Annotated in this window: 42 protein-coding genes, 1 tRNA gene and 9 pseudogenes (2 of these 52 running past the window's edge); 42 read left to right on the top strand and 10 right to left on the bottom strand. The window is 69.8% G+C overall.

Annotated features, from left to right (window positions below; translation table 11 throughout):
• The 9 genes and pseudogenes from ACRQ5B_RS16340 to ACRQ5B_RS16300 form a co-directional block, all read left to right on the top strand.
• On the top strand, window positions 1-804 hold the 3' portion of the coding sequence (locus ACRQ5B_RS16340; RefSeq protein ID WP_364137898.1) for a ParA family protein. Its footprint begins 96 nt before the window's first position; the window shows 804 of its 900 coding nt (coding positions 97-900); its start codon lies off the left edge, out of view; it ends in the stop codon at window positions 802-804.
• 5 nt (window positions 805-809) lie between these two features.
• Window positions 810-1657 (top strand): annotated as a pseudogene (locus ACRQ5B_RS16335) (segregation and condensation protein A).
• Complete coding sequence (gene scpB / locus ACRQ5B_RS16330; RefSeq protein ID WP_432395693.1) at window positions 1654-2322, top strand: SMC-Scp complex subunit ScpB; 669 nt, start codon at window positions 1654-1656, stop codon at window positions 2320-2322. Before ACRQ5B_RS16335 ends, scpB begins: the two are co-directional and overlap by 4 nt.
• Window positions 2323-2389: 67 nt before the next feature.
• Window positions 2390-3592 (top strand): pseudouridine synthase, encoded by a 1203-nt coding sequence (locus ACRQ5B_RS16325; RefSeq protein ID WP_412882669.1) that lies wholly within the window; start codon window positions 2390-2392, stop codon window positions 3590-3592.
• Between the two features lie 2 nt (window positions 3593-3594).
• Window positions 3595-4704: a prephenate dehydrogenase gene (locus tag ACRQ5B_RS16320; protein ID WP_432395692.1), complete on the top strand. Its 1110-nt coding sequence runs from the start codon at window positions 3595-3597 to the stop codon at window positions 4702-4704.
• Window positions 4704-5434, top strand: a pseudogene (gene cmk, locus ACRQ5B_RS16315) ((d)CMP kinase). Before ACRQ5B_RS16320 ends, cmk begins: the two are co-directional and overlap by 1 nt.
• A gap of 43 nt (window positions 5435-5477) precedes the next feature.
• Window positions 5478-6206, top strand: coding sequence for a lysophospholipid acyltransferase family protein (locus ACRQ5B_RS16310; protein ID WP_432398789.1), 729 nt, complete (start codon window positions 5478-5480; stop codon window positions 6204-6206).
• Window positions 6203-7753: a ribosome biogenesis GTPase Der gene (gene der / locus ACRQ5B_RS16305; RefSeq protein WP_412882671.1), complete on the top strand. Its 1551-nt coding sequence runs from the start codon at window positions 6203-6205 to the stop codon at window positions 7751-7753. The genes ACRQ5B_RS16310 and der overlap by 4 nt, the downstream gene beginning before the upstream one ends.
• A gap of 161 nt (window positions 7754-7914) precedes the next feature.
• Window positions 7915-7991: transfer RNA gene (locus tag ACRQ5B_RS16300), tRNA-Pro, on the top strand.
• Between the two features lie 104 nt (window positions 7992-8095).
• Here ACRQ5B_RS16300 and ACRQ5B_RS16295 read toward each other — a convergent pair.
• The gene (locus ACRQ5B_RS16295) at window positions 8096-8965 is read right to left on the bottom strand and encodes an Fpg/Nei family DNA glycosylase (protein ID WP_432395688.1); all 870 of its coding nucleotides are present in this window, start codon (window positions 8963-8965) and stop codon (window positions 8096-8098) included.
• Between the two features lie 220 nt (window positions 8966-9185).
• On the opposite strand from ACRQ5B_RS16295, the gene gcvH reads away from it, so the two are divergent.
• From gcvH to ACRQ5B_RS16270, 5 genes and pseudogenes are all read left to right on the top strand, one after another.
• Window positions 9186-9572 (top strand): glycine cleavage system protein GcvH, encoded by a 387-nt coding sequence (gene gcvH / locus ACRQ5B_RS16290; protein ID WP_432395685.1) that lies wholly within the window; start codon window positions 9186-9188, stop codon window positions 9570-9572.
• Between the two features lie 129 nt (window positions 9573-9701).
• A complete protein-coding gene (locus tag ACRQ5B_RS16285) occupies window positions 9702-10175 on the top strand; it encodes an FHA domain-containing protein (RefSeq protein ID WP_432395682.1) in 474 nt (157 codons plus the stop codon).
• 23 nt (window positions 10176-10198) lie between these two features.
• The gene (gene ftsR, locus ACRQ5B_RS16280) at window positions 10199-10915 is read left to right on the top strand and encodes a transcriptional regulator FtsR (protein ID WP_290258215.1); all 717 of its coding nucleotides are present in this window, start codon (window positions 10199-10201) and stop codon (window positions 10913-10915) included.
• Window positions 10915-11418 (top strand): bifunctional nuclease family protein, encoded by a 504-nt coding sequence (locus ACRQ5B_RS16275; protein WP_290258214.1) that lies wholly within the window; start codon window positions 10915-10917, stop codon window positions 11416-11418. Before ftsR ends, ACRQ5B_RS16275 begins: the two co-directional genes overlap by 1 nt.
• A gap of 260 nt (window positions 11419-11678) precedes the next feature.
• Window positions 11679-12274 (top strand): annotated as a pseudogene (locus ACRQ5B_RS16270) (MerR family transcriptional regulator).
• An 83-nt stretch (window positions 12275-12357) separates the two neighbouring features.
• Here the strand turns inward: ACRQ5B_RS16270 and ACRQ5B_RS16265 are convergent.
• A complete protein-coding gene (locus ACRQ5B_RS16265) occupies window positions 12358-13215 on the bottom strand; it encodes a ParA family protein (RefSeq protein ID WP_432395679.1) in 858 nt (285 codons plus the stop codon).
• Window positions 13216-13600: 385 nt separating this feature from the next.
• Here ACRQ5B_RS16265 and ACRQ5B_RS16260 point away from each other — a divergent pair, with 385 nt between their 5' ends.
• The gene (locus ACRQ5B_RS16260; RefSeq protein ID WP_432395676.1) at window positions 13601-16999 is read left to right on the top strand and encodes a pyruvate carboxylase; all 3399 of its coding nucleotides are present in this window, start codon (window positions 13601-13603) and stop codon (window positions 16997-16999) included.
• 107 nt (window positions 17000-17106) lie between these two features.
• Here ACRQ5B_RS16260 and ACRQ5B_RS16255 read toward each other — a convergent pair whose 3' ends face one another.
• On the bottom strand, window positions 17107-18924 hold the full coding sequence (locus ACRQ5B_RS16255; RefSeq protein WP_432395673.1) for an AMP-dependent synthetase/ligase: 1818 nt from the start codon (window positions 18922-18924) through the stop codon (window positions 17107-17109).
• A 246-nt stretch (window positions 18925-19170) separates the two neighbouring features.
• Here ACRQ5B_RS16255 and ACRQ5B_RS16250 point away from each other — a divergent pair.
• Window positions 19171-20207 (top strand): annotated as a pseudogene (locus ACRQ5B_RS16250) (ROK family glucokinase).
• Between the two features lie 20 nt (window positions 20208-20227).
• On the opposite strand, the gene ACRQ5B_RS16245 reads toward ACRQ5B_RS16250, so the two are convergent.
• Genes ACRQ5B_RS16245 through ACRQ5B_RS16235 form a run of 3 tightly spaced genes read right to left on the bottom strand, consistent with a single transcriptional unit; the run spans window position 20228 to window position 22409 of the window.
• Window positions 20228-20827 carry a hypothetical protein gene (locus ACRQ5B_RS16245; protein WP_432395671.1) on the bottom strand — a complete coding sequence of 200 codons (600 nt, stop codon included), beginning with the start codon at window positions 20825-20827 and terminating at the stop codon, window positions 20228-20230.
• The gene (locus ACRQ5B_RS16240) at window positions 20824-21621 is read right to left on the bottom strand and encodes an alpha/beta hydrolase (RefSeq protein WP_432395668.1); all 798 of its coding nucleotides are present in this window, start codon (window positions 21619-21621) and stop codon (window positions 20824-20826) included. Before ACRQ5B_RS16240 ends, ACRQ5B_RS16245 begins: the two co-directional genes overlap by 4 nt.
• A complete protein-coding gene (locus ACRQ5B_RS16235) occupies window positions 21618-22409 on the bottom strand; it encodes an alpha/beta hydrolase (RefSeq protein ID WP_432395665.1) in 792 nt (263 codons plus the stop codon). Before ACRQ5B_RS16235 ends, ACRQ5B_RS16240 begins: the two co-directional genes overlap by 4 nt.
• 111 nt (window positions 22410-22520) lie before the next feature.
• Here ACRQ5B_RS16235 and ACRQ5B_RS16230 point away from each other — a divergent pair, with 111 nt between their 5' ends.
• Window positions 22521-23261, top strand: coding sequence for a lysophospholipid acyltransferase family protein (locus ACRQ5B_RS16230; protein WP_432395662.1), 741 nt, complete (start codon window positions 22521-22523; stop codon window positions 23259-23261).
• Window positions 23262-23375: 114 nt separating this feature from the next.
• Window positions 23376-24776: a class II 3-deoxy-7-phosphoheptulonate synthase gene (locus ACRQ5B_RS16225; protein ID WP_377973040.1), complete on the top strand. Its 1401-nt coding sequence runs from the start codon at window positions 23376-23378 to the stop codon at window positions 24774-24776.
• A gap of 117 nt (window positions 24777-24893) precedes the next feature.
• Here ACRQ5B_RS16225 and ACRQ5B_RS16220 read toward each other — a convergent pair.
• Window positions 24894-27066 (bottom strand): annotated as a pseudogene (locus tag ACRQ5B_RS16220) (protein kinase domain-containing protein).
• Window positions 27067-27164: 98 nt separating this feature from the next.
• Window positions 27165-28571: pseudogene (locus ACRQ5B_RS16215) on the bottom strand (LysM peptidoglycan-binding domain-containing protein).
• 260 nt (window positions 28572-28831) lie between these two features.
• On the opposite strand from ACRQ5B_RS16215, the gene ACRQ5B_RS16210 reads away from it, so the two are divergent.
• Window positions 28832-29185 carry an Rv2175c family DNA-binding protein gene (locus ACRQ5B_RS16210; RefSeq protein ID WP_377973010.1) on the top strand — a complete coding sequence of 118 codons (354 nt, stop codon included), beginning with the start codon at window positions 28832-28834 and terminating at the stop codon, window positions 29183-29185.
• A 151-nt stretch (window positions 29186-29336) separates the two neighbouring features.
• On the opposite strand, the gene ACRQ5B_RS16205 is transcribed toward ACRQ5B_RS16210, so the two are convergent.
• Together ACRQ5B_RS16205 and ACRQ5B_RS16200 are read right to left on the bottom strand one after the other, a co-directional pair.
• On the bottom strand, window positions 29337-30431 hold the full coding sequence (locus ACRQ5B_RS16205) for a polyprenyl synthetase family protein (protein WP_432395659.1): 1095 nt from the start codon (window positions 30429-30431) through the stop codon (window positions 29337-29339).
• Window positions 30428-30952: a hypothetical protein gene (locus ACRQ5B_RS16200; protein ID WP_412882685.1), complete on the bottom strand. Its 525-nt coding sequence runs from the start codon at window positions 30950-30952 to the stop codon at window positions 30428-30430. Before ACRQ5B_RS16200 ends, ACRQ5B_RS16205 begins: the two co-directional genes overlap by 4 nt.
• 134 nt (window positions 30953-31086) lie before the next feature.
• Between ACRQ5B_RS16200 and dinB the strand changes: the two genes are divergently transcribed.
• From dinB to dnaE, 23 genes and pseudogenes are all read left to right on the top strand, one after another.
• Window positions 31087-32289 (top strand): DNA polymerase IV, encoded by a 1203-nt coding sequence (gene dinB / locus ACRQ5B_RS16195; protein WP_412883252.1) that lies wholly within the window; start codon window positions 31087-31089, stop codon window positions 32287-32289.
• Window positions 32290-32563: 274 nt separating this feature from the next.
• A complete protein-coding gene (locus ACRQ5B_RS16190) occupies window positions 32564-32938 on the top strand; it encodes a DUF3040 domain-containing protein (protein ID WP_412882686.1) in 375 nt (124 codons plus the stop codon).
• 331 nt (window positions 32939-33269) lie between these two features.
• Window positions 33270-33698 (top strand): division/cell wall cluster transcriptional repressor MraZ, encoded by a 429-nt coding sequence (gene mraZ / locus ACRQ5B_RS16185; RefSeq protein ID WP_160666519.1) that lies wholly within the window; start codon window positions 33270-33272, stop codon window positions 33696-33698.
• A gap of 173 nt (window positions 33699-33871) precedes the next feature.
• Window positions 33872-34873: a 16S rRNA (cytosine(1402)-N(4))-methyltransferase RsmH gene (gene rsmH / locus ACRQ5B_RS16180; RefSeq protein WP_432395655.1), complete on the top strand. Its 1002-nt coding sequence runs from the start codon at window positions 33872-33874 to the stop codon at window positions 34871-34873.
• Window positions 34870-35574 carry a hypothetical protein gene (locus tag ACRQ5B_RS16175; protein ID WP_432395652.1) on the top strand — a complete coding sequence of 235 codons (705 nt, stop codon included), beginning with the start codon at window positions 34870-34872 and terminating at the stop codon, window positions 35572-35574. The genes rsmH and ACRQ5B_RS16175 overlap by 4 nt, the downstream gene beginning before the upstream one ends.
• A gap of 55 nt (window positions 35575-35629) precedes the next feature.
• Window positions 35630-37432, top strand: a complete 1803-nt coding sequence (locus ACRQ5B_RS16170) for a peptidoglycan D,D-transpeptidase FtsI family protein (protein ID WP_432395649.1) — start codon at window positions 35630-35632, stop codon at window positions 37430-37432.
• Between the two features lie 107 nt (window positions 37433-37539).
• Window positions 37540-39273 carry a UDP-N-acetylmuramoyl-L-alanyl-D-glutamate--2,6-diaminopimelate ligase gene (locus ACRQ5B_RS16165; protein WP_432395647.1) on the top strand — a complete coding sequence of 578 codons (1734 nt, stop codon included), beginning with the start codon at window positions 37540-37542 and terminating at the stop codon, window positions 39271-39273.
• A gap of 6 nt (window positions 39274-39279) precedes the next feature.
• Window positions 39280-40776, top strand: coding sequence for a UDP-N-acetylmuramoyl-tripeptide--D-alanyl-D-alanine ligase (locus ACRQ5B_RS16160; protein ID WP_432395644.1), 1497 nt, complete (start codon window positions 39280-39282; stop codon window positions 40774-40776).
• Window positions 40773-41882, top strand: coding sequence for a phospho-N-acetylmuramoyl-pentapeptide-transferase (mraY, locus tag ACRQ5B_RS16155; RefSeq protein WP_432395641.1), 1110 nt, complete (start codon window positions 40773-40775; stop codon window positions 41880-41882). The genes ACRQ5B_RS16160 and mraY overlap by 4 nt, the downstream gene beginning before the upstream one ends.
• On the top strand, window positions 41864-43465 hold the full coding sequence (murD, locus tag ACRQ5B_RS16150; RefSeq protein ID WP_432395638.1) for a UDP-N-acetylmuramoyl-L-alanine--D-glutamate ligase: 1602 nt from the start codon (window positions 41864-41866) through the stop codon (window positions 43463-43465). Before mraY ends, murD begins: the two co-directional genes overlap by 19 nt.
• A 2-nt stretch (window positions 43466-43467) precedes the next feature.
• The gene (gene ftsW / locus ACRQ5B_RS16145; RefSeq protein WP_432395635.1) at window positions 43468-45015 is read left to right on the top strand and encodes a putative lipid II flippase FtsW; all 1548 of its coding nucleotides are present in this window, start codon (window positions 43468-43470) and stop codon (window positions 45013-45015) included.
• The gene (gene murG, locus ACRQ5B_RS16140; protein WP_432395632.1) at window positions 45015-46169 is read left to right on the top strand and encodes an undecaprenyldiphospho-muramoylpentapeptide beta-N-acetylglucosaminyltransferase; all 1155 of its coding nucleotides are present in this window, start codon (window positions 45015-45017) and stop codon (window positions 46167-46169) included. The genes ftsW and murG overlap by 1 nt, the downstream gene beginning before the upstream one ends.
• 26 nt (window positions 46170-46195) lie before the next feature.
• A complete protein-coding gene (gene murC, locus ACRQ5B_RS16135; RefSeq protein ID WP_432395629.1) occupies window positions 46196-47608 on the top strand; it encodes a UDP-N-acetylmuramate--L-alanine ligase in 1413 nt (470 codons plus the stop codon).
• Window positions 47601-48518, top strand: a complete 918-nt coding sequence (locus ACRQ5B_RS16130; protein ID WP_432395626.1) for a cell division protein FtsQ/DivIB — start codon at window positions 47601-47603, stop codon at window positions 48516-48518. The genes murC and ACRQ5B_RS16130 overlap by 8 nt, the downstream gene beginning before the upstream one ends.
• A 202-nt stretch (window positions 48519-48720) precedes the next feature.
• Window positions 48721-49935: a cell division protein FtsZ gene (gene ftsZ / locus ACRQ5B_RS16125; RefSeq protein ID WP_432395623.1), complete on the top strand. Its 1215-nt coding sequence runs from the start codon at window positions 48721-48723 to the stop codon at window positions 49933-49935.
• A gap of 136 nt (window positions 49936-50071) precedes the next feature.
• A complete protein-coding gene (locus ACRQ5B_RS16120; protein WP_432395620.1) occupies window positions 50072-50791 on the top strand; it encodes a polyphenol oxidase family protein in 720 nt (239 codons plus the stop codon).
• Entirely contained in the window at window positions 50788-51543 is a 756-nt protein-coding gene (locus ACRQ5B_RS16115) for a YggS family pyridoxal phosphate-dependent enzyme (protein WP_432395617.1), read from the top strand. Before ACRQ5B_RS16120 ends, ACRQ5B_RS16115 begins: the two co-directional genes overlap by 4 nt.
• A 57-nt stretch (window positions 51544-51600) precedes the next feature.
• Window positions 51601-52131, top strand: a complete 531-nt coding sequence (locus tag ACRQ5B_RS16110) for a cell division protein SepF (protein WP_290258180.1) — start codon at window positions 51601-51603, stop codon at window positions 52129-52131.
• A gap of 136 nt (window positions 52132-52267) precedes the next feature.
• Window positions 52268-52575 (top strand): annotated as a pseudogene (locus tag ACRQ5B_RS16105) (YggT family protein).
• Between the two features lie 143 nt (window positions 52576-52718).
• A complete protein-coding gene (locus ACRQ5B_RS16100) occupies window positions 52719-53411 on the top strand; it encodes a DivIVA domain-containing protein (RefSeq protein ID WP_290258178.1) in 693 nt (230 codons plus the stop codon).
• Between the two features lie 108 nt (window positions 53412-53519).
• Window positions 53520-54133, top strand: a pseudogene (gene lspA / locus ACRQ5B_RS16095) (signal peptidase II).
• Window positions 54126-55072 (top strand): annotated as a pseudogene (locus ACRQ5B_RS16090) (RluA family pseudouridine synthase). Before lspA ends, ACRQ5B_RS16090 begins: the two co-directional pseudogenes overlap by 8 nt.
• A gap of 42 nt (window positions 55073-55114) precedes the next feature.
• Window positions 55115-57671 carry the 5' portion of a DNA polymerase III subunit alpha gene (dnaE, locus tag ACRQ5B_RS16085; RefSeq protein ID WP_432395614.1) on the top strand. 1001 nt of this gene lie beyond the right edge of the window, so 2557 of the gene's 3558 nt are visible here — the first part of the coding sequence; the start codon lies at window positions 55115-55117; its stop codon lies off the right edge, out of view.

The raw sequence follows: 57671 nt of genomic DNA, 5'->3' as shown, positions 1-57671 counted from the left end.
CCTGAGCCCGCGCCGCTGTCCTCCCACGGCCCGGCCCGCGTCATCGCCATGGTGAACCAGAAGGGTGGCGTCGGCAAGACGACGTCCACCATCAACCTGGCCGCGGCCCTGGCCGAGTACGGCCGCCGCGTCCTGCTGGTGGACTTCGATCCGCAGGGTGCGCTGTCCGCCGGCCTCGGCACCAATCCGCACGAGCTGGACCTCACGGTCTACAACGTTCTGATGGACCGCAAGGTGGACATCCGCGACGCGATCCAGAAGACCGGCGTCGAGAACGTGGACCTGCTCCCGGCCAACATCGACCTCTCCGCCGCCGAGGTGCAGCTGGTCAACGAGGTGGCCCGCGAACAGGTCCTGGACCGGGCGCTCAAAAAGGTCGAGGACGACTACGACGTCGTCCTCATCGACTGCCAGCCCTCCCTCGGCCTGCTCACGGTCAACGCCCTCACCGCCGCGCACGGCGTCATCATCCCGCTGATCTGCGAGTTCTTCGCCCTCCGCGCCGTGGCCCTGCTGGTCGAGACCATCGACAAGGTCCAGGACCGGCTCAACCCCCGCCTGCAGGTCGACGGCGTCCTCGCCACCATGTACGACGCGCGGACCCTGCACGGCCGCGAGGTCATCGCCCGGCTGGTCGAGGCCTTCGGCGACAAGGTCTTCGAAACCGTCATCAAGCGCTCCATCAAGTTCGCCGACGCCACCGTCGCTGCGGAACCGATCACAAGCTACGCCGGGAACCACGCCGGCGCGGACGCCTACCGCCGCCTGGCCAAGGAACTCATCTCGCGCGGCGGCGCGCCCTAGGCACCGTGACGGCGACGCTCACCGCGCCGGAGGAGCTGTCACCGGCGGCGAAGAAGCCCGGCTTCGAGGTCCGGCTGGCCAACTTCACCGGCCCCTTCGACCTTCTGCTGGGCCTGATCTCCAAGCACCAGCTGGACATCACCGAGGTGGCGCTGGCCACCGTCACCGACGAGTTCATCAAGTACACCCGGAAGCTCCAGGAGCAGGGGGAGGACTGGGCCCTCGACGAGGCCAGCGAGTTCCTGGTGGTGGCGGCCACCCTGCTGGACCTCAAGGCCGCCCGGCTGTTGCCCGCCGGCGAGGTCGAGGACGCCGAGGACGTGGCGCTGCTTGAGGCCCGGGACCTGCTGTTCGCCCGGCTGCTGCAGTACAAGGCCTTCAAGCACGTCGCCGGCCTGCTCGGCGCCACACTGGAACAGGAGGCGCAGCGCTACCCCGCCAGGTGGCCCTCGAGGAACACTTCGCCGCGCTGCTGCCCGACCTGGTCTGGAAACACACGCCGGCCCAGTTCGCCGCCCTCGCCGGCGCCGCACTGACCCCCAAGGCCGCCGCACCCACCGAGGTGGGCCTGGCGCACCTGCACGGCAGCCCCGTCAGCGTCCGGGAACAGGCGGAGATCCTCGGGCTGCGCCTGCGGCAGGGCCGGCCGCTGACCTTCCGGGCCTTGACCGCCGACGCCGAATCCACCCTGGTGGTAGTGGCCCGCTTCCTGGCCCTGCTGGAGATGTTCCGCGACAAGGCGGTCTCCTTCGACCAGCTGCAGCCCCTCGGCGAACTCTCCGTGCACTGGACGGCCGCCGACCCCGAATGGAACAGCGCGGCCCTGAGCGAGGAATACGAGGACCAGCCATGACCACCGGACCAGACACGCGCCCCGGAGAAGCGGGCACCGCCGCCGGACAGGCGGACCCGGGGACACCCGACGTCGCGGATCTTCCCGGCGGCGTCCGCGCCGCACTGGAGGCCGTGCTGATGGTGGTCGACGAACCGGCGACGGCGGAGCAGCTCGCCGAGGGCCTCGGCCAGCCCGCCGACGTCGTCGAGGACCTGCTCGAGGACCTGCGGCGGGAGTATAACGGCTATACTGGAAGTTCCCCGGATGTGGCCACAGCCCCCCGGGGTTTCGAATTGCGGAACATCGCCGGTGGCTGGCGGATCTATTCCCGGGCCGAATTCGCCGACGTGGTTGGCGGATTCGTCCTCGAAGGCCAGACGGCCAGGCTGACGCAGGCGGCGCTCGAAACGCTCGCCGTGGTCGCCTACCGGCAGCCCGTGTCCCGGGCCAGGGTCTCGGCAATTCGAGGCGTCAATGTCGACTCCGTGGTGCGGACGCTTGTGCAGCGCGGACTGATCGAGGACTCGGGACATGATCCCGAATCCGGGGCAGTCCTCTACCGCACCACCTCGTATTTCCTGGAACGGATGGGAATCGGGTCGGTGGCGGAACTGCCCCAGCTCTCCCCGCACCTTCCCGGACTCGAGGGCATCGCGGAGTACTACGACGCCGGACGCATGTAACAGCACCACACACCAGCGGGCAGCCACGCAGCCTGCGCAGAGATTTCACCACAACGAAGGACGGGTCATGACACAGGCGGGACGCCAGGGTTCACCACGTAACGGTTCGGGACGAACCGGAGCCGGCAACAAGGCCGGACACAACACACCGCGCAGCCAGGGAGCCGGCGGCGCCGGCCGCGGCCAGCGCGACGGCGGCAAGGGCGGCTTCCCCGGCGGTGCGGACCGCGGCTTCAAGCGGCCCAAGCCGCGCGAGGAAGCCTTCATCGACCCGGACCTGAACCCGGGTCCGGTGGAGCCGGCACAGCGCGGCGGCAGGCCCGCGGCGAAGAAGCCCGGAGCCCGCAAGCCCGGCGCGGGCAAGGCCCCGGGCACTCCCGGCGCCCTGAAGCCCAAGCCCCGCATCGGGGCCGGCGCCGCCAAGGCCACCGGCTCGAAGGCCTTCGGCAGCGAACGCTTCGGCCAGAACCTCGGCCCGGTCCGCAAGCCCACCCGCAAGCGCGGCCCCCGCGGCGCCGTGCCGCAGTCCGAGCTGCACGACGAAGACGGTATCCGGCTGCAAAAGGTCATGGCCTCCGCCGGCGTCGCCTCCCGTCGTGTCTGCGAGGAGATGATCGCCGAGGGCCGCGTCGAGGTGGACGGCCGCGTCGTCACCGAACTCGGCATGCGGGTGGACCCCGCCACCTCCGTGATCCACGTCGACGGCCTGCGCATCCAGCTGGACGAAAACATGGTCTACATGGTCTTCAACAAGCCCAAGGGCGTTGTCTCCACCATGGAAGACCCGGACGGCCGGCCCTGCATCAGCGACTTCGTCCGCAACCACCACGGCGAGCGGCTCTTCCACGTGGGCCGGCTCGACGTCGCCACCGAAGGCCTGCTGCTGCTGACCAACGACGGCGAACTGGCCAACCGGCTCACGCACCCCTCCTACGAGGTGCCCAAGACCTACCTGGTCCAGGTCCGCGGCCCGTTCCCGCAGGGCGTCGGCGCCCAGCTGAAGGCCGGCGTCGAGCTCGAGGACGGCATGGCCTCGGTGGATTCCTTCCGGCTGGTCGACTCCACCCCGGGCCACGTGCTGATCGAGGTGGTCCTGCACTCGGGTAAGAACCGGATCGTGCGCCGCCTCTTCGACGCCGTCGGGTTCCCCGTGCTGCGCCTGGTCCGCGTCAAGGTCGGCCCCATCGGCCTGGGCGACCAGCGCCAGGGCAGCATCCGCAACCTCGGCAAGCAGGAAGTCGGCCACCTGCTGGCATCCGTGGGGCTGTAGGCATGTCCGCTTTCCGCACCCACGGCCGCGGGCACCTCAACGGCCCCGTGGTCGTCGTGGGCACCGGGCTGCTGGGCACCAGCGTCGGGCTGGGACTGCGCGGCCGCGGCGTCCCGGTGTACCTGACCGACCCCTCGCCGACCAACCAGGCCGTCGCCGTCGACATCGGCGCCGGCCTGCCGCTGGAGCGGCTCGAGGGGGAGGCCCCGGAGCTCGTCGTCGTGGCGGCCCCGCCGGACGTGACGGCGGACGTCGTCGCCCGCGCGCTGGCGGACTACCCGGACGCCACCGTGGTGGACATCGCCAGCGTCAAGGCAGGCATCCAGGCCGAGCTCCGCGACCGCGGGGCCGACCTGGGCCGCTACGTCGGCACCCACCCGATGGCCGGCCGGGAGAAGTCCGGGCCGGTCGCCGCGCGCGGGGAACTCTTCACCTCTATGCCGTGGGTGCTGTGCCCGACGCCGGAGACCCGGCCCGAGGCCCTCACGACGGCGCGCGCGCTGGCGGGCGACCTCGGCGCCGTCGTCGCCGAATTCGGCGCCCAGGAACACGACGACGCCGTGGCGCTGGTCTCGCACCTGCCCCAGGTGATGTCCTCGCTGCTGGCCAGCCGGCTGCAGGGCACGCCGCTGCACGCGCTGTCCCTCGCCGGGAACGGGCTCCGGGACACCACCCGGATCGCCGCCAGCGACCCGACGCTGTGGGTGCAGATCCTCGGCGCCAACGCAGAGCCCATGGTGGGGCTGCTGCACAGCGTCCGGGAGGACCTGAACCGCCTGATCGGCACCCTGGAGAACCCCACCGCGCCCGGCGCGCGGCTGGACCTGGCGCAGCTGATCAGCGAGGGCAACGCCGGCCAGGCCCGCATCCCGGGCAAGCACGGCGGGCCGCCGCAGGCGTACTCCTGGCTCACCGTCCTGGTGGACGACACGCCGGGGCAGATCGCCCGGCTGCTCACCGAGATCGGCGAGATCGGCGTCAACCTCGAAGACCTGCGCCTGGATCACTCCTCCGGCCAGAACGTGGGCATGGTGGAGATCTCCGTTCTGCCCAACAAACACGAAATGCTCATCGAAGCCCTCAACGACCGCGGATGGCGGGTACTCCAGTAATGACCCAGGAAACAGCAGCAGTAGCGACGGACGTGGTCCGTCCCGGCAAGAGCCTTGTCGTCGCCATTGACGGGCCCTCCGGGTCGGGCAAGTCCAGTGTCAGCAAGGAGGTGGCCCGCCGGCTCCGGCTGGCCTACCTGGACACCGGCGCCATGTACCGGGCCCTGACCTGGTACTGCCTCGACGCCGGGACCGACCTGGCCGACGGGCAGGCCGTCGAGGACGCCGCCGAGGTCCTGGACCTGGACATCAGCACCAGCGCGGGGAGGAGTACGTGCGCGTGGGCGGCGTGGACATCACCGACGCCATCCGTGAACCCTCCATCTCCGCCGCGGTCAGCGCCGTCGCCACCAACCTGGGCGCACGCACCGAACTGATCCGCCGCCAGCGCGCACTGATCGACAAGCACCACCGCCGCATGGTGGTGGAGGGCCGGGACATCACCACCGTCGTCGCGCCCAACGCCGAGGTGCGGATGCTGCTGACCGCCAGCGAGGAGGCCCGGCTGCGCCGCCGCGGCCTGCAGCTGGACGGCACCCAGAACGCAGAACAGCTCGCCGCGCAGGTCACGGCGCGGGACGCCAAGGACTCCACCGTGGTGAACTTCACCCGGGCCGCCGACGGCGTGGTCACCCTGGACTCCTCGGACCTGGACTTTGAGCAGACCGTCGACGCGGCCCTCGGGATCGTGCGCCGGGTCGTCGAGCACGCGCCCTTCACCCGTGACTGAGCGCGCGGCCGCGGGCCCCGGACGCCTGTTCCTCACCGGGACCATGGCCTGGAGCCGACCCGTGGGCTGGGCGCTTGACCACCTCGTCTACCGGACCACCGTCAGCGGACGGGCCAACGTTCCGCAGGCCGGCCCGGTAATCTTCGCCGGGAACCACATCAGCTACCTCGACGGGCCGGTGATGTTCGGTGCCGCCCCGCGGTCGATGCACATCCTGGTCAAGCAGGAGATGTTCGGCGGCATCCTGGGCCGGGTGCTCACCGCCGCGGGCCAGCTGCCCGTGGACCGGTCCGGGGACCGCGCGGCGCTGCAGCGCGCCAAGGCCATCCTCGACGCCGGATCCTGCGTGGGCATCCTTCCCGAAGGCACCCGGGGGAGCGGCCAGGCGGCGGCGATCAACAACGGGGTGGCCTGGCTGGCGCTGAACTCGGCGGCCACCGTCATCCCGGTCGCCATCCTCGGAACCCGCACCGGCGACGAACACCTCAACACCGTGCCCCGCCCGGGCCGCCGGCTGCACGTCAGCTTCGGCCCGGCGCTGACCGCGGACCGCAGGCCGGGGGAGACCGGGCGTGCTTCAATGGACAGGGTGGGAACCGGGATCCGTGCTGCGCTGGCGCGGCACGTCCAGGACACCATCCAGGCCAGCGGACACCGCCTGCCCGACGCGGAAACAGAAACCGCGGCACCCGAACCACCAAAAACACAGCATGAACGCCAGACAGCAGTAGCCGGAGAGCCGGCAGATCACCACCTAAGGAAAGTGCAATGAGCGATACGACTCAAACCTCCGGCAACTTCGGCGCCGGCGAAGACGAATACACGCCCACCGGCACGGACCAGGTGGCGGAGAACCTCGCCGCCCTGGACGACGATGAGGCCGACCTCCGCGCCGCGTCGCTGCGCGCCGGCCTGGAAGACTACGAGCTCGACGAGGACGACGCCGCGCTGCTCAGCGGCGACTTCGAGGACGAGGACTTCGACGGCCCGCTGAAGCTGGACCCCGTCCTGGCCATCATCGGCCGCCCGAACGTGGGCAAGTCCACGCTGGTCAACCGCATCCTGGGCCGCCGCGAGGCCGTCGTCGAGGACACCCCCGGCGTCACCCGCGACCGCGTGATGTACTCAGCGCACTGGAACGGCCGCAACTTCACCCTGGTGGACACCGGCGGCTGGGAGCACGACGCCCGCGGCATCCACGCCCGCGTCGCCGAGCAGGCCGAGATGGCCGTGGAACTGGCCGACGCCGTGCTCTTCGTGGTGGACTCCGCCGTCGGCGCCACCGCAACGGACGAGGGCGTCATGAAGATGCTCCGCAAATCCAAGAAGCCGGTCATCATGGTGGCCAACAAGGTGGACGACTTCGCCCAGGAGGCCGACTCGGCCGCGCTCTGGGGCCTCGGCTTCGGCGAGCCCTACCCGGTCTCCGCCCTGCACGGCCGCGGCGTGGCCGACCTGCTGGACCACGTCATGGACACCCTGCCCGAGTTCTCCACCATCGAGGGCCTGGAACGCAGCGGCGGCCCCCGCCGCATCGCGCTGATCGGCCGCCCGAACGTGGGCAAGTCCTCGCTGCTGAACAAGCTGGCCGGCTCCGAGCGCGTCGTCGTCGACAACACCGCCGGCACCACCCGCGACCCGGTGGACGAATTCATCGAACTCGGCGGCCGCACCTGGCGCTTCGTGGACACCGCCGGCATCCGGCGCCGCCAGCACATGGCCCAGGGCGCCGACTTCTACGCCTCCCTCCGCACCCAAAGTGCCCTCGAAAAGGCCGAGGTCGCCGTCGTGCTCCTCGCCGTGGACGAGGTCCTCAGCGAGCAGGACGTCCGCATCCTGCAGCTGGCCATCGAATCCGGCCGGGCGCTGGTGCTGGCGTTCAACAAGTGGGACCTGCTGGACGACGAACGCCGGATCTACCTCGAGCGCGAGATCGACCGCGACCTGGCCCACGTGGCCTGGGCCCCCCGGGTGAACATCTCCGCCAAGACCGGCTGGCACAAGGACCGCCTGGTCCCCGCCCTGGACACCGCGCTGGAAAGCTGGGACAAGCGCATCCCCACCGGCCGGCTCAACGCCTTCCTCGGCGAACTGGTCGCGGCGCACCCGCACCCGGTCCGCGGCGGCAAGCAGCCCCGCATCCTGTTCGGCACCCAGGCCTCCAGCCGACCGCCGAAGTTCGTCCTCTTCACCACCGGGTTCCTGGACCCGGGCTACCGCCGCTTCATCACCCGCCGCCTGCGCGAAACCTTCGGCTTCGAGGGCACCCCGATCGAGGTCAACATGCGCGTCCGGGAAAAGCGCAGCAAGAAGCGTTAATTCGGACACACCGGAGGGAAAAGTGCCCGTGGCGGCGGCGAAATGTCACGGGCACCCTCCGGGATCGTGTAAGCTTTTCAAGGTGGTTCGGCCGGACTGCTCAGTGAATACGGCAGGGAGAAATCCCTCCGGAGGCACGGAGCGGAGAACGACGGAACCAGCGGGCTGTAGCGCAGCTTGGTAGCGCACTTGACTGGGGGTCAAGGGGTCGCAGGTTCAAATCCTGTCAGCCCGACCAACAGCAAAAACCCCGTCCTTGCCGGAAACGGCAGGGGCGGGGTTTTCTGCTTTCCCGTGTATCCCGCATTCCCGCGGAGGCGCGCGGGCTGCTCCGGGGACCGGTTACTTCAGAAAGCGCGAGGTCCGCCGGTCCGCGAGAATCTTCCCCTTCGTCTGGCAGGTGGGGCAGTACTGCAAGGCCGTGTCCGCGAAGGAGACCTCCCGGACGGTGTCCCCGCAGACCGGGCAGGCCTCGCCGGCGCGCCCGTGCACCCGCAGGTGGGTCCGCTTCGTGTCCTTGAGCTCGGCGGGCGGCTTCCCGGCCGCCTCCGCCACGGCCGCGCCGAGGACCTCATGGATCGCCCGGTAGAGGCGTTCGACGGCGTCGCGGTCCAGGGAGGCGGCGATCGCGAACGGGGAGATCCGTGCCGCGTGCAGGATCTCGTCGCTGTAGGCGTTGCCGATTCCCGCCATGATGCTCTGGCTGCGCAGCACACCCTTGACCTGCTGGGAGTGGGCGGCCAGGATCGCGGCGAGCGATTCGACGTCGAAATCGTCACCCAGCGGGTCCGGCCCCAGCGCGGCGATTCCGGGCACCTCGGCCGGGTCCCGGACCAGGTATACGGCCAGGCTCTTGCGGGTCCCCGCCTCGGTCAGGTCCACGTCCACGGGACCGGCGCCGCCGGCCAGGGACAGCCGGACCGCGATGTGCCCGCCGCCGCGCTTGAGTACGGCCCCGGTGGGTGCCTCCGTCACCCGGACCCAGCCGGCGCGGGCGAGATGGAAGACCAGGAACAGCCCGTCCGCCTCTACCGCCACGAATTTCCCGTACCGCCGGACTCCCGACACCGTGCGGCCCTCGAGCGCGTTGATGGGGGGATCTGCGGTCTTCAGCACGGCGAAGGAGACCACCTGGATGCCGGCGACCTCGCAGCCGGCCAGACGGGCCGTGAGGAAGTCCGCCAGCGCCGCGACTTCGGGCAGTTCAGGCATGGGCAAACACGTTCCGTTCCGGTGCGGGGGCGGCCATGGCCCCATCATGCCAGAGACCTCCCGGGCCGGTGCCGATATGCCTATACTTTCAGCGGCGGCCCGTTCCTCCGGCCGCCGCATCTCCAGCGCTGGACCCCATTGATTGACCCCCAATGATTCACCCGCAGTGCTTGACCCGTAGTGCTTGACCTGTAGTGCTTGACCCGACGAAAGGCCCGTCATGAGCATCATTCCCGAAGACCTCTCCTACACCGCCGAACACGAGTGGGTCACCGCCCCCAACGCCGACGGCGTCGTCCGGGTAGGCATCACGGATTTTGCCCAGGACGCCCTCGGTGACGTGGTCTACGCCCAGATGCCGGAGGTGGGCACCAAGCTCGCCGCCAACGACGTCGTCGGCGAGGTCGAATCGACCAAGAGCGTCAGCGACATCTACGCCCCGGTCAGCGGCGAAGTGGTGGCCCGCAACGAGGCGCTGGACACCGATTCGGCCCTGATTAACTCCGATCCCTACGGCGAGGGCTGGCTGCTGGAAATCAAGCTGGCCGAGGCCGACGCGGTCGAGTCGCTGCTCAGTGCATCGGAGTACGAACAGCAGGTAGGCTAAAGGCAAGGCCGCCCGGCCCTGCCGCTGGAGACAGCTGCCGGACGGCGGACCGACTACCGGATCTGCCAGGCTTTTCCGGACGGCATGCGTTGTTTGCAGGGGGAACCTGCAACGAATCAGGAGGATTCAATGGTTGGGCACGGACAGAACGACACCGGTGAATACGGCACGGGTGGAGTGAAAGCCTCGGAGACCACCTCGATCCACCTCACCCCGGTCCGCGACGAGCCGACGATCGCCCCGAAGGTTTCCTCCGAGGAACGCACCGCGATCGAATCGCTGCCGGCAGGTTCGGCGCTGCTGATTGCGCACAGCGGTCCCAACAGCGGCGCCCGCTTCCTGCTGGACTCGGACGTCACCACCGCGGGCCGGCACCCCGACGCCGACATCTTCCTCGACGACGTCACGGTGTCCCGCCGCCACGTCGAGTTCCGCCGCACGGCCCGGAGCTTCGAAGTGGTGGACACCGGCAGCCTGAACGGCACCTATGTCAACAACGACCGCGTCGACGCCGTGGAACTCAAGTCCGGCAACGAGGTGCAGATCGGCAAGTTCCGCTTGACCTTCTACCTGAGCCCTGTCCGCACCGCAGGCAACGTCTGATATCGGAGTACTTTCCGGTGGCCATGGCACAAGCCGAACGGCGCGGACCCCAGGTTTTGAACATCGGGGAGGTCCTGGGGCAACTCAGTGACGACTTCCCGTCCATGACCGCGTCGAAAATCAGGTTCCTTGAGGAAAAGGGACTCATCAACCCGCAGCGGACCCCCGCCGGGTACCGGCAGTACTCGGAGAACGACGTCGAGCGCCTCCGCTTCGTGTTGGCCCTTCAGCGCGACCAGTACCTGCCGTTGAAGGTGATCAAGGACTACCTCGACGCGATCGACCGCGGCGAACGCCCGGACAACCTTCCGCCCGGCGTCACCGTCTCGCCGCGGATCGTCTCCGACGAGCTCGCCTCCGAGTTGAACAACCGGGTGCGCCGGCTCAGCGAGGAACAGCTCCGGACCGAATCCGGGGCCAGCGTCCCGCTGCTGGAATCCCTGCTGAGCTACGGGCTGATCGGCCACGTCAACGGCCAGTTCGACGAGCACGCCCTGCAGGTAGCCAAGGCCTGCGTCCAGCTGGAAAGCCACGGCCTCGAACCCCGCCACCTGCGCCCCTTCCAGGCCGCCGCGGACCGCGAGTTCGGCCTCGTGGAACGCGCCGTCGCCACCCTCACGTCCCGGAAGGACGCCGCCTCGCACGCCCGCGCCGCCGAGGCGGCCCGGGAAATCAGCGACCTCTGCCTCTCGCTGCACCGGGCTCTGGTCCAGGACCGCATCTCGAGGATGGACATCTGATGATTGAGGTCGAGATCGTAGGCGTTCGGATCGAACTGCCCTCCAACCAGCCGCTCGTGCTGCTCAAGGAGATGCACGGCGAACGGCACGTGCCGATCTGGATCGGCACCCCCGAGGCCAGCGCCATCGCCCTGGCCCAGCAGGGCGTCGTCCCACCGCGGCCGATGACCCACGACCTGCTGATCGACGTCGTCGAGGCGCTTGGCCACACGATCGTCAGCGTCAACATCGTCGCGGTGGAGGACAACGTCTTCTACGGCCAGCTGCAGTTCGAGGACGGCACCACCGTAAGCTCCCGTGCCTCCGACGCCCTCGCCCTGGCGCTGCGCGCCAAGTGCCGGATCTGGTGCGCCGACGCCGTCATGGACGAGGCCGGCGTGCGGATCACCGAACACGACGAGGGCGAGGACACCGAGCCGGGTCCCGCCGTCGACGAAGAGGGGGAGATGCGCCGCTTCCGGGAATTCCTGGACGACGTCGAACCCGAGGATTTCGCGGGCTGACCCCGCCGAAGTCTCAAGTTGAGGTCGAAACTTTCGACACGCCCCGGCTATAGCCCCAACGTCTTTGACCTGAGGGGCCGGTCAGCCTAACGTCAGAGATACAAGTTCCCATTGCAGACAATAGGTGCGCACGTCACACTGGACTGAGCAGCCGGACCCGAACGGCGCGGATCACTCCCGCGCCGGGACGGCCCGACGGCGGCAGGAAAGCGCGCTAAGGCTGCAATTCCCCGCGGGAGCTCAGAATGAGGAGGATCCACGTGAGTCCGAAAGGCGACGCAGGCGAGCTCAAGCAGGCCTCGACGGCAGGTGTTGCCGTGCCCGCTACCGGCGCGCAGGGCCTGCTCTTCACCGAGGACCTCCCCGTCCTGGACGAAGATGCCGGCTACCGCGGACCGACCGCCTGCAAGGCCGCCGGTATCACCTACCGCCAGCTGGACTACTGGGCCCGCACCGGACTGGTGGAACCCGCCGTCCGCGGCGCCGCCGGCTCTGGCTCGCAGCGGCTCTACGGCTTCCGCGACATCCTGGTCCTCAAGGTCGTCAAACGTCTCCTGGACACCGGAGTGTCCCTGCAGCAGATCCGCACCGCCGTCGAACACCTGCGCGAACGCGGTGTGGAGGACCTGGCCCAGATCACCCTGATGAGCGACGGCGCCAGCGTCTACGAATGCACCTCCGCCGACGAGGTCATCGACCTGGTCCAGGGGGCCAGGGCGTCTTCGGCATCGCCGTCGGCCGGGTCTGGCGCGAGGTGGAGGGCAGCCTCGCGGCCCTTCCGAGCGAGCACGCAGCCGACCAGTCTTTTCCCGACGACGAACTGAGCAAGCGCCGGGCGGCCCGCAAGACCGGCTGATTCTTTCACTTGATGCACAGAAGCGCGGGGCCACCAGGTGGCCCCGCGCTTCTGTCGTTTGATCGGCCCCGGCGGGGAAGGCGTCAGCGGCTGCTGCGGTCCCGGACCCGGCCCGCGCCGACGAGTTCGCCGCGGTTGCCCAGCAGGTTCGCCAGCAGCTCGTCGAAGAGGCCGGCGGCGTTCTTCGCCGAGTCGCCCGGCCAGGAGTGCACGGCGTGGGCGGCACCCTGGATCTGCTGCCAGTTGGCCTGTTCCGGGATGTGCGGGGTAAGCAGCAGCTCGCCGAACATCGAGTCCATCTCGGAGAGGCGGAAGGCGTGCTCCGCCGAGCCCGTGCGGACGCGGTTGGCGACGATGCCGGCCGGCATCAGCCCGGGGGCGAACTCCTGGCGGAACAGCTGGATGGCGCGCATGGTGCGCTCGGTGCCGGCCACGGAGAACAGTCCGGGTTCGGCCACCAGGGCCACCTTATCGCTGGCGGACCAGGCCATCCGGGTGAGGCCGTTGAGGGACGGCGGGCAGTCGATCAGGACCAGCTCGTACCGGGTGGCGCCCGCCAGGACGGTGGAGAGGCGGCGCAGATCGCGGCGGCCCAGGTCCGGGCGGTCGTAGATGCCGGTGTAGGCGGAGCCGACGGCGACGTCCAGGATGGATTCTTCGCTGTTTCCGGCGCGGGTTCCGGCGGTGGCGTTGCCGCGCTCCAGCCAGCCGCTGGGGACCACGTTCTCGGCCAGGCGTGCCCGGCGCGGGGACTTCAGCATGCGGCCGATGTCCAGCTGCTCGCCAGCGCGGACGCCCAGGGCGGTGCTGGCGTCGGCGTGCGGGTCAAGGTCGACCACCAGGGTGGGGATGCCGGCGGCGAGGGCGGCCGAGGCCAGTCCGGTGGTCACCGATGTCTTGCCGACTCCGCCTTTGAGGCTGCTGATGCTGACTACGTGCACTTGAAAACCAATACCTAACGCCGGTTGCCGAGACTGGGTCATGCCGGCCCGTGCGTTCCTCCGGGCCGGGGCGGACATGCGCCACCCACCCATCCATCATAGGCGGCGGCGCACGATAAACCCGCCTCATCCACCCCGGCAGAGGCGGAAGTCCGGTTCCCCGGGCCGGGCCGCCGCCCGGGAAGGAGACCGTGCCCCGGCCGGGTCTATGCCTACGCCCGGCCGCGGGACAACCCCGCCCCGGAGGGCGGAGGACGCCGTCTGCCGCTTCCCGGGCACATGACGGATAATTCTGTGATGACGGCCACAATGATTTGTGTTGGCCGCCACCGTCTTAGAAACTGTGACCACTTACCGAACCGCCCGCGAAGATGCAGGGAGAAGTATGTTTTCCAAGATTCTGGTGGCTAACCGCGGCGAAATCGCGATCCGCGCCTTCCGTGCCAGCTACGAGCTGGGAGCCAAGACCGTTGCGGTGTTTCCCACCGAGGACCGCAACTCGATCCACCGCCAAAAGGCCGACGAGGCCTACCTGATTGGCGAGGAGGGCCACCCGGTCCGCGCCTACCTCGACGTCGACGAGGTGGTCCGGGTCGCCAAGGAGGCGGGCGCCGACGCTATTTACCCCGGCTACGGCTTCCTCTCGGAAAACCCCAACCTGGCCCGGGCCGCCGCGGACGCCGGAATCACCTTCGTGGGCCCGCCCGCCGAGGTCCTGGAACTGGCCGGCAACAAGGTCGCCGCCCTGGAGGCCGCGCGCAAGGCCGGCGTTCCGGTCTTGAAGTCCAGCAAGCCGTCCAAGGACGTCGACGAACTGATCGCCGCCGCGGATGAGATCGGCTTCCCCGTCTTCGCCAAGGCCGTCGCCGGCGGTGGCGGCCGCGGCATGCGCCGCGTCGACACCCGCGAGGCGCTGCCCGAGGCCCTGCAGGCCGCGATGCGCGAGGCGGACGCCGCGTTCGGCGATCCCACCATGTTCCTGGAGCAGGCCGTCCTGCGGCCCCGCCACATCGAGGTGCAGATCCTGGCCGACGCCGAGGGCAACGTCATGCACCTGTTCGAGCGCGACTGCTCCATCCAGCGCCGCCACCAGAAGGTCATCGAGATCGCCCCGGCGCCGAACCTGGACGAGGGCATCCGCCAGGCCCTCTACCGTGACGCCGTGAAGTTCGCCAAGGCCCTGAACTACGTCAATGCCGGCACCGTCGAATTCCTGGTCGACACCGTAGGGGACCGGGCCGGCCAGCACGTCTTCATCGAGATGAACCCGCGCATCCAGGTAGAGCACACGGTGACCGAGGAAGTCACCGACGTCGACCTGGTCCAGGCCCAGCTGCGCATCGCCTCTGGCGAGACGCTCGCGGACCTCGGACTCTCCCAGGACACCGTCCGGCTGCGCGGCGCCGCCCTGCAGTCCCGTATCACCACCGAGGACCCGGCCAACGGCTTCCGGCCCGACGTCGGAAAGATCACCGGCTACCGCTCTGCCGGCGGCGCCGGCGTCCGGCTCGACGGCGGCACCGTGTATTCCGGCGCCGAGATCAGCCCGCACTTCGACTCCATGCTGGTGAAGCTGACCTGCCGCGGCCGCGACTACCCGACCGCCGTCGCCCGCGCCCGCCGGGCCCTGGCCGAGTTCCGCATCCGCGGCGTCTCCACCAACATCTCCTTCCTCCAGGCCGTCCTGGACGACCCGGACTTCATCGCCGGGGACGTCGCCACGTCCTTCATCGACGAGCGTCCCGAGCTGCTCAAGGCCCGCGTGTCCGCGGACCGCGGCACCAAGCTGTTGACCTGGCTGGCCGACGTCACCGTCAACAAGCCCAACGGCGAACTGACGGTGCACATCGACCCCGCCGACAAGCTGCCCGCACTGCCCGACGCCGAGGCCCGGCCCGGCTCGCGGCAGCGGCTGCAGGAACTGGGGCCTGAGGGCTTCGCCCGGGCACTGCGCGAGCAGAACGCCGTTGCCGTCACCGACACGACCTTCCGTGACGCGCACCAGTCGCTGCTGGCCACCCGGGTGCGCACCCGCGACCTCGTCGCCGCAGCCCCCGCCGTGTCCAAGCTGCTGCCTGAGCTGCTCTCGGTCGAGGCCTGGGGCGGGGCGACCTACGACGTCGCGCTCCGCTTCCTCGGCGAGGACCCCTGGGACCGGCTGGCCGCCCTGCGCAAGGCGCTGCCCAATGTCTGCCTGCAGATGCTGCTCCGTGGCCGGAACACGGTGGGCTACACCCCGTACCCGGAGGAGGTGACGGTGGCGTTCGTCAACGAGGCGGCGAAGACCGGCATCGACATCTTCCGCATCTTCGACGCCCTCAACGACGTCAACCAGATGGCCCCGGCCATCCGCGCCGTCCGCGACACCGGGACCGCCGTGGCCGAGGTGGCGCTCTGCTACACCTCGGACATGCTCGATCCCGAGGAGAAGCTCTACACCCTGGACTACTACCTGGAGCTGGCGCAGAAGATCGTCGACGCCGGGGCGCACATCCTCGCGATCAAGGACATGGCCGGCCTGCTGCGTCCGGCGGCCGCGGCCAAGCTGGTCACCGCCCTGCGGGAACGCTTCGACCTCCCCGTCCACCTGCACACCCACGACACCGCGGGCGGCCAGCTGGCCACCCTGCTCTCCGCCGTGGATGCCGGGGTCGACGCCGTCGACGTCGCCTCCGCGTCGCTGGCCGGCACCACCAGCCAGGTGGCGGCCTCCGCCCTGGTCGCGGCCCTGGCGCACACGCCGCGGGACACCGGCCTGGACCTGGACAGCGTCTGCTCCCTCGAGCCTTACTGGGAGGCCGTCCGCCGCGTCTACGCCCCGTTCGAGTCGGGACTGCCCGGCCCCACCGGCCGGGTCTACCAGCATGAGATCCCCGGCGGCCAGCTCTCCAACCTCCGCCAGCAGGCCATGGCGCTGGGCCTGGGGGAGCGCTTCGAGGCCATCGAGGACATGTACACCGCGGCCGACCGCATCCTCGGCCGGCTCGTGAAGGTCACGCCCTCCTCCAAGGTGGTCGGCGACCTCGCCCTGCACCTGGTGGGCCTCAACGCCGACCCGGCGGACTTCAACGAGAACCCGCAGAAGTACGACATCCCGGACTCCGTGATCGGCTTCCTCTCCGGCGAACTCGGCGACCCGCCCGGCGGCTGGCCGGAACCGTTCCGCACCAAGGCCCTGCAGGGCCGCAGCGTCAAGGTCCGGGACGTGGAGCTCAGTGCCGAGGACAGCGCAGCGCTCAAGGGCGACTCAAAGACGGTGCAGCAGACCCTCAACCGTCTGCTCTTCGCCGGGCCCACCAAGGACTACCAGAAGAGCGTGGACACCTACGGCAACCTCTCGGTCCTGGATACCCGTGACTACCTCTTCGGCCTGCAGCGCGGCGCCGAGCACGAGATCGAGCTGGAAAAGGGCGTCCGCCTGATCGCCTCGCTCGAGGCCGTCTCCGAACCCGACGAGAAGGGCATGCGCACCGTGATGTGCACCCTCAACGGCCAGTCCCGGCCCGTCGTGGTCCGCGACCGGTCCGTGGTCAGCAACGTCAAGGCCGCCGAGCGCGCCGATGCGTCCCAGCCGGGCCAGGTGGCCGCGCCGTTCGCCGGTGCCGTCACCCTGACCGTCAAGGCCGGGGACAAGGTCAACGCCGGCGACACGGTGGCCACCATCGAGGCGATGAAGATGGAAGCCTCCATCACGACGCCGGTGGCCGGCACCGTGGCACGGCTGGCCGTTGGCGCCGTCGAACAGGTCCAGGGCGGGGACCTGCTGCTCGTCATCGGGGAGTAGGACCCACGCACGAGAAAGGGCTCCTCCGGCTGACGCCGGGGGAGCCCTTTCTGGTTACTGGTTTCTGACCGCTGGCTACCGGCCGCTGTGGCCGGTGCGCCGGCGGCTCAGGCGTGGGTGGGCCGCTTCGCCGTGTACATCTCCTCGATGACGGCGTCGAAGTCCTTGAGCACCTGGGCGCGCTTGACCTTCATCGACGGAGTCAGGTGGCCCGATGCCTCGGTGAAGTCCGAGGGGACGATCCGGAAGGACTTGATCGCCTCGGCCTGGGAGACCGACTGGTTGGCCCGGTTGATCAGCTCCTGCACCGCGGCCTGGACCGCCGGGAGCTCCGCGGCCTCGGCCACGCCGGACGCGGACAGGTTGTGGCGCTGCAACCAGCCCGGCAGGGCCTCCTCGTCCAGGGTCACCAGGGCGCCGATGAACGGGCGGTTATCGCCCACCACCAGCACCTGGGAGACCAGGGCATCGGCGCGGATCTGGTCCTCGAGCAGCGCCGGGACCACGTTCTTACCGCCCGCGGTGACGATGATTTCCTTCTTCCGGCCGGTGATGGTCAGGAAGCCCTGGTCATCGAGCTGGCCGATGTCGCCGGTCCGGAACCATCCGTCGGTGAACGCCTCGTCGGTCAGGTCCGGTCGGTTGAAGTAGCCGCGCATCACGCAGACGCCCTTGGCGAGGATCTCGCCGTCGTCGGCGATCTTCACAGCGTTGCCCGGGATGGGCGCGCCGACGGTGCCGATCTTGATCAGCGAGGGCGTGTTCACGGTGACCGGGGCGGTGGTCTCGGTCAGGCCATAGCCCTCGAGGATCTGCAGGCCGATGCCCTGGAAGAAGTGGCCCAGCCGGGCGCCCAGCGGGCCGCCGCCGGAGACCGCGTGGGCCACCTGGCCGCCCATGGCGTCGCGGAGCTTGCCGTAGACCAGCTTGTCGAAAAGGGCGTGCTTGGCGCGCAGCACCAGTCCCACCTTCCCGTCCTGCCGGGCCCGGGAGTAGGCGATGGCGGTCTCGGCGGCGCGGTGGAAGATGGCGCCCTTGCCGCCGTCCTCCGCCTTGGTCAGGGCCGAGTTGTAGACCTTTTCGAAGACCCGGGGGACGGCCAAAATGAAGGTGGGCTGGTAGCTCTGCAGGTCCGGGAGCAGGTTCTTGATGTCCGGGGTGTGCGCCACGGTCACGCCGGCCGCCACGGCCAGGACCGAGATGAACCGGGCGAAGACGTGCGCCAGCGGCAGAAACATGATGGTGCGGGCGTCCTCGTTGACGGTCAGGCCCAGGGAGGTGGCCAGCACGTTGTCGGAGAGTTCCACGAAGTTGCCGTGGGTCAGCTCGCACCCCTTGGGCCGGCCCGTGGTGCCCGAGGTGTAGATGATGGTGGCCAGGTCGGCGAGGCCGGCGCGGGAGCGCCGCTGCTCCAGCTCCTCGTCGCTGATCCCGGCGCCGGCGGCGCGGACCTCGTCCAGGGCGTCGCCCTCGAGCTGCCAGACGTGGCGGAGCGCGGTCAGGCCCTCGGAAGTGGCGGCCTGGCGGATGATGTCCTCGTGGTGGGCGGACTCGCCGAACGCGGCAACGGCGCCGGAGTCGCCCAGGTTCCAGGCGACCTGGGAGGGGGAGGACGTCTCGTAGATCGGCACCGACACGGCACCGGCGAACCAGATCGCGAAGTCGATCAGGGACCATTCGTAGCGGGTGCGGGACATGATGCCCACCCGGTCGCCGGCGCCCACGCCACTGGCAATCAGGCCCTTGGCGAGGGCGGAGGCGTCGGCCAGGAACTCGGTGGCGCGGATGTCCTGCCACTGCCCGGCGGCGTCGAGCCGGGAGAACAGTGCCGGGTTGGACTGCTTCGCCGCCTGGCGCAGCACCAGGTCGGTGATGTTTGTCTCCGGCGGGACGGTGACCAGGGGCGGGACAATGATTTCTCGCACGATAGCTCCTTTGATATCCGTAAACCCCCGAGGGGTACGACTAAGACTAGTACGCGGCCTTGTTACGGGTGTGGCGCACTTCACCTACTGGCCAGTAACTTTACGGCCGGCCGGGGCCTAAAGCCACCCGGCGGGCCTCCCGGCGGCCCGTGCCGCTCCGGGACGGCGGGGCGGCTGGCCCTAGAATGAGGAGCGATGCACACTCCACTTCCGGGCCCGCAGCCGGCCCCGTCCCGCCGGAGCCCCATGTGGCGGCACCGGACCACACGCCGCCCGGGCGCCGAGCCGGCAGGCCGCTTCCGCGAACACCTGAGGCTGGGTCGCAAGGGCCTGGCGATCGGAATCGACATCGGCGGCACCAAGGTGTCGGCGGGGGTGGTCGACGCCGAGGGCAGGATCCTCAAGCAGGCCCGGCGGTCCACCCCCGGCAACGACCCCCGCGCCGTGGAGCAGGTCATCGTGGAGCTGGTCGAGGAACTGGGTCAGGGCCACCGGATCTGGTCCGTGGGCATCGGCGCCGCCGGCTGGATGGACCTCGACGGCGCCACCGTGCTCTTCAGCCCCCACCTCGCCTGGCGGAACGAGCCGCTGCGGGAGAACCTGCAGCGGCTGCTGCGCCGGCCCGTGCTACTGACCAACGACGCCGACGCCGCGGGCTGGGCCGAGTGGCGCTTCGGCGCCGGCCGGGGGAGGACCGGCTGGTCTGCATCACCCTGGGCACCGGCATCGGCGGGGCGATGGTGATGGACGGCCGGCTGGAACGCGGACGCTTTGGCGTCGCCGGCGAATTCGGCCACCAGATCATCCAGCCCGGCGGCCACCGCTGCGAATGCGGAAACCGGGGCTGCTGGGAACAGTATGCCTCCGGCAACGCCCTCGGCCGCGAGGCCCGTGAACTTGCCGCCGCCAACTCCCCGATGGCGCAGGAACTGCTGAAGGCCGTCGGCGGCCGCGTCGGGGACATCACCGGCGTCACCGTGACCGAACTGGCCAAGGCCGGTGACCCCACCGCCCGGGAACTGCTCGAGGACGTGGGCGAGTGGCTGGGCCTGGGCCTGGCCAACCTGGCCGCCGCCCTGGACCCGGGAACCTTCGTGATCGGCGGCGGGCTCTGCGACGCCGGCGAGTTGCTCGTCGGTCCGGCCCGCACGGCCTTCGCCCGCAACCTCACCGGGCGGGGCTTCCGCCCGGCGGCCCGGATCGAGCTCGCGGCGCTCGGCCCCAACGCGGGACTGATCGGCGCCGCCGACCTGTCCCGCGTCAGCAGCCGGATGCGGAGCTAGCGCTCCCGCTCCGGGTCACGTCAGACCCGGGCGCCGTCATCGTACTCGTCTTTTTCGTGCGGGAGCTTGGTGATCAGGTAGACCACGGACACCGCGAACGCGGCCACCATGCCGATGATCGCCAGCAGCGGGGCCGAGCGCCAGAACATCACCGAGAGCAGCAGGGCGATCGGACCGCCCACCGCGCCGATCCAGGCCAGCATGGTCAAGGGGTCCGTGTCCGAGAGCTTAGGCGGCTCCTCCGGCACGAACTCGCCGTCGCCGTCGTCGGCCTCGTAGTCCCGCGGCCCGGTGCCCGCGGCGCCGCGCGATGCGGGGGCAGACCCCGGGGTCGGTCCGGGTCCCGGCGCGGCCAGGCCCAGCGGGTCGAAGTCGCTGAAACGCCGCGGCGAGGCAGAATCCCCGGCGGCTCCGGTCCCGGCTCCGCCCTTGCCGGCCGCATCCCCGTCCGTCCCGTCTGCGCCCGTCTCTTCTCCGCCCGTCCCTTCCCCGCCTGCGGCGGGTTCCGGGGCCAGGCCCGAGTCGGTCTGCTCCAGCCGCGCCACCAGGTCCAGCCAGGCGGCGTCGTCCTGGTTCGCGCCCGAATCCGGGTCCGGGGACTTGGGATCTGAGTGGGTCATCTGCCGTTTCTTCCTTGGCTGCTGCTGGCGCCCGGTTCGTGGGCTGCCACGATCGAGCGGATGAATTCAGCCGTGCCGCTGAAGATCTGCGGCGCGTCGTTGTCCATGGTAGCCACGTGGTAGCTGTTCCTCAGCTGCACCACCTCCAGCGGGGCGTTGACCAGCCCGCGGCGCAGCGCCGTCATGCTGGCCTCCGAGACAACGTGGTCCACCGTGGAACGGTAGACGCGCACCGGGGCGGTGACGCGGGGGAGCAGCCGTACCGTGTCCTTGAACATCTTGTTCAACTCGTAGGCGGCGGCGACGGGCGTGCGGGCGTAGGCACCCTCGTCGACGCCCTCCTTGAGGATGTCCCCGGCGATCGCGGGCGTGCTCTTGAGGACGAAGCGCAGGAAGCCGGCCAGCGGGGCGCGGGGATCGTCGATCACCAGGCCCGGGTTGACCAGCACAGCGCCCGCCACCGGGTGGGTGGCGGCCAGCCGCAGCGCCAGCGCCCCGCCCATCGAGAGTCCGGCCACCACCACGTGCTCGCATTCCTCCGCCAGCTCCAGGTAGGCGGCCTCCAGGCCGGCGTGCCATTCCTGCCAACGCGTCCGGGCCAGCTCCTGCCAGCTGGTGCCGTGGCCCGGCAGCAGCGGCATCCGCACCGCGTAGCCTTCCCGGGCGAGCGACTCCGCCCACGCCCGGACCCCGTGCGGGCTGCCGGTGAAGCCATGGGACACCACCACGCCGATGCTGGGACCCTCCCCGCTGAAGGGGTGGCTGAACGGCGAGTGGTCGGGCGCTGGCGTCATGGCTGCTCCGGGGTTCCTAAGGGGGCGGGGGTGTGGTCCTGGAAGAAGCGCAGCGAGCGTTCGAAGATCAGCGGCGCATCGACATCGAGGGTCGCCACGTGGCCGCTGTCCGGCAGCCGCACCACCTCGGGTGCGGACGGGCCCAGCCGGCGCTCGAGCAGGGCCAGCGAGGAGGCCGGCACCACGGCGTCGGTGTCCGATTTGAACACCAGGGCCGGCGCGGTGACCGAGGGCAGTTCCCGGAGCGTGGTCGAGAAGAGCTTGCGCAACTGGTGCACGGCCTGCAGCGGCGTGAGCGAGTAGTCGCCGTCGTCGGTGGCGGCCGCCGTCGACTCCGCCTCCTGCAGCGGAACGGTGGTGCGCTGCAGGTATTTAAGGACGCCGACGTAGCGGACGCGGCGGTCGTAGAAGCTCAGCCCCGGATTGACGACGGCGACGCCGGCCACCGGGTTCCGGGCGGCGGTGCGCAGCGCGATGGTCCCGCCCATGGACAGGCCCGCGACGAAGCAGGTGCCGGTGGCGGCGGCCAGTTCCCGGTACGCGTCCTCGAAGGCGCCGTACCATTCCAGCCAGCTCCGGCGAGCCAGGTCCCGCCAGTTTGTGCCGTGGCCGGGCAGCAGCGGAACGCTCACCGCGTAGCCTGCGGCGGCAAGGTGTTCGGCCCACGGCAGCACGCTCAACGGGCTGCCGGTAAAGCCGTGGCAGATGGCCACGCCGGTGCGCGCATTGGCGCCATGGCCGGGGTAGGAGAAAGCGGCAGGCCGGGAGGGAGTACTGCTGTCGCTCATGAGCCCATCGTGTCACTGTTCGGGACAAAACTCACTAGAGTAGGGTGTCATTGAAGTCCTGGCCGGACCCGAAGAAGGGCCGGCCAGACGCCTGCCGGAGAGGTACACCACGTGTTTTATTGGTTCATGAAGACGTTCGTCCTCGGACCGGTCCTCAAGACGCTCTTCCGGCCGTGGGTCAAAGGCCTGGACAACGTTCCCGCCAGCGGCGCCGCGATCCTCGCCTCCAACCACCTCTCCTTCTCCGACTCCATCTTCATGCCCCTGATGGTGCCCCGGCCGGTGGTGTTCCTGGCCAAGTCCGAGTACTTCACCGGCAAGGGCGTCAAGGGCAAGCTCACGGCCGCGTTCTTCCGCCTCACCAACCAGCTCCCGATGGACCGGTCCGGGGGAGCGGCCTCCGCCCAGTCGCTGAACGCCGGCATGGACGTGCTGAAGAACGGCTCGCTGCTGGGCATCTATCCCGAGGGCACGCGGAGCCCCGACTCGCGGCTGTACCGCGGCAAGGTGGGCGTGGCCCGGCTGGCGCTGCAGGCCCGGGTCCCGGTGATCCCGGTGGCGATGATCGGCACGGACAAGGTCCAGCCGATCGGCAAGCGGGTCCCCAACATCCGCCGGATCGGCATGATCTTTGGCGAGCCGATGGATTTCAGCCGCTATTACGGCATGGAGGATGACCGGCTCATTCAGCGCTCCGTGACGGACGAGATCATGTACGAGCTCATGCGGCTCTCCGGGCAGGAGTACGTGGACGAGTACGCCGCCGTCGTCAAGCTCCGGCTCGCCGGCAAGGCCACCGAGGCTCCCACGCAGCAGCCCGGCCCGGGCCCGGAGGCGCCGGGAACAGTGTGACGGGAGGGGCCCGGACTTTGACGTCCCGGCGCCGTTGAACCGCTCCCGGCGAACTATCCTAGGAGGGTGACTGAGCTATCCGCACCCTCCACGTCCCCCCTCACCTCCTCCCCGATGCCGGGCGCCCCCGTGGCCCCCGCGTTCGCAGCAGGCGCCTTCGCCGGTATCTCCCAGAGCGGGGCGGCCAACTATCCCGGGCTGGACGACTGGCGGAAGCTTCCAGCCTCACAGCAGCCCACCTGGTCCGACCCTGCCGTCTTCGAGGCCTCGGTCAAGGAACTCTCCGTGCTGCCGCCGCTGGTGTTCGCCGGCGAGGTGGACATCCTCCGCGAACGTCTCGCCGCCGCGGCCCGGGGCGAGGCGTTCCTGCTCCAGGGCGGTGACTGCGCCGAAACCTTCGAGGCCGCCACCGCGGACAAGATCAGCGCCCGGGTCCGGACCATCCTGCAGATGGCCGTGGTGCTCACCTACGGCGCGGCCATGCCCGTGATCAAGATGGGCCGGATGGCGGGGCAGTTCGCCAAACCGCGGTCCTCCAACGACGAGACCCGCGACGGCGTCACCCTCCCGGCGTACCGCGGCGACATTGTCAACGGCTACGACTTCACCCCCGAGTCCCGCGCCCACGACGCCGGCCGGATGCTGAAGGCGTACCACACCTCGGCGTCGACCCTGAACCTCATCCGGGCCTTCACCCAGGGCGGTTTCGCTGACCTCCGCCTGGTGCACCAGTGGAACAAGGGCTTCACCGAGAACCCGGCGCACGCCCGCTACGAATCGCTCGCCCGCGACATCGACCGGGCCATCAAGTTCATGTCCTCCTGCGGCGCCGACTTCGAGGCGCTCAAGCGCGTGGAGTTCTACGCCAGCCACGAGGCGCTGCTGCTGGACTACGAACGGGCCCTGACCCGCATCGACTCCCGCACCGGCCTGCCGTACGACACCTCCGCCCACTTCCTCTGGATCGGGGAGCGCACCCGCGAGCTGGACCACGCCCACGTGGACTTCCTCTCCCGGGTCCGCAACCCCATCGGCGTGAAGCTCGGCCCCACCACCACGGGCGACGACGCGCTGCGGCTGATCGACAAGCTGGACCCGAACCGCGAACCGGGCCGACTGACCTTCATCACCCGCATGGGTGCCGGCAACATCCGCGAGAAGCTGCCCCCGATTGTGGAGCGGGTCACCGCCTCCGGTGCGCAGGTCCTCTGGGTCACGGACCCGATGCACGGCAACACCGTCACCTCCCCGAACGGCTACAAGACCCGCAACTTCGACGACGTCATCGACGAGGTGCGCGGCTTCTTCGAGGTCCACCACGGCCTCGGCACCGTCCCGGGCGGCCTGCACGTGGAGATGACCGGCGACGACGTGGCCGAGTGCCTCGGCGGCGCGGACCCGATCGACCAGGATGCCTTCCTGGACCGCTACGAGTCGGTCTGCGACCCGCGCCTGAACCACATGCAGTCCCTCGAGATGGCGTTCCTCGTGGCCGGGTCCCTCGCCAAGCGCTAGGACCCGTCCGGCTGCAACGCAGGGACCCCCGGCCGCCATTCGGCGACCGGGGGTCCCTGTGTTTGAAGCGTCTGGGACGGCGTCCGGGCTGGAGCCGGACGGGGTCCGGTCCGGCGGCTAGACCACCGTCAGGGTGATGGTGGATCCCTCCGGGACGCTCCGGTTGACCGGATCCTGGGCCCGGACGGTGCCGAAGAACCCGCCAAGGATGTTCTCCACCTGCACCTTGAAGCCGAGTTTCTCCAGCGCGTCGCGGGCCTCCTTGGCCTGCTTGCCCACGAAGCTGGGCACGTCTACCATCCGCGGTCCCTTCGAGATGGTCAGCGTGACCGAGCCGCCGCGGGTGAGGGTGGCGCCGCCGGCGGGATCCTGGCTGACGACGGCGCCCTTGGGCACCGAGCGGTCGAACACGGGTTCGGGGGCGACGACGGGTTGCAGTCCGGCGGCCTGCAGGGCCTTGGCGGCGGCGTCCTGGTCCTTGCCGCGCACATCCGGAACCGGGATGGGCTGCGGGCCCTTGGAGACCGTCAGCCCCACCGGCGTGCCGTGTTTGGCGGGCGTGCCCTTGGCCGGGTCCTGAGCCAGCACTGCACCGGCCGGGGCGGACTCGTCGAAGGTCTGGGTGACCGGACCGAGGGCCATTCCGGCGCCGTTGAGAGCCGTCTTGGCCTCGTCCAGGGACTTGCCGGTCAGTTCGGGCAGCGGGAAGAGCTCCGGGCCCTTGGAGACGGCCAGGGAGACGGGTTCGAACTTGCGGATGACCTTGCCGGCCGGGGGCTCCGAGCCGACCACCAGGCCGGGGGAGACGCTGTCGTCGAAGACGTCCCTGGTGGTGGAGTTGAAGCCCGCCGTCCGCAGCAGGGCCTGGGCCTCGGCGACGGTCTTGTTACCCACCTGCGGCACGGTGCCGGGCGAGCCGGGACCCATCCCGAAGAACCACCCGGCCCCGGCGGCGAGGACCGCCACCAGCACCAGCACCACGATCCAGACCAGGCCGCGGCGGCGGGGTTGCCGGGCCGCAGGGCGCGGCTGGGCGTAGCGGCGGCGCGCTGCCGGGCCTTCTCCTCGTCCCGGTCGAGCTTGCGCTGGGCGCGTTTGCTGGCCGGCGGCGCGGCGGCGTCCCCGGCCCAGGCCTCCGCCCCGAAACCGGAGTCGCCGAAGTGTGAGCCGCCGTCATCGGAGTCGCCGGGTGCGGTCAGCGGGCCGAAGCCGCCTGCGGTGGCTTCCCGGGCCGGCAGACGGGACGTCCCCGGGATCACCGTGGTGGGGTTGCTGCCGCCACGGCCGATCACCTCGGTGGGCTGAGGGAGGGCGCCGAGGAACTCGGTGTGCGCCCCGCCGTCGCCGGCAGCGGCGCCCGCAGCGGCACCGGCGGCCACCGCCGCCGCGCCGGGCACCGCGGGCGAGAGCGGACGGGCGGCGGGCGGCTGCAGGTCGAGTTCGGCGTCGCTGAGGTTGGTCCGGATGTGGCGCAGCTCGGAGAGCAGGGCCTGCCCGTCCACCGGGCGCTTGTCGGGGTCGTTGGCGGTGCACCACTGCACCAGCTCATCGATTTCCCCGGCCAGTCCCGGCACCAGAAGCGAGGGCGCGCCCACGCTGGAGTTCACGTGCTGGTACGCCACCTGGATGGGCACCTCGCCGTCGAACGGCTGGCGGCCGGTGATCATCTCATAGAGCATGATGCCCAGGGAGTAGATATCGCTGCGGGCATCGGCCTGCCGGCCCATCACGAGTTCGGGGAGAGGTACGCCACCGTGCCGATCAGCGCGCCGGTGCTGGTCGACGTCGTGATGGCCCGGGCGAGGCCGAAGTCGCCGATCTTGATCCGGCCGTCGTCGGCGATCAGGACGTTCTCCGGCTTCACGTCCCGGTGGATCAGCCCGGCGGCGTGCGCGGCGGCGAGGCCCTCAACCACGGGGTCGATGTAGGCCAGGGCCAGCCGCGGCGTGAGGGCGCCGCGTTCCTTGAGCATGTCCCGGAGGGTGTGGCCCTTGATGTACTCCATGACCAGGTAGGCCAGCGGGCCGTCCTCGCCCTGGTCCAGCATGCCCACCACGTGGGGGTGGGAGAGCCGGGCCGCCGCCTTCGCCTCCCGGCCCAGGCGGTCCAGGAACTGCGGGTCGCCGGCCATGTGCGGGTGCAGGACTTTGAGCGCCACGTCCCGCTCCAGGCGGCGGTCCGTGGCGAGGTAAACGGTGGACATGCCGCCCCTGGCCAGCTTGGAACGAACCAGGTACCGGTTGTCCACGAGGGTCCCGACGAGAGCATCCGAAGTGTAGTCCTGCACCATTCGATCCTACGTTCTGCACAGAAACGGGCCCGGATTGACATGCAATCCGGGCCCGTATCGTTACGCGACGGAGGGCTCAGCCCCGCGCGAAGCCGGGGTCAGCTGAACTGCTGCTGCAGCCGCTTGATGGACGCGACGTACGCCTTGGTGTCGTCGTACATGCCGTTCTTGCTCACCGAGTACTGACCCTGGTAGTAACCGGCGATCGCGGTGTCCAGGTCCTTGCTGGTGCGGACCAGCTGGCGGATGATGGCGACGCCGGCCGTGGCGTTGTCGTACGGGTCCAGCAGGTTCAACTTGCGGCCCACCAGGTCCGAGGCCCACTGTCCGGAGGACGGGATGACCTGCATGGTGCCGATGGCGTTGGCGGGGAGACCGAGCGCTGGTTGAAGCTGGACTCCTGGAAGGCGAAGGCCATGGCCAGGGACGGGTCGACGCCCATCCGGCGCGCGGTGTCCGCGACGATCTGCTTCATCTGCGCGGTGCTGGGCACCGGCGAGGCGTTCAGGATCGCTTTGTTCGCATTGGCGGAGCTGACCACGGCTTCCGGGTAGCTGAAGCCGAGGAAGGTGCTCGGGACCAGCGGCGTGACCGTGGCCGGCGGCGTGCTGGAGCTCGGGTTGACCGTGGTGGGGGAACCCGCACCCGGGATGACCAGCTTGTTGCCCGGGTAGATGATGCTGCTCATGGTCAGCCGGTTCGCCGAGAGGATGTCGGCGAGCTTCACGCCGTTCTTAGCCGCGATACCGGAGAGGGTGTCGCCGGACTTCACGGTGTAGGAGCCGGAGGCAGGGGCCGGTTCCGGCGCGGGTGCGGACGGCGCGGGGGCTGCCACCGGTGCGGGGGCCGCCGGTGCCGGGGCGGCGGGGCGGAACCGCCGCCCACCTTGATCTGCTGGCCCGGGTAGATGATCGAGCGCATGGTCAGCCCGTTCCAGTTCAGGACATCGGAGAGCTGGACGCCGCTGCGGGCGGCGATCGCGCTGAGCGTGTCGCCGGACTTCACGGTGTAGGACTGGCCGCCGGCGGGAGCGGGCGCCGGGGCCGCCGGTGCGGCGGGGGCCTGGGGGAGGCCACGGCGTTGCCGCTGAGCTTGATCTTCTGGCCCGGGTAGATGATCGTGTTCGGCTGCATGTTGTTCAGCTTCAGGACCTGGTAGGTGTCCAGGCCGAACTTGCCGGCGATGGCGCTGACGGTGTCGCCGCGGGCAATCGTGTACTCGGCCGGGGCCGGCGCCTGGGCCGGCTGGAATGCTGCCGGGATGGTGGTGGAGACGGCGGCGGCCGGGATGACTGCGGACGGCAGGGCTTGGGCGGTGAGCCCGGCGGCCTGGGCCTTCATGGCGGCGGCCAGGGTGGCCGGGATGGCGCGCGGCCGGGATTCCGCGGCGGCCGGCTGGGCGATCGCCAGCGAAGACAGGACGACGGCGGGCAGGGCCGCCGTCGTGGCTGCGATCAGCGGGAGGCCGGGCCTAGGGGTTGGCTTCGGCGCACGGGACGTCGTCATGGGAAAGATCCTCTTCTCAGCGGCGAACGCTGCAGGTCAGGCCGGTGTTACTGGTGTTACCAGTGTGACTCTAGATACCCCAGTTACAAATGTGATCTATGTGAATCTCTCATGAATTGGGAAATAGCACAAGAACTGTTTGACATTCCGTAAACCCGTTTAGTGGGTGTGTCGTGGACGGGTGCAACGGAGCGGGGTGAATTACCGTCCGGGACGCGGCTAACTAGGCGCAATACGTCCCGACATGGCACTCTTGACGCGTGAGTAATGTAGAAAGCCTTGTAGGCGAATGGCTGCCCCTGCCCGATGTTGCCGAGCTGCTGAATGTCTCCATCACCAAGGTTCACGCGCTGCTGGACGAGCGTGCGCTGGCGGCGATCCGGGTTGGAGACCGCCGCATCCGCTCGGTGCCCGCGGCGTTTATTCAGGACGGCCACGCGGTGGAAAGCCTGAAGGGCACGATTGTGGTGCTCTCCGACGCCGGTTATTCGGATGAGGAATTGATTACCTGGCTGTTCACCGCTGACGAATCCCTGCGCGGCCGTCCGATTGACGCCCTCCGGGAGGGCCGCAAGACCGAGATCCGCCGCCGCGCCCAGACGATGGCCTGGTAGCGCACCGCAGAGGCGGTTTCCTGGATCAACTTTCAGCGTCAACGGCGAAGGCCGTGCCCGGGGCAGTCACTCTGCCCGGGGCACGGCCTTCGCTTTTTGTTGTCTGAGCTGTTGTCGTCGGTGCTGTCGTCGCTGTTGCCGCTAACGCGCGTCAGGCCGCGCGGCTGACGGCGGCCTCGGCGAGCCGTCGCAGGGCCGTCTTTGGCAGCTCGTCCAGTTCGAGCGACTCCAGCGCGTCGAAGGCTGCCTGGCCGAATTCCTCGATCAGCGTCTCGGTGGCCTGCAGGGCCCCGCACTCGACGATGATCCGGCGGATCTCCTCGACGTCGTCGTCCCCGAGGCCGGGACTGCCCAGCCGGGCGTCGATGAACCCGGACTCCTCCGGGGTTGCCATCTCCAGGGCGAAGGCCACCAGGACGGTGCGCTTGCCCTCGCGGAGGTCGTCGCCCGCGGGCTTGCCGGTGGTCACCGGGTCGCCGAATACGCCCAGAACGTCGTCGCGCAGCTGGAAGGCCTCGCCGAGCGGGAGGGCGAAGGCGGAGTATCCGCGCAGCAGGGCGTCGGTGGCGCCGGCCAGCGCACCGCCCAGGGCCAGCGGATGCTCGGTGGAGTATTTGGCGGACTTGAACCGGATGATGGACTGCGCCCGGCTCACGGCACCGGCCCGGTCGCGGCGCGGCCCGGCGACCTCCTCGAGGATGTCCAGGTACTGGCCCGCCATGACTTCGGCGCGCATCAGGTTGAAGATGAGCCGGGCCCGGCTGCCGGCGGCGGCGCGGTTGCCGATCTCGGTGAAGGATTCCTCGCTGAAGGACAGGCACAGGTCGCCGGTGAGGATGGCCGCGGCGTGGCCGAAGCGTTCGGGATCCAGGGCCCAGCCCTGCTCGCCGTGCAGCTCGCTGAAGCGGCGGTGCACGCTGGGGCCGCCGCGCCGGGTATCGGAGCGGTCGATGATGTCGTCGTGGATCAGCGCGGCCGCCTGGAACAGCTCGAGCGCCGAGCCTGCGGTGATCACCTCGGGGGCCGCGGCGTCCCCGCCGGCACCCCGCCAGCCCCAGTAGCACATCAGTGCGCGGAGCCGCTTGCCGCCGGTGACCAGGTTGGAGATGGACCCCATCAGCGGGTCGATGTCCGGCGAGATGGTGGACATGATCGCGGCGCGCCCGGTCAGGAACTCGGTGAGCTTTCCGGCCACTGCGGCGACGTAGGCGGCCTGTTCGTCCCGGAGTTGTTCGGCCAGGCTCACTTGACGGACCCGGGGGCGACGTTGGCGCCGATGGTGAAGGTGGACACCCCGGCGGCTTCGACGACGGCGAGGTTAACGGTCTCGTTGTCGCCCCGGACGAAGTCCTTGGACGCCACCGCGCCGACCTTCTCGCCCGGAACGGCCTTGAACCCCTGGCCCTCCAGCTGCTGGGTGTAATAGGCCACGACGTCGGAGGAAGGCGCGGACACCTTGCCCACCAGGGCGACGGTGGCGGGGGAGCCGGTCTTGTCGAAGCTGCTGGATTCCACCTTGGCGTTCGGCATCAGCGGCAGGAGCTGCTGCGGGAAGCCGGCCACCAGGGCACCTACGGTCGCGGAGGTGCCCGGCGTGGCGGACGGGCTGGGGGAGGCGGTGACGGAGGCCGTAGCGGTGGGTGCCGGAGCGGCGGCCGACGATGCGGCCGGCGTTCCCGCCCCGGAGGTGCAGGCCGTCAGGGCCAGCAGGGCCCCTGCCGCGGCGACTGCGGCCACGGCCCGTGTACGCTCTCCAATTACCTTCACGAAGACATTCCTCCTGGTGTTGATGCCGGATCCAGCCTCCAGTTTAGTCAGGCCCTGCGGCTAGGATTGATCCGGTGGGGCAGGAGAGCGGCAGCAGTGCCGGAACGGGCAGCGGATCATCCGGCGGAACGGCGTTGAGCGCCGATGCGCTGCGTGAGCTGCGCGGCAGCAGCATCCTGCACGTGGACATGGATGCCTTCTTCGTCTCGGTGGAGCTCCGGACCCGGCCCGAACTCAAGGGCAGGCCGGTGATCGTCGGCTACCCCGGGGAACGGTCCGTCGTCCTCTCCGCCTCCTACGAGGCACGCAAGTTCGGCGTCAAGTCGGCCATGCCGATGGCCCTCGCAGCACGGATGTGCCCGGCCGCGGTCATCATCGAACCCCGCCACAAGCTCTACTACGAAGTCTCCGGGCAAATCATGGCCATCTTCGGCTCGATCACCGACCTCGTGGAACCGCTCAGTGTCGACGAGGCGTTCCTCGACGTCGGCGGCGCCATCCGCAGGCTCGGCCCGCCGCGGGAGATCGGCGCCCTGATCCGACGCCGGGTCTCGGCCGAACTCGGCATCACCGCCTCGGTGGGAATCGCCGCCAGCAAGTTCGTGGCGAAGATCGCCTCCACCCGCTGCAAGCCGGACGGGCTGTTGCTGATTGCCCCGGAGGAGACCGTGCCTTATCTCCACACCCTGCCGGTCAACGCGCTCTGGGGCGTGGGCGCCAAGACGGTCGAGGTCCTGGCCCGGATGGGAATCCGCACCGTGGCGGATGTGGCCGCCACCCCGCTGCCCTCGCTGCGGAAGATCCTCGGGGCCACCGGCGAACACGTCCACCGGCTCTCCTGGGGCATCGACCCGCGGCCGGTCACCCCGGTGCGGCTGGAGAAGAGCATCGGCGCCGAGGAGACGTTCGCCGTGGACACCACCGACGCGGCCCTGCTGCACCGTGAGCTCCTGCGCCTCTCCCACCGGACTGCGGGACGGCTTAGGAGCGCCGGTATGCACGCGCGGACCGTCGCGCTCAAGCTGCGCTACGCCGATTTCTCCACCATCACCCGCAGCCGGACCGTCAGCACCCCGCTGGACAGCGCCCAGCTGCTCTACGGAGTGGCGGTGCAGCTGCTCGACTCGGTCGGGGACCGGCCCATGGCAGTCCGCCTCATCGGCATCCGGGCCGAACAGCTGGAGGAGGCCGCGCAGGCGCCGCTGCAGTTGAGCCTTGACCGGCGGGATGACAACTGGCGCGCCGCCGAGCAGGCCCTGGATAAAGTGACCCGGAAATTCGGCGCCAGTTCGGTCCTTCCGGCCCGTCTGCTGGACCCGTCGCCTGGTACGGACTGACCATGCGGCGGAGACCCCGGCGGGGCGCCGCCGGAGGACTTTCGGCGTCTTTCAGAACGGGCCCCGACAAACTATCCTTATTTATACGTAGATTTCGAACGACTGGATGGAACGTTCGGACTGCCGGCTGTGTCAGGGGAAGCGACCGTGAACGGCCTCGAAGGTGCCAGTCGTCCGATGGTGGACGACGGGAACCGACGGGGAGTTCCGGACGTTGGGCAGGTAGGACAGGGCCGCGTCAGATCCGGACGTTGGCCGATTAAAGGAGGTCGTGATGCCGCTCTCGGAGCACGAACAGAAGTTGCTAGAGCAACTTGAGAAGCAGCTGCACGAGGACGATCCCAAGTTTGCCAGTTCCATGGGATCGGACCCGGTCCGCTCCTGGTCCACCCGGCACCTGGTGATCGGAATCCTCGGCACCCTCGCGGGCGTTCTCCTGCTGTTGCTGGGCGTCTCGCTGCAGAACATCATCGTCGGGGTCCTGGGCTTCGTGGTGATGGGAGCCGGCGTTTACTACGCCACCATGCGCAACGGCGGCGTCAAGGCCAAGGCCGGCGGAACGCCCCGCAAGCCCGGCAAGCCGCGCAGCTCGTTCATGAGCAACCTCGAGGAACGCTGGGAAGAACGGCACCGCGGCGGGGACGCCTGACCGCAGACCCTGCTCCACACCGCTCCACCGGCACCGCCTCCACTTCACACCACCGGCACCCGGTTTCCGCGACCAAGGCCCGCTTCGGCGGGCCTTTCGCCTCTAACCCACCTTTTGGCCCCCACCAGGCCCCTTTTGCCCTCCACCGCGCACCACTTTGGCTCCTTCCCTTTATTGGCGCGGGACACCGCCAGGAAAAATGTGTCGAAATTGTGGCCAAAAGGCCGGAATGTCGTTGACGGGGGAGCGAAGTGGAGTAATGTGGAGCGCGTAAGAGGGTAGTGGCAGCACAGGGGACGTTGGACTTCCTAGAACAGACGGGTGGTGGGCCGTGTTTCTCGGCACTCATTCACCACGCCTGGACGAGAAAGGCCGCATCATCCTGCCGGCGAAGTTCCGCGAGGAACTGGCCGGGGGTCTGGTTCTCACGAGGGGCCAGGAGCGTTGCATCTACGTCTTCAGTGAGGCGGAATTCGGCCGGGTTCACGAGCAGATGCGGGAGGCTCCAATTTCCTCCAAGCAGGCCCGTGACTACATCCGCGTTTTCCTCTCTGGAGCCTCGGACGAGGTACCTGACAAGCAGGGGCGCGTGACGATTCCGCCGGCGCTCCGGGAGTACGCAGGACTCGGCAGGGAGCTGGCCGTCATTGGCGCCGGCACCCGCGCGGAGATCTGGGACGCCCAGGCCTGGAACGAGTACCTGGCTGAGAAGGAAACCGCCTTCTCGGAAACCGACGACGCCATTCCGGGGATTCTCTAGCCCCCGGCGCCGCCGCCGCACAACCCGCTTCTTGATCGAGATCTCCAGCCGCCCATCCCGCACCCCACCTGGCTCACTTCCCCGGAGCCAGGCGGACCGCAGGATAGGCGCGGATGGGGATCTGGACCAAGAAGCACCCCTCCAGAACCGCCAACCCAGGAAAGGACGCAGGCATGAGTGACGACTCCCACCAGGCGAAGCCTACGTCCGAACGCCATGTACCGGTCCTCAAGGACCGGTGCATCAATTTGTTGGCCCCGGGATTCGACGCGGCCCGGCTCCGCGGCGAGACGCCCGTCGTCGTTGACGCGACGCTCGGCATGGGCGGCCACTCGGAGGCGATGCTGCAGCGGTTCCCGGACCTGCACCTGATCGGCATCGACCGCGACGAGGAAGCCCTTGCCCTGGCGGGTGAGCGGCTCGCCCCGTTTGCCGACCGCACCGACCTGGTCCACGCGGTCTACGACGAGATCGCTGAGGTGATCGAGGACCTCGGTTTCAGCGAAGTGCACGGCATCCTGATGGACCTCGGCGTCTCCTCCCTGCAGCTGGACGAACGGGACCGGGGCTTCGCCTACTCCTTCGACGCCCCGCTGGACATGCGGATGGACACCAGCCGCGGGATCACCGCGGCCGACGTCGTCAATACTTACAGCGAAGAGGACCTGGTCCGGATCATCCGGAAGTGGGGCGAGGAAAAGTTCGCCGGCCGGATCGCCAACCGGATCGTGGCCGCCCGCGCCGAGCGTCCCTTCACCACCACTGCCCAGCTGGTCGACACCATCCGGGCGGTCGTCCCCGCCGGCGCCGCCAAGTCCGGCGGACACCCGGCCAAGCGGACCTTCCAGGCCCTGCGCATCGAGGTCAACGAGGAACTCGACGTGCTGGAACGCGCCATCCCCGCCGCCGTGGCCTCGATCGCCCTCGGCGGCCGGGTCGTCGTGATGTCCTACCACTCGCTGGAAGACAAGATCGTCAAGGCCGTCTTCCAGGCCGGCTCGAAATCCTCCGCGCCCCTGGGCTTCCCGGTGGAGCTCGAGGAGCACAAGCCGGAACTGAAAACCCTGACGAAGGGCACCGAGGTGCCCACCGCCGCCGAAATCGCCGAAAACCCACGCGCAGCCTCCGCCAGGCTCCGCGCCGTGGAACGCATCAAAGCCAGGAGAGACGCATGAGCGCTGCCGCCGCCACCACGTACCCCGTGTCCACCGCTGCGACCGCGCGTGCACTGCCGGAGCTCCAGCCGGGGCAGCCGGCCCGGAAGAACCGCACCCCGCTCTCGGTGGTCCGGTCCGTCCCGCGCCGCCGCCGGGCCCCGTTCGTCGTCATGTGCTTCGGCCTGCTGGCCCTGGCCCTGATGGCCGTGCTGGTGCTGAACATCTCCGTTTCCTCTGCCCAGTACCAGCTGGTGGAGCTGCGGGCGAAGCAGAACACGCTGACCAAGCAGAACCAGGACCTCACCCAGCAGGTGCAGAACTACGACGCCCCGCAGAACCTGGCCGCCAAGGCCACGGAGCTGGGCATGGTGGCCTCCACTGCCAAGGGCCAGATCGACCTGTCCACGCTCTCGGTCACCGGCAAGGCCAAGCCCGCCGCGAAGTCGGACGCGCCCTCCGCCGTGATCGCCGCCCCGGCCATCGCCGGCCAGGTCGCCGTCGTTCCCGCACCGACCGCCCAGGATCCGCTCGCCAACCGCAAGCCGGCCGACAGCACCGCCGCTGCGGCTTCCGCCACCGACGCCGCCGCGAAGACCGCGGCCGACGCAGCCAAGCAGGCGGCGGAACAGGCCGCAGCCAAGGCCGCCGCGGCCGTGCCCGCCGTCGAACTGCACGGCGGCTCTATCCCGGCGCCGGCTCAGAAGACACCCGGCAAGTAGCCCCGGCCGGTAACGGACAGGACCACCCCGCACCGCCGACCAGCAAGGAAGTACCGTGGCGCAGAACACCGGCAAGGCACGCTCATCCCGGACCTCAAGCGCCACCCGGCGGCTGCGGATCGGGCTCTGCCTGATGCTCGCTCTGCTGCTGGTGGTGGGCGCCAAGCTCTTCCTGGTCCAGGGCCTGGACATGGGCGGGATGGCCGAGGCGGCCCTGAAGAACCGGCTCACGCCCACGGTGCTTCCGGCCGAGCGCGGCAAGATCCTCGACGCTTCCGGCAACGTGCTGGCCAGCAGCGTTATCCGCTACAACGTGGTGGTGGACCAGACCGTCAACACCGCCACCGCCACCTTCCCCCGGATCGACAAGGTGGACGGCAAGGATACGGTCGTCAAGATCCCGCGGGATCAGGGTATTGAGGAACTCGCCAACGTCCTCGGCATGAAAAAGGACGACGTCAAGAACGCCCTGACCGGCACCCAGCGCTACTACATCGTCGCCAAGGACATCCGGCCCGACGTCGAGGACCGGATCTCCAAGCTGCAGATTCCGGGCCTGGCCTCGGAAGGCACCAGCAAGCGCGTCTACCCCAACGGCTCGGTGGCCGGCGGCATCGTCGGCTTCCTCAAGGACGGCACCACCGGCCAGGCCGGCCTCGAACAGACCCAGGACGACGTGTTGAAGGGCACCCCGGGCAAGCGCGTCTTCGAGATCGGCGCCGACGGCCTGCGCATCCCGGTGGGCGTGGACCAGTTGACGCCCGCCGTCAACGGCAAGGACGTCAAGCTCACCCTGAATTCAGACCTGCAGTACTTCGCCCAGCAGGCAATTCAGAGCCAGAAGGACAAGCTCAGCGCCGAGTGGGGGATCATCGTCATCTCCGACGTGAAGAACGGCAACATCATCGCGATGGCGGACACCAACGCCCCGGACCCCAACGACCCGGGCAAGGTCGACGCCAAGGACCGCGGCGTCCGCGCCGTCACCGCCGCCTATGAACCCGGCTCGGTGGAGAAGATGATCACCGCCGCCTCGGCCATCGAGGAGGGCACCTCCCACCCGCTGGACACCTACACCATCCCGCCGACCTACACCGTGGACGGGCAGACCTTCTCCGACGCGTTCGAGCACGGCACCGAGCAGCGGACCCTCGCCGGGATCGTGGGCTACTCGATGAACACCGGCACCGTGATGGTCGGCCAGAAGCTGAGCAAGGAAAAGCGGCACGACTGGCTGCAGAAGTTCGGCATCGGCGAGGCCCCGGACATCGGGCTGCCCGCCGAGACGCCCGGCATCCTCACACCCGCGGACCAGTGGGACGGCCGGCAGCAGTACACCGTCCTCTTCGGCCAGGGCGTGGCGCAGTCCACCCTGCAGACTGTCCGGGCCTACCAGAGCATCGCCAACGACGGCGTCATGCTCCAGCCCCGCCTGATCGACAGCTACATTGACCCGGACGGCCACGAGGAAAAGGTCCCCGCCAAGGACAGCCGGCAAGTGGTCAGCAAGGACACCGCCAAGCAGGTCCGGGACATCCTGGAGAGCGCCGTGACCGAGGGCGAGATCAAGGACGCGGCGATCGACGGCTACCGGGTGGGCGCCAAGACCGGCACCTCCGAGTCCCCGTGCGACGACGGCAAGCCCGGCTTCTGCGGCTACACCGCCTCCATGGTGGGGATGGCGCCGATGGACGATCCGCGGTTTATTGTTGAAGTGGTCCTGCAGCGGCCCAAGGGCAGCATCTACGGCATCACCAACGGGCCCGTTTTCCGTTCGGTGATGGGCCAGACGCTGCGGACCTACAACGTCCAGCCCTCCACCGGCGCACCGGTCAGGCTGCCGCAGTACGCCAAGTAGCACACGAGACCACCAGCCAGCAGCACGTTATTCACGCAGCCGGGCCTGGGTGCGGGGCAATCCTCCGCGCGCAGCGCGCGCTGCCCGCACCACCGACGGAGAACCCCTTGTCAGAACCCACCGCCCAGGATCCGGCCGCCGAGAACGAGGGCCGGGACGCCGCCGCGGCGTTCCGCCCGGCCGCCGTGGCCCCCGTGCCCCTGGAGACCCTTGGCGGCTGGATCGGCGTCGTGGTTCCGGGTGCCTCGGCCGCCGTCGACGTCACCGGCATCTCGCTGAACTCCCGTACCGTGCTGCCGGGGGATCTCTACGTCGCACTGCCCGGAGCCTCCCGGCACGGGGCCGACTTCGTCGCCCAGGCCGTGGAGGCCGGTGCCGTGGCCGTGCTGACCGACGACGCCGGGGCGCGGCTGCTGGCGCTCTCGAATGACATCGCCGTCCCTGTGCTGGTCACCTCCGAGCCACGGACCCTGGTGGGCCGGCTCTCCGCGCTGATCTACCGCAGCCGCCCCGAGCGCGGCATCGGGCAGGGCACCGACAGCCATGGCACTGACAGCACCTCTGACGGCGCTGCAAACCCGGTGCCGGCGCTGTACGGCGTGACCGGCACCAACGGCAAGACCACCACCACGTACTTCACCAACGCCCTGCTGCGCGCCCTGGGGCGCCGCCCCGGGCTGATCGGCACCATCGAGATCCTGGCCGGCGGCGAGCCGATCCCCAGCCTGCTGACCACCCCGGAATCAACCGACGTGCACGCCCTGCTGGCGCTCATGCGCGAACGCGGACTCGACGCGGCCTCCATGGAGGTCTCCTCGCACGCCATCGCCTTCCACCGCGTCGACGGGGTGGACTTCGACGTCGCCGGCTTCACCAACCTGACCCAGGACCACCTGGACCTGCACGGGACCATGGAGGAGTACTTCCAGACCAAGGCCCGCCTCTTCACGCCCGAACTGGCCCGCGCCGCCGTGGTCACGGTCGACGACGAGTGGGGCCGCAGGCTCGCCGGCCTCGCCGCCGGCACCGGCCTGCCGGTCACCACGCTCGCCGCCGCCGTCACGGAAACCGACGCCGCCGGGAGTGACGCCGGGGCCGACGCCGACTGGACCGTCACCGGGACCACCGCCCGCGGGCTCGGCACCGACTTCGTGCTCCGGCACCGGGACGGCGCGATCCTCACCGTGCACACCGGCCTGCCGGGCGGCTTCAACGTCGCCAACGCGGCCCTCGCCACCGTCATGGTCCTGGCCGGCGGCGCCACGGTCGAGGCGGTGCAGGCCGCCCTCGACGCCGCCGACCCGTTCACCGTCGCCGTGCCCGGCCGCATGCAGCTGGTCGCCACCGAGCCTGCCGCCGTCGTCGACTTCGCCCACAATCCCGACGCCCTCGCCCGCGCGCTGGAGGCGGTCCGGTCTCCGGACCCCGGGTCCAAGGTGATCGTTGTCTTCGGCGCCACCGGCCAACGCGACCAGGGCAAGCGGCCCGCCATGGGGGCGATTGCCGCCCGCCTGGCGGACATCGTGATCGTCAGCGACGACGACCCGCACGATGAAGACGCCGCCGCGATCCGCGCGGACGTCCTGGCCGGCGCGCTCGAAGCCCAGCAGACCTCCAGCCCGGACTGTACCGTCCTGGAAGTTTTCCCGCGGGACGAAGCCATCCGCAAAGCGGTGGAACTCGCCGGCCCCGGCGACACGATCCTGGTCGCCGGCCGCGGCCATGAGGTCTGGCAGGAGGTCAAGGGCGTCAACCTGGCCCTCGATGACCGCGTGGAACTGCGCACTGCCTTGACAGCCCGGGGATTCACCGTTCTCGACGACCAGCGGATAGAGTCCTAAACCGAGATGATTGCATTTACCGCGGCGGAAATCGCCGACATAACCAACGGCCGGCTGGCCGCCGATCCGGAGCTCACGCCCGGGTCCGTGGTCACCGACTCCCGCGAAGCGACGCCGGGCTCCCTCTACGTGGCCAAGCCCGGTGAAGCCGCCGACGGGCACGACTTCGTGGCCGCCGCCTTCGACCGCGGCGCGGTCCTGGCGCTGGCCGAGCGCGAGGTCTCCGACGCCGCCGGCAAGTCCTTCCCGGCCGTGATCGTCGAGGACGCGGTCCTGGCCATGGGCGCCCTGGCCGCCGAGGCCGTCCGCCGGATCCGGCAGCACCGCGCCGCCGCCGGCGAGGACTTCACCGTGGTGGGCATCACCGGCTCCGCCGGCAAGACCACCACCAAGGACCTGCTGGCCGGCATCTTCGCCGGCTCCGGCGAGACCGTCGCGCCGCAGGGCTCCTACAACGGCGAGGTCGGCGTCCCGCTCACCGTTTTCAAGGCCGGCTTCGGCACCCGCTACCTCGTCATCGAAATGGGTGCCACCGGCATCGGCCACATCACCTACCTTTCCGAGATAGTCCGCCCGGAGATCGGCGTCGTGCTCTGCGTCGGCACCGCCCACGCCGGCGAATTCGGCGGGGTCGAGAACATCGCCCGCGCCAAGGGCGAAATGGTCGAGGGCCTCCCGGCCGACGGCACCGCCGTGCTGAACCTCGACGACCCGCGCGTTGCGGCCATGGCCGCCAGGACCCAGGCCACCGTGCTGGGCTTCTCCGGCGAATCCGGCCAGACCGGCGCGGGCGTCCTCGCCACCAACGTCGAGCTCAATGCCGGCGGCAGCCCCGAATTCGACCTGGTACTGCCCGACGGCGGCACGCACCACGTCTCCGCCCGCCTGATCGGCGCCCACCACCTGACCAACCTGCTGGCCGCCGCGTCCGCCGCATTCGCCGCCGGCATCCCCGGCGCGCAGATCGCCGCGTCCCTCAGCAGCCAGAGCGCCGCGAGCCGCTGGCGGATGGAACGCACCGAACGGGCCGACGGCGTCACCATCATCAACGACGCCTACAACGCCAACCCCGAGTCGATGCGGGCCGCGCTCCGCACCCTGGCCGACCTCGGCCGCGGCCGGCGCACCTGGGCCGTGCTCGGCGCCATGCTGGAACTGGGCGAGGACTCCATCCGCGAGCACACCGCCGTCGGCACCCAGGTGGTCCGGCTCAACATCTCCCGGCTCCTGGTGATCGGCCGGGAAGCCCGCGCCCTCTACGTCTCCGCCGTCAACGAGGGCTCCTGGGGCGACGAATGCATCTTCGCCGAGAACGTCGAGGAGGCCTACGGAATCCTAGAAGCCGAGCTCGAACCCGGCGACCTAGTCCTCTTCAAGTCCTCCAACAGCATCGGCCTGCGCCACCTGGGGGACCGGATAGCATTAGCTGCACCGGCGCCGGACGCCGCCCCGGGCACCGGCCCGGACGCCACCCCTGCCACCGACGGGAGCACCCTGCCGTGATCGCACTGCTGATGGGCTCCGGACTGGCACTGCTGCTGTCCTTCCTCGGTACCCCGCTCTTCATCCGCTTCCTGGTCCGCAAGGGCTACGGGCAGTTCATCCGCGACGACGGACCCACCTCGCACCACACCAAGCGCGGCACCCCCACCATGGGCGGCGCCGTCGTGGTGGTGGGCGTGCTGATCGCCTACTTCGCCACGCACCTGGTGATGTGGTGGATGAACCCGGCCTCGCCCGGACCCACCGCCTCGGCCATGCTCCTGCTCTTCCTCATGGTGGGCATGGGCCTGGTGGGCTTCCTGGACGACTTCATCAAGATCTCCGCCCAGCGCAGCCTGGGCCTGAACGCCAAGGCCAAACTCATCCTCCAGGCCGCGGTCGGCATCATCTTCGCCGTCCTCGCCCTGACCTTCCCGGACGAGCAGGGCGTCACCCCGGCGTCGTACCAGATCTCCCTGGTCCGCGACATTCCCTGGCTCAACCTGGCCTTCGGCGGCACCGTGGTGGGCGCGATCCTGTTCGTCCTCTGGTCCAACCTGATCGTCACCGCCGCGACCAACGGCGTGAACCTCACCGACGGCCTGGACGGCCTCGCCGCCGGCGCCTCCGTGATGGTGTTCGGCGCCTACACGCTGATCGGGATCTGGCAGAGCAACCAGTCCTGCGGCTCGCCCCGGCAGGCCGGCGGCGGCTGCTACACCGTCCGCGACCCGCTGGACCTGGCCCTGCTGGCGGCCATCCTCAGCGCGGCGCTGGTGGGCTTCCTCTGGTGGAACACCTCCCCGGCCAAGATCTTCATGGGCGACACCGGCTCGCTCGCGATCGGCGGCGCTGTGGCGGGCTTCGCCATCCTCTCCCGCACCGAACTGCTGCTGGCCTTCATCGGCGGCCTGTTCGTCCTGATCACCCTCTCGGTCATCATCCAGGTGGGCTACTTCAAGATCACCAAGGGCAAGCGGTTCTTCAAGATGGCGCCGCTGCAGCACCACTTCGAACTCAAGGGCTGGGCCGAGGTCACGGTCGTGGTCCGGTTCTGGATCCTCTGCGGACTCTTCGTCGCCGCCGGCCTCGGCATCTTCTACGCGGAATGGGTGGTACTGCTGTGATCGGCACGATTCCCGAACCCCTCGCCAGCTCGCCCCGGCTGGACGGACTCACCAGCTGGGACGCCGACTGGGCCGGCCTGCGCGTGGTGGTGACCGGCATCGGCATCTCCGGCTTCGCCGCCGCGGACACCCTGATCGAGCTGGGCGCCCGAGTGGTCGTGGTGGACGCCGCCCAGACCCCCAAGGCCCTGGCCCAGGCGGACACGCTGAAGATCGTTGGGGCGGCCGACGTGCTGCTCGGCGAGGACGCCGTCGCCTCCGTGCCGCGGGTCGACGGCGAGGTCCCCGACCTGATCGTCACGTCCCCGGGCTGGCGGCCGGACCAGGCCCTGCTCGCCGCCGCCGCGCGGGCGCACATCCCCATCTGGGGCGACGTCGAACTCGCCTGGCGTGTCCGCGTCCGCGAGGGCCGCAAGACCGCCGACTGGATCACCATCACCGGCACCAACGGCAAGACCACCACGGTGGGCCTGACCGAGTCGATGCTGCAGGCCGCCGGCCTCAAGGCGATCGCCGTCGGCAACGTGGGCACCCCCATCCTGGATGCGCTGCGCGACCCGGTGGACTACGACGTCTTCGCCGTCGAACTCTCCAGCTTCCAGCTGCACTGGAGCCACTCCATCTCCCCGGTGTCCAGCGTGTGCCTCAACGTCGCCGAGGACCACGTGGACTGGCACGGCTCCTACGACTCCTACCTCGCGGACAAGGCCAAGGTCTACGAACGGACCCAGAAGGCCTGCGTCTACAACGCCGAGCAGATCGAGACCGAGCGGATGGTCGAGGACGCCGACGTCGTCGAGGGCTGCCGCGCCGTCGCCTTCACCACCCTGACCCCGGCGATCAGCATGGTCGGCGTCGTCGAGGGTCTCCTCGTCGACCGCGCCTTCATCGCCGAACGCAAGGACAGCGCTGCCGAGCTCGCCGCCATGAGCGACCTCGGACCGGTGGCCCCGCGGCACATGGTGGCCAACGCCCTCGCAGCGGCCGCCCTGGTCCGCGCCTACGGGGTGGAACCCGCCGCCGTCCGGGAGGGCCTGCAGAACTACCTCCCGGGGGACCACCGTATCCAGCCGGTCGCGAAGCAGGGCGGGGTGCTCTGGATCAACGACTCCAAGGCCACCAACCCGCACGCCGCCGCCGCGTCGTTGGCCGCCTTCGAGCACGTCATCTGGATCGCCGGCGGCCTGTCCAAGGGTGTGAACTACGACTCACTGGTGCGCGAAAACGCCGCCAGGCTCAAGGCCGTGGTGCTGATCGGGGCCGACTCCTCGGACCTGCTGGCCTCCCTCGAGCGACACGCGCCGGATGTCCCGGTGATCGGCCACGCCAAGGGTGAGACTGAAAAGGAGCAGACTGCCGGACCGGCCGACGCCGACGCAGCCCCCTCGCCGATTTTTGGCGAGACTGTGATGGCCCAGGCCGTAGCGTCCGCCGCACAGCTGGCCGCCCCGGGGGACACTGTGCTCCTGGCCCCGGCAGCTGCGTCCATGGATCAGTTCTCTTCCTATGCTCACCGTGGCGACGCCTTCATCGAAGCTGTCCGCGAGCTCGTGGAAGGGCAGGCTCAGACCACCGAGGAGTAGCAATGGTCAGCACGCCCACCCGTCCCGCCGCGGCACCCTCCGGCGGCACGGCCGCCGCAAGCCGCCTCCGCGGCTGGTACCGGATGTTTTGGTCCGCCCTCGAGGGCAACGGCCGCTCCCGGAACGGCTCCACCTACTACCTGATCCTGGGATCCACCCTGGCGCTCACGGCGATCGGCATCATGATGGTGCTTTCGGCCTCCAGCGTCGAATCCATCGCCGCGGGGGAGTCACCCTATTCGGCGGCGCTGAAGCAAGGACTCTTCGCCGCGATCGGCGTCTTCGTCATGTTCGTCCTCTCCCGGGTTAACGTCGTCTGGCTCAAGCGCTTCGCCTGGCCGGCCATCTTCCTGGCCATCCTCCTGCTGGGCCTCGTGCTCCTGATCGGCCGCAGCACGCTGGGCAACCAGAACTGGATCGACGTCGGCCCCTTCACCTTCCAGCCCTCCGAGGCCGCGAAGCTGGCGCTGGCGCTCTGGATGGCCACCGTGCTGAACCGCAAGGCTGCGTTCCTCAGCCAGTGGCGGCACGTGCTGGTCCCCGTGGTGTTCCCCGGCGCCGCCGTCGTCCTCGGCCTCATCCTGGCCGGCAACGACCTCGGCACCGCCATGATCATCATGATCATCATGGCCGCCGGGCTGTTCTTCGCCGGGGTCCGGCTCTACCTCTTCGGGATCGCCGGTGTGGCGCTGGCGATCGGCACCGCCGTCCTGGCAGTGACCAGCCCCAACCGCATGTGCCGCATCCTCTCCTGGACCGGGCAGACCTGCTCCGACGGTTCGGACCTGAACTACCAGTCCACCAACGGCCTCTACGGCCTGGCCTCCGGCGGCTGGTTCGGCGTGGGCCTGGGCCAGAGCCGGCAGAAGTACAGCTGGATCCCCGAGGCCCACAACGACTTCATCTTCGCGATCATCGGCGAGGAACTCGGACTGATCGGCACGATCGTCGTCCTCATCCTCTTCGCCGTCCTCGGCACCGCGATCTACCGCGTGGTGGTGGCCCAGCAGGACCTGTTCCACCGCGTCCTCGCCGGCGCCATCATGGTCTGGCTGCTGGGACAGGCCACGGTCAACATGGCCGTCGTCACCGGCCTGCTGCCCGTGATCGGGCTGCCGCTGCCGTTCATCTCCTACGGCGGCTCGGCGCTCCTGATGTCCCTCAGCGCCGTCGGCGTCGTCCTGTCCCTGGCCCGGGCGCAGATGGCGCCGGACATGCAGCCCAAGGGCCTGCTCCGCTTCGGTCCCGCCGGGTTCACCCGGATCCTGCGCCGCAAGGTCGTCGCCCGGCGCGACGGGGAGGCGACGACGGCGGCGCCGCCTGCCCAGGCCTCCACGGCGAGGCCCGCCGCCTCCAAAGCCTCTGCCACCAAAGCCTCACCAGCCGCCCGCAAGCCGCCGGGCACGAAGCAGGCCAGCACGAGGCAGGCCGCCACGAGGCAGGCCGCCGCTAAGCCCGCCAGCCCGGCACCGACGGCATCGGCCCCGCGGCCCTCCGGCACCCGGACACCCAGCCCCAAGAACCCCGCACGGAAGCGTACCCAGACCTGATGAACACCCCACCGCCCCTCTCCGTCGTCCTTGCCGGCGGCGGCACCGCCGGCCACATCAGCCCGCTGCTGGCGATCGCCAACGCCGTCAAGGAAGCACGGCCGGACGCGTCCCTGCTGGCCGTCGGCACCCCCAGTGGCATGGAAACCCGGCTGGTGCCCGCCGCCGGGCTGGACCTCGCCACCGTGGACCGCGTGCCCTTCCCGCGCAAGCCGTCCAAGGCGCTCCTGCAGCTGCCGGGCAAGCTTGCCGGCGCCGTCCGGCAGGCCGGCGTCATCCTGGACGACGCCCGGGCCGACGTGCTGGTGGGCGTCGGCGGCTACGTCTGCACCCCGCTCTACCTCGCGGCGTGGCGGCGCAGGATCCCCATCGTGGTCCACGAGGCCAACACCCGCGCGGGCCTGGCCAACCGGGTCGGCGCCCGGCTGAGCCGGCATGTCGCCGTCGCTTTCGCGGCCACCAGGCTGCGCGGCGCCCGCCACGTCGGCATGCCCATGCGCCGCGAGATCTCCGGGCTGGACCGGGGCGCCGCACGCGCCGCGGCCCGCACCGCCCTGGGTCTGGAGCAGGACAAGCCCACCCTGATCGTCACGGGCGGTTCCTCCGGAGCCCAGAGCATCAACCGGGCCATCGCTGCCGCTGCGGACGCCCTCGGCGCCGCCGGCATCCAGACCCTGCACATCACCGGCCGGGACAAGGCCGTCCACGACGCCCAGGGCCGCCTTCTCGAGGCGCCGGGCTACCGCCAGGTCGAATACATCGACGGCATGGAACTGGCCTACGCCGCCGCGGACCTGCTGCTGGCCCGCGCGGGCGCCGCGACCGTCTGCGAGGTGGCCGCCGTCGGGCTCCCCGCGGTGTTCGTGCCGCTGCCCATCGGCAACGGCGAGCAGGCCCTCAACGCCGCCGGACTGGTCGACGCCGGGGCGGCGCTCCTGGTCGACGACGCCGCCTTCGACGCGGCGTGGATCACCGGCACCATCCTCCCGCTCCTGGGAGACCCGGCGCGGCTGGACCGAATGGCCCACGCCGCGGGGCAGTTCGGGATCCGCGACGCGGACCGGCGGATGGCCGCCCTGGTGCTCGAGGCCGCCGGCACCGGCACCACAGACACAGACCCGGGAACAGACCCCACGACGCAGGACAAGCAGTGACCGGCACGTCAGGAAGCGGTAAAGCAATGGCACAGGAAACCGGCACCGGCCAGGCGGCCGAACGCACCCAGGAGTCACTGGGGCGGGTCCACTTCATCGGCATCGGCGGCGTCGGCATGTCCGCCGTCGCCCGCATCATGGTGGCCCGCGGCGTGCCCGTCAGCGGCTCCGACGCCAAGGACCTGCCGGTGATGGCCGACCTCGCCGCCGCCGGTGCCAGGATTGCCGTCGGCTACGACGCGGCCAACCTCGGCGACGCCCAGACCGTGGTGGCCGGGTCCGCGATCCGCGCCGACAACCCCGAACTGGCCGCCGCCAAGGCCGCCGGACTCCCCGTGCTGCACCGCTCCGAGGCGCTGGCCGCCGCTATGGCCCGGGACACCGCCGTCGCGGTCGCCGGCACCCACGGCAAGTCCACCACCACCTCCATGATCACGGTGCTGCTGCAGGGCGCCGGCCTGGACCCCTCCTTCGCCATCGGCGCGAACGTCCCGGCGCTCGGCGTGAACGCCGCCTCCGGGTCCTCGCCGGTGTTCATTGCCGAGGCGGACGAATCCGATGCCTCGTTCCTGAACTACCGCCCGCAGATCGAGGTGGTCACCAACGTCGAACCGGACCACCTGGACCACTACGGCACCGCCGAGGCCGTCTACGAATCCTTTGACCGCTTCACCGCCCTGCTTCCGGCCGACGGCCTGCTGGTCGCCTGCGCCGACGACGACGGCGCCCGGGACCTCGCCCGTCGCACCCGCGAACGCGGCACCACCCGCGTGCTCCTCTACGGCACCTCCCCGGAGGCCGACGTGGTCCTGCTCGACGGCGGCCGGGGTGCCCTCGCGCTGGAGACCGCCACCGGACGGTACGACGTCGAATTGCAGGTCCCCGGCCGGCACAACGCGCTGAACGCGGCGGCCGCCTTCGCCGTGGCGCTGGAGCTGGGCGTGGCGCCGGAGGCCGCCGCCGCAGCACTGGGAGGCTTCACCGGCGCGGCCCGCCGCTTCGAGTACAAGGGCGAGGGCTGCGGCGTCCGCGTCTACGACGACTACGCCCACCACCCCACGGAGGTCCGCGCCGCCCTGGCCGCGGCCCGCTCGGTGGCCGGCGACCGCCGGGTCCACGTGCTCTTCCAGCCGCACCTGTTCTCCCGGACCCGCGAATTCGCCCGGGAGTTCGCCGAGGCCCTCAACGCCGCGGACACCGCCTGGGTCCTGGACATCTACCCTGCCCGCGAAGACCCCATCCCCGGGGTCACCAGCCAGCTGATCGCCGACCACCTGGGCCCCAACGGGCACCTGGTGGGCCCCGGCGCGGACGCCGTCCAGGCCGTGCTCGCCGCCGCGGGCCCGGGCGACATCGTCCTCACCGCAGGTGCCGGCGACGTCACCGCGTACGGGCCGCTGCTGGTGGAGGCGCTCACCGCCGGGATCCCCGGTGCCTAGCTCCCGCCGGCCCGGCTACCCGCCCGCCCCGGCAAGCTCAAGCCAGCGTGGCAGCTCAAGCCAGCGTGGTTCGAGCCGGGACGGCGCGCCTGCGTCCCGCCCCGGCGTCATCACAGCGACAAAGTCGGACCAGGGACCGGGCACGTCTACGGGTACGGCCCAGGGGCCGGCGACGGAGCCGGCGCCCGGCAAGGTCCTGGCCTTCCCCGAACCGAAGGCCCGGCGGCGCCGCCGGATCGTCCTCGGCACCATCGCCGTCGTCGCGGTCCTGATCGCGGGGATCATTGCCGCCGCCGTCTATTCGCCGTGGCTCGCCGTCCGCACGGTGACCGTGCAGGGCACCCGGATGCTCAGCCAGGACCAGATCCAGGCCGCGCTGGCACCGCTGCAGGGCAAGCCCCTGCCCCAGATCAGCGAGAGTGACGTCACCGCGCTGTTGCAGCCCCTGGTGCAGGTCAAGTCCGTGACCAGCCAGGCCCGGCCGCCGTCCACCCTGCAGGTGACCATCGTCGAACGCGTTCCGGTGGCCCTGCTCAAGCAGGGCGAGGCCTTCCAGTTGGTAGACCCGGACGGGGTGCCGCTCGGAACCGCGCCGGACGCCGCCGCGGTGAAGCTTCCCGTCATCGACGGCGGGGGAGGGGCCCTGCCGCAGGATCTGTTCCACGCCATCACCGGCGTGCTCGGCGCGCTCCCGCCGGACATCCTTGCCCGGCTCTCCGACGCCTCCGCCAAGTCTGTGGACGCCGTCGAACTCAAGCTCGTGGACGGGCAGACGATCGTCTGGGGCAACGCGGGGGAGAAGGACCTCAAGGCCCGGGTGCTGGCCGCCCTGCTGAAGGCGCCGGCGGACCCCAAAAACCCCGTGAAGGTCTACGACGTCAGCGTCCCACGCCATCCCGTCACCCGCTGAGGGCCGGCCGGGGAAATTCGCCATTTAGCCGGTATTACCGCGACACGCGGAGCCGGTCATTGAATGTCCCCGGCCTAGCCAATAGCGTTCCAAGTACGAGTTAGTTGACATAACTATAACCCTCAAGTCGAAGGTTAAGGTTAGCCTTTCAAGCTGGACTCCATCAGATTTCGCAATAGAACACGAACAAGGGACACGTAACGTGGCAGCTCCGCAGAATTACTTGGCCGTCATCAAGGTCGTCGGCATCGGCGGCGGTGGCGTGAACGCAGTCAACCGCATGATTGAGGTGGGCCTTCGCGGCGTCGAATTCATCGCAATCAACACCGATGCGCAGGCGCTGCTGATGTCCGATGCCGACGTCAAGCTCGACGTCGGACGCGAGTTGACCCGTGGTCTCGGAGCCGGCGCGAACCCCGAGGTGGGCCGCCAGGCCGCCGAGGACCACGCCGACGAAATCGAAGAGGTGCTCCGCGGCGCGGACATGGTCTTCGTGACCGCCGGCGAAGGCGGCGGCACCGGCACCGGCGGTGCGCCCGTCGTGGCCCGTATCGCCCGGTCCCTCGGCGCCCTGACCATCGGCGTCGTCACCCGCCCGTTCACCTTCGAGGGCCGGCGCCGCGCCGGTTCCGCCGAGGCCGGCATCGACGCCCTGCGCGACGAGGTCGACACCCTCATCGTCATCCCGAACGACCGGCTGCTCTCGATCAGCGACCGCAACGTCTCGGTGCTGGACGCCTTCCGCTCCGCCGACCAGGTGCTGCTCTCCGGTGTCCAGGGCATCACCGACCTGATCACCACCCCCGGCCTGATCAACCTCGACTTCGCCGACGTTAAGTCCGTCATGCAGGGCGCCGGTTCGGCCCTGATGGGCATCGGCTCGGCCCGCGGCGAAGACCGTGCGGTCAAGGCCGCCGAGCTCGCCATCGCCTCCCCGCTGCTGGAAGCCTCGATCGACGGCGCCCACGGCGTCCTTCTCTCCATCCAGGGCGGCTCCGACCTCGGCCTGTTCGAAATCAACGAGGCGGCCCGCCTGGTGCAGGAAGTCGCGCACCCGGAAGCCAACATCATCTTCGGCGCCGTGATCGACGACGCCCTCGGCGACGAGGCCCGCGTCACCGTCATCGCGGCCGGCTTCGACGACGTCAAGGCCACCTCGCCGTCGATGGACCAGTCCCAGCCGGCCCCCGTGCGCCAGGCCGCACCGGCACCCGCCCCGACCCAGGCTCCGGCCTCCGCCCCGGCACAGCCGATGCACGCCGGCGTCGGCGCCTCGGGCCTGAGCAACTGGGGCCAGCAGCGTCCCTCCGCCGTCCCCGCCGATTCGGGCTTCGACGTGGACCTGCCCTCGGTCGTGGAGCCGGACCTGTCCGGCCGCCACTCCGATGACCTGGACGTCCCCGACTTCCTGAAGTAGGCCAACGGCACCACCCGCAGCACCCAGCATGGCACCGCCCCGGCGGTGCCATGCTGCGTTGCGGGCGGGTACCGTGGTGGGGGCGGAGATCATCCGCCCACAAAAGACAGCAACAACCGGAACAGTGGTGAGATACGTGTTTTCCTGGCGGGCAGAGGTGAGCCCCGGCGTGTGGGTGGCCTTCACGAATGCGGCGGCCGGCAACCTGGCCCTGCACGTCGGCGACGACCCCGCCGAGGTCCGCCGGCGACGGCAGGACCTCGCGGCGGAGGCCGGCCTGGGACCTGACGGGTTCTCCTTCATGAACCAGGTACACGGCAACCACGTCGCCGAGATCCCCTCGGACACGGGGCACGGTTCCGCGCCCACGGCCGACGCCCTGGTCTCCACCGGCGCGCCGCTGGCCGTGATGGTGGCGGACTGCGTGCCGGTCGTCCTCGTGGGGGAGCGGGCCGCGGAGGACGGCGCCGGAGCCCCGGCCCCCGTCTTCGGTGTCGCCCACGCCGGCCGTCCGGGCACCGCCGCCGGCGTCGTCCCCGCCGCCGTCGACCGGATGCGCGCCCTCGGTGCCGGGACGATCCGGGCCTGGATCGGCCCCTCCGTCTGCGGCCGCTGCTACGAGGTGCCCGCTGAGCTCCGCGACGAGGTGGCCGCCGCCGTCCCCGCCACCTGGACCACCACCACGCAGGGAACCCCCGGCCTGGACCTCCCCGCCGGGGTGCGGAGCCAGCTCGAGGCCGCCGGCGTCGACGTCATGTACAGCGGCGGCTGCACGCTCGAAGACCCCGAGCTCTTCTCCTACCGCCGGGACGCCTCCACCGGGCGCTTCGCCGGCCTGGTCTGGGCAGCGTCATGAGCGGGGCACCGGCCCCGGAGCCCGGGGCGGATCCCCGCACCGCGCAGCTCTCCGAACGGCTCACCGCGGTGCGCCGGCGCATCGCCTCGGCCGCGGAGGCCGCCGGCCGCGGGGCGGACCTGCCGCAGCTGATCGTGGTCACCAAGTTCCACCCCGCCGCCGACGTGGCACGCCTGGCATCCCTGGGCGTCACCGACGTCGGCGAAAACCGTGACCAGGAGGCCGCGGAGAAGGCGGCCGAGCTCTCCGCCCTGGCCCTCCGCTGGCACTTCATCGGGCAGCTCCAGACCAACAAGGCCAAGTCCGTGGTCCGCTACGCCGCCGCCGTGCACTCGGTGGACCGGCCGCAGCTGGCCACCGCCCTCGCCAAGGCCATCGCAGCCGAACAGGACCGCACTGGCCGGGACGACCTCGACTGCTTCATCCAGGTCAATCTGGCCGAAGACGCCGCCGACGCCGACGGTAACCGCGGCGGCGCCCTGCCCGGGACCGTTCCGGAGCTGGCCGCCCAACTCGCCGCCGCACCCGGCCTCCGGCTGGCCGGCGTCATGGCCGTGGCACCGCTCGGTGCGCCGGCCGAACCCGCCTTCGAAAAACTTGCGGGCATCGCCGCGGCGCTGCGCGCAGACTTTCCGCAGGCCAGCGGCATTTCCGCGGGAATGAGCCAGGACCTGGAGGCCGCCATCCGGCACGGGGCGACACACCTGCGAATTGGCTCCGATATTCTCGGTCCGCGTCCGGCCGTGCGGTAGGTTCAACGTATTGGAAGGTAATGGCGGGGCAATACTGACACGATTAGGAGTGGACCCATGGCTGGCGCTCTGCGCAAGACAATGATCTATCTTGGGCTCGCCGACGGCGATGAACACTACGAGTCTGACCATCACACCCCGCACAAGGATGAGGACGAACCTATGGAGCACGACCGCGAGGAGCGCCGCGCGCCGGCCCCCGTCCGCGAAGCCCCCCGGGAAGAGCCCTATGCCGCCGAAGAGGAATACCGCGCACCCGTGACACCCATCAAGCGAGCGGCCGCCAGCCGCGAAGAGACCTCCGGCCTCCGGCAGATCACCACGATCCACCCGCGGTCCTACAACGACGCGAAGCTGATCGGTGAGAGCTTCCGCGACGGCATCCCGGTGATCATGAACGTCACGGACATGGGGGAGGCGGATGCCAAGCGGCTGGTCGACTTCTCCGCCGGACTGGTCTTCGGCCTCCGGGGCAGCATCGAACGGGTCACCAACAAGGTGTTCCTGCTCTCGCCCTCCTACGTCGAGGTGATCGGCGACGACAAGAAGGCCAGCGAGACCACGGCCTCCTTCTTCAACCAAAGCTAGTCGCGGATTCCGGCGGGGCGGCCAGGCAGGATCACCTGCCCGGCCGCCCCGCCGGAATCTTCGTGTTGAAATAGAAGCGCACCCCCGGCCAGGACACTGCGGTATCCGGAACGAACATGGAGAACTGAACTAACTCATGGGAATTGTTTTCGGGCTGATCTATGTCGCGCTGCTGCTCTTCTTCGTCGCGCTGATCGTGCGGCTGGTTTTCGACTGGGTCCAGATGTTCGCCCGCAGCTGGCGCCCCGCGGCGCGGCGCTGATCACGGCCCACGCGGTCTACGCCGTGACGGACAAGCCGCTGAAGCTGCTGCGCCGGATCCTTCCCCCGCTCCGGCTCGGCGGGATCTCCCTGGACCTTGCCTTCCTGGTGCTCTTTTTGGCGGTCTCGATCGCCATGGGAGTGGCCAGGTCACTGACCTACGCGACGGCCGTCGCCATCTGATGCGGCCCGCGGACAGCACCATCATCAGATAAAACTCCGGTCCAACACTGCGGTGTTGAATTAGAGGAACCAGACCATATTTAGGTACCGTAGTTTTGACGGCCGGAAGGCCTCCTGACTAACTAGACCAACGAGGTGACCAGATGGCTTTGACGCCAGAAGACGTTGTCAACAAGCGCTTTCAGCCGACCAAGTTCCGCGAGGGATACGACCAGGACGAGGTTGACGACTTCCTGGACGAAATCGTCGTCGAACTCCGACGCCTGAACCAGGAAAACGACGAGCTCCGCAAGAAGCTTGCCGAGGCCGGTTCCGGCACCGCTGCGGCCCCCGCCGCGGCCGCCCCCGTCGTGGAAAAGGTCCCCGCACCCGTCAAGGCCGAGCAGGATGACCGCGCCAAGGCCGAGGCCAAGGCTAAGGCTGAAGCCGACGCGAAGGCCGCCGAAGCAGCCAAGAAGAAGGAAGCCGAGAAGGCTCCCGCCCCCGCCGCTGCGGCCCCCGTCGCCGCCTCCGCCTCCGCGGAATCCGCCGCCGGCCTGCTGGCCATGGCGCAGCAGATGCACGACAAGCACATCGCCGACGGCGAGCAGCAGCGCGACAAGATCATCGCCGAGGCGCAGATCGAAGCCAGCAGCCTGGTCAACGACGCGCAGGAAAAGTCCCGCAAGATCCTGGGTGCCCTCGAGCAGCAGCGCTCCGTCCTGGAACGCAAGGTCGAGCAGCTGCGCGGCTTCGAGCGCGACTACCGCTCCCGCCTGAAGGCCTACATCGAGGGCCAGCTGCGCGACCTGGACGCCCGCGGTTCCGTCGCGGCCCCCGAGGTCGAAGCGAACTAGTCGAAGCGGACCACCAGCTTCAGCACGTATTCTGAAAGCCGGTGGCTGAGGACTCCTCGGCCACCGGCTTTTTGCATGTGGCATGACCGGAACCGGAACGAAAGCACTATGACGAACGCACCAACCCCCGCCGTCCCCCGGGACGCACCCGCCCGCAGGCCGCGCCGCGGGCTCCTGCTCTCCCTGTTCGCGGGCTTTGCCGTGTTCGCCTACGTCTTCGACCAGCTGACCAAGCTGTGGGTCACCTCCACCATGATCGAGGGGAGCGGACGCCGGTCCTGCCCCCGCTGCTGCACTGGTACTACATCCGGAACTCCGGCGCCGCGTTCTCCATCGGGGAGAACGTCACCTGGGTCTTCACCATCATCATGGCCGCCGTCTCCGTGGCCATCCTGCTGCAGCTGCGGAAGCTCGGCTCCGCGTGGTGGGCGCTGGCGCTGGGACTGCTGCTCGGCGGCGCCCTGGGCAACCTGACCGACCGGCTCTTCCGCGACCCGTCCTTCGGCATGGGCCACGTGGTGGATTTCATCCAGCTGCCCAACTTCGCCATCTTCAACATCGCCGACTCCGCGGTTGTGTCCTCCGTGGTGATCATCTGCCTCCTGACCCTGCGCGGCATCCCGCTGGACGGCGTCCGGCGCCGCGAGGAGGGCCCCGAGGGCGACGAGCACGCGGTCGCTAAGGATGACGCCGACAAGCACGACGGCGGCAACCATGTCTGAGCCGGCCGCCGACGCGGCCCGGCACTACACCGTCCCCGAGGAGCTCGCCGGCGCCCGCATCGACGCCGGGTTGGCCCGCCTCATGGACATCTCCCGGTCCCAGGCCGCGGCGCTGATCGCCGAGGGACACGTCAGCACCGGCGGCAAGCCGGTCGGAAAGTCGCTGAAGCTCAGCGCCGGCGCCGGACTCGACGTCGTCGTCCCGGACCGCCGGGATCCCCTGGAAGTGGTGGAGGAAGTCGTGGAAGGCCTCACAATCCTGCTCGACGACGATGATTTCGTCGTGATCGACAAGCCCGTCGGCGTCGCCGCGCACCCCTCGCCCGGCTGGGTGGGGCCCACGGTCGTCGGCGGCCTCGCCGGCGCCGGCTACCGGATCTCCACCTCCGGCGCCACCGAACGCGCCGGGATCGTGCACCGGCTCGACGTCGGCACCTCCGGGGTCATGGTGGTCGCCAAGACCGAGGACGCGTACACCAAGCTCAAGCGCGCCTTCAAGGACCGCACCGTGGACAAGGTCTACCACGCCGTCGTCCAGGGCCTCCCGGACCCGCTCGCCGGCACCATCGACGCGCCCATCGGCCGCCACCCGGGCCACGACTGGCGCTTCGCCGTCGTCGAGGACGGCCGCGACTCGGTCACCCACTATGAGGTCCTCGAGGCGTTCGGCAAGGCGTCCCTGGTGGAGGTGCACCTGGAAACCGGGCGCACCCACCAGATCCGCGTGCACTTCTCCGCGCTCCGCCACCCCTGCGCCGGGGACCTGACCTACGGCGCCGACCCGCGGTTGGCCGCCACCCTGGGCCTGACCCGGCAGTGGTTGCACGCCCGGCAGCTCTCCTTCGACCACCCCCGGACGGGGAGCGGGTCACCGTCACGAGCGACTACCCGCAGGACCTGCAGTACGCGCTCGAGGTCCTCGCCTCCGGCAACGCCTGACGCCTGACGCCCACCGTCCGCGCCCGGCACTAGAATGATCCGGTGACTTCCAGCAACAATTCGTTCGTCCATCTCCACAACCACACCGAATACTCCATGCTGGACGGCGCCGCCCGGCTCGGGGAACTCTTCGATGAGACCGGACGGCTGGGCATGCCGGCGCTGGCCACCACGGACCACGGCTACCTGTTCGGCGCCTTCGACTTCTGGAAGCGCGCCACCGACGCCGGCATCAAGCCGATCATCGGCGTCGAGGCCTATGTGACGCCCGGAACCGCGCGCACGGACAAGACCAGGGTCCGCTGGGGCGAGGAAAACCAGCGCAAGGACGACATCTCCGGCGGCGGCGCGTACACGCACATGACGCTGCTGAGCTACAACAACACCGGCATGCGGAACCTCTTCCGCGCCTCCTCCATCGCCTCGCTGGACTCCGTCTTCGGCAAGTGGCCGCGGCTGGACCGGGAGCTGCTGAACACCTACTCCGAGGGGCTCATCGCCACCACCGGCTGCCCCTCCGGCGAGGTGCAGACCCGGCTCCGGCTGGGCCAGTACCGCGAGGCCCTCGAGGCCGCCGCCGAGTTCCGCGACATCTTCGGCGCGGAAAACTACTTCTGTGAGCTGATGGACCACGGCCTGGACATCGAACGCCGCGTCACCGGCGACCTGCTGCGCCTGGCCAAGGAACTGAACCTCCCGCTGGTGGCCACCAACGACCTGCACTACACCCACGAGCACGACGCCAAGGCCCACGAGGCGCTGCTGGCCATCCAGTCCGGCTCCACCCTGCTCGAACCCACCTACGACAACGGCGGCTCGCGGTTCGCGTTCTCCGGCAGCGGCTACTACCTGAAGTCCCCGCAGGAGATGCGCGAACTCTTCCGGGACCACCCGGACGCCTGCGACAACACCCTGCTGATCGCCGAGCGCTGCGACGTCTCCTTCAACACCGGCGCCAACTACATGCCCCGCTTCCCCTGCCCCGAGGGCGAGGACGAGACCTCCTGGCTGGTCAAGGAGGTGGACAAGGGCCTGCACTACCGGTACCCGCAGGGCATCCCGGACAAGGTCCGCGCCCAGGCCGACTACGAACTCGACGTCATCACCTCGATGGGCTTCCCCGGCTACTTCCTCGTGGTCGCGGACTTCATCAACTGGGCCAAGAACAACGGCATCCGCGTCGGTCCCGGCCGTGGCTCCGGCGCCGGTTCCATGGTGGCCTACGCCATGCGCATCACCGACCTGGACCCGCTGCACCACGGCCTGATCTTCGAGCGGTTCCTCAACCCGGACCGCGTCTCCATGCCCGACTTCGACGTCGACTTCGATGACCGCCGCCGGTCCGAGGTGATCGACTACGTGACGAAGAAGTACGGCGACGAGCGCGTGGCCATGATCGTCACCTACGGCACCATCAAGACCAAGCAGGCGCTCAAGGACTCCTCCCGCGTGCTGGGCTACCCGTTCAGCATGGGCGAGACCCTCACCAAGGCGCTGCCCCCGGCGGTCATGGCCAAGGACATCCCGCTGGCGGACATCCAGAACCCCGAGGCCAAGCGCTACGGCGAGGCCGGCGACTTCCGGCAGCTGATCGCCACCGATCCGGAGGCCGCGAAGGTCTTCGAGACCGCCCTCGGCATCGAGGGCCTGAAGCGCCAGTGGGGCGTGCACGCCGCCGGCGTCATCATGTCCTCGGACCCCATCATCGACGTCATCCCCATCATGCGCCGCTTCCAGGACGGGCAGGTCATCACCCAGTTCGACTACCCGACGTCCGAGGGCCTGGGCCTGATCAAGATGGACTTCCTGGGCCTGCGGAACCTGACGATCATTTCCGACGCCCTGGAAAACATCAAAATGAACCGCGGGGTGGACCTGGACCTCGAATCCCTGGCCCTGGACGACGCCGACTCCTACGAACTGCTGGCCCGCGGCGACACCCTGGGCGTCTTCCAGCTCGACGGCGGGCCCATGCGGTCGTTGCTGAAGCTGATGAAGCCGGACAACTTCGAAGACATCTCCGCCGTCCTGGCCCTCTACCGGCCGGGCCCGATGGGCGCCAACGCGCACAACGACTACGCCCTGCGCAAGAACGGCATCCAACCGGTCATCCCCATCCACCCGGAGCTGGAGGAACCGCTGGCCGAGATCCTCGGCGGCACGTACGGCCTGATCGTGTACCAGGAGCAGGTCATGGCCGTCGCTCAGAAGCTCGCCGGCTACAGCCTGGGCCAGGCCGACATCCTCCGCCGCGCCATGGGCAAGAAGAAGAAGTCGGAACTGGACAAGCAATTCGCCGGCTTCTCCCAGGGCATGCAGGACAACGGCTACTCCATGGACGCCGTGAAGACCCTCTGGGACATCCTGCTCCCGTTCTCCGACTACGCCTTCAACAAGGCCCACTCGGCCGCCTACGGCGTGATCTCCTACTGGACCGCCTACCTGAAGGCCCACTACGCCCAGGAGTACATGGCGGCGCTGCTGACCAGCGTCGGCGACGACAAGGACAAGTCGGCCATCTACCTGAACGAGTGCCGCCGGATGGGCATCACGGTGCTGCCGCCGGACGTCAACGAGTCCGCGCTGAACTTCACCCCGG

Source organism: Pseudarthrobacter sp. L19 (genome assembly GCF_050859435.1).
GTDB lineage: Bacteria > Actinomycetota > Actinomycetes > Actinomycetales > Micrococcaceae > Arthrobacter.
Note: the sequence above shows the minus strand (reverse complement) of the source record. Positions and strands in the feature narration are given on the sequence as shown.

Bases quoted from the DNA above. Each gene is read 5' to 3' on its own strand.
- scpB (WP_432395693.1), top strand. From the start codon at position 1,654: ATGACCACCGGACCAGACACGCGCCCCGGAGAAGCGGGCACCGCCGCC.
- ACRQ5B_RS16325 (WP_412882669.1), top strand. From the start codon at position 2,390: ATGACACAGGCGGGACGCCAGGGTTCACCACGTAACGGTTCGGGACGA.
- ACRQ5B_RS16320 (WP_432395692.1), top strand. From the start codon at position 3,595: ATGTCCGCTTTCCGCACCCACGGCCGCGGGCACCTCAACGGCCCCGTG.
- ACRQ5B_RS16310 (WP_432398789.1), top strand. From the start codon at position 5,478: ATGGCCTGGAGCCGACCCGTGGGCTGGGCGCTTGACCACCTCGTCTAC.
- der (WP_412882671.1), top strand. From the start codon at position 6,203: ATGAGCGATACGACTCAAACCTCCGGCAACTTCGGCGCCGGCGAAGAC.
- ACRQ5B_RS16295 (WP_432395688.1), bottom strand. From the start codon at position 8,965: ATGCCTGAACTGCCCGAAGTCGCGGCGCTGGCGGACTTCCTCACGGCC.
- gcvH (WP_432395685.1), top strand. From the start codon at position 9,186: ATGAGCATCATTCCCGAAGACCTCTCCTACACCGCCGAACACGAGTGG.
- ACRQ5B_RS16285 (WP_432395682.1), top strand. From the start codon at position 9,702: ATGGTTGGGCACGGACAGAACGACACCGGTGAATACGGCACGGGTGGA.
- ftsR (WP_290258215.1), top strand. From the start codon at position 10,199: ATGGCACAAGCCGAACGGCGCGGACCCCAGGTTTTGAACATCGGGGAG.
- ACRQ5B_RS16275 (WP_290258214.1), top strand. From the start codon at position 10,915: ATGATTGAGGTCGAGATCGTAGGCGTTCGGATCGAACTGCCCTCCAAC.
- ACRQ5B_RS16260 (WP_432395676.1), top strand. From the start codon at position 13,601: ATGTTTTCCAAGATTCTGGTGGCTAACCGCGGCGAAATCGCGATCCGC.
- ACRQ5B_RS16245 (WP_432395671.1), bottom strand. From the start codon at position 20,827: ATGACCCACTCAGATCCCAAGTCCCCGGACCCGGATTCGGGCGCGAAC.
- ACRQ5B_RS16240 (WP_432395668.1), bottom strand. From the start codon at position 21,621: ATGACGCCAGCGCCCGACCACTCGCCGTTCAGCCACCCCTTCAGCGGG.
- ACRQ5B_RS16235 (WP_432395665.1), bottom strand. From the start codon at position 22,409: ATGAGCGACAGCAGTACTCCCTCCCGGCCTGCCGCTTTCTCCTACCCC.
- ACRQ5B_RS16225 (WP_377973040.1), top strand. From the start codon at position 23,376: ATGCCGGGCGCCCCCGTGGCCCCCGCGTTCGCAGCAGGCGCCTTCGCC.
- ACRQ5B_RS16190 (WP_412882686.1), top strand. From the start codon at position 32,564: ATGCCGCTCTCGGAGCACGAACAGAAGTTGCTAGAGCAACTTGAGAAG.
- rsmH (WP_432395655.1), top strand. From the start codon at position 33,872: ATGAGTGACGACTCCCACCAGGCGAAGCCTACGTCCGAACGCCATGTA.
- ACRQ5B_RS16175 (WP_432395652.1), top strand. From the start codon at position 34,870: ATGAGCGCTGCCGCCGCCACCACGTACCCCGTGTCCACCGCTGCGACC.
- ACRQ5B_RS16160 (WP_432395644.1), top strand. From the start codon at position 39,280: ATGATTGCATTTACCGCGGCGGAAATCGCCGACATAACCAACGGCCGG.
- murD (WP_432395638.1), top strand. From the start codon at position 41,864: ATGGGTGGTACTGCTGTGATCGGCACGATTCCCGAACCCCTCGCCAGC.
- ftsW (WP_432395635.1), top strand. From the start codon at position 43,468: ATGGTCAGCACGCCCACCCGTCCCGCCGCGGCACCCTCCGGCGGCACG.
- murG (WP_432395632.1), top strand. From the start codon at position 45,015: ATGAACACCCCACCGCCCCTCTCCGTCGTCCTTGCCGGCGGCGGCACC.
- murC (WP_432395629.1), top strand. From the start codon at position 46,196: ATGGCACAGGAAACCGGCACCGGCCAGGCGGCCGAACGCACCCAGGAG.
- ACRQ5B_RS16115 (WP_432395617.1), top strand. From the start codon at position 50,788: ATGAGCGGGGCACCGGCCCCGGAGCCCGGGGCGGATCCCCGCACCGCG.
- ACRQ5B_RS16110 (WP_290258180.1), top strand. From the start codon at position 51,601: ATGGCTGGCGCTCTGCGCAAGACAATGATCTATCTTGGGCTCGCCGAC.
- ACRQ5B_RS16100 (WP_290258178.1), top strand. From the start codon at position 52,719: ATGGCTTTGACGCCAGAAGACGTTGTCAACAAGCGCTTTCAGCCGACC.